This window comes from Shewanella sp. ZOR0012 (assembly GCF_000798835.1).
Taxonomy (GTDB): Bacteria; Pseudomonadota; Gammaproteobacteria; order Enterobacterales; family Shewanellaceae; genus Shewanella; species Shewanella xiamenensis.
The window spans coordinates 1090723-1138439 of the sequence record NZ_JTLE01000094.1 but is presented as its reverse complement, the minus strand read 5'-3'; the positions used below and the strand labels follow the sequence as shown (position 1 = coordinate 1138439).

Genomic DNA, 47717 nt, shown 5'->3' with positions numbered 1-47717 from the left:
GGCCTAACTGGGTCACGCCATCGGATAAGGCATTAGAGGCCTGCACTAATTGGCGCGCGGCTTGAGAGGCGGGTAAGGATTCTTCATACAGATAACTGTCGGCCTGCTTGAGCCAATGTAAACTCAGGCTACCTAAGCTAACCAGTAGCAACAGCAATACCCCAAGCACACCGAAGGCGAGCATGAGTCTGCCAGTTAAACTACTTCGCGATAAAGATAAAGGCGCCACACTTGTTCCTTCTGTTACAATGCCTTCGAAATGATCACTGTGGATGATACGAGACAATGGGAAAATTTTGGCAAGCTTTGCTCACACTCACCACTTTTGGCCTGTTATGTTTATCGCCTGCCAATGCCAACAGCCAAACTTGGCCATTAGAGCAACGCCATCCCTTTAATGCCAAAATTCAGCAGGCGCAGGCGCTTGATTATCATCCTCTCACTAAAGCCCAACAAGCTTGGCGTCTATGTGTCCTCGTCCCTCACCTGAAGGACGCTTATTGGATTGGCATCGATTATGGCCTAATCCAACATGCCAAATTCCTTGGCGTATCTTTAGATCTGTTCGAAGCGGGCAGCTACTACCATCAGGATAAGCAACTCGAACAGTTACGCACCTGCATGAGCGGTGACTACGACGCAATTTTACTCGGCGCAGTGAGCCCTAATCTGCTCGAACAGTTTTCCGAGCCGCTAACCAAACCCGTGCTCGCCCTAGTGAATAAACTTAATTCAGAGCAAGTGCAGACCCATATCGGCGTTAACTGGTATCAAATGGGGCTCAGCGCGGGCAATTTTATTAAGGCGGATGCCAAAGCGCATACGCCCACCCAGCCGACCACCTTGGCCCTCTTAGCGGGCCCTGAAAACCTCGGTGGCACAGATTTAGTCGAACAAGGCATTCGCCATGCACTCGAGGGCAGCAATGTCAGCATCAGTGCGATTCAGCATGCCGATAACAATCGCAATCTCTACCGCGATCAATTACAGATTCTGCTTAAGGCCCAGCGCCCCGACTATATTCTCGGCAGTGCGGTGGCGATAGAAGCCGCTGTTAGTACCCTCAAACAAAAACAGCTGACGCAAGACATCAAGCTGGTGAGCAGTTACTTCTCCCCCGCGATTCTGCGCGGCTTAAAGCGACAAAAAGTGGTCTACAGCAATGATGACTTGGTCGTGTTACAGGGCAAACTCGCCATCGATGTCACGGTAAAACAACTCGAAGGCGCCGCGCCTTTTGGCGATATAGGTCCTGCTATCGTTGAGCGCACGACCTCACAAAATACCTTATCGGATCTTAGCTTTAGTCTCGCCGAAGCGGATTTTTATCCCTTGTATCAAGTGCGCCCTTGAGCGCTTAACACAAGATCTAAGTTAGAGATCAGTCATCCACCTTAGCGGCAAATAAATACCCCTCACCATGGACAGTGACAAAGAGCTCGGGATTGAGCTTATTACGTAGACGGCGGATAATAACATCTATGGTTCTGTCATTCACATCATGATTGCGATGACTGGTTTGCTGCATTAAGCGCTCGCGAGAAAGTACCTGCTGCGGATGCAAAGCAAAGGCGGTTAATAACTCAAATTCGGCCTTAGTGAGCTTGATAAGCTCCTCCCCTTGCCGCAGCTTACGACTATTTAATTCAAGCTGATAGCCTTCAAAACTTATCAAATCATCGGGCTGTGATAATTCCTGCACCAGCGCCTGTTCGGCTTGTTTTACCAAAGAAATCCGCCAAAGCAGATTTTTTACCCTCACCAATAGTTCCCGCAGTTCGAAGGGCTTAGTCACATAATCATCGGCGCCCATCTCCAGGCCAACGATTTTATCAATCGATTCATCACGGCCAGAGACTAAGATAATCCCCACATGGGAGCGGCTGCGTAACTCGCGGGTTAAACTTAAGCCATCGACCCCAGGCAGGTTAATATCTAACATAATTAAATCGATATGTTGACGATTAAACTCGTACCACATTTGCTCGCCATCGGCAGCCTCAATCACACGATAACCTTCCTTTTCAAAGTATCCCTTCAATCGCGCACGAATAACTGCTTCATCATCGACAACGAGCACACTATAGGCCATGTTCAACTTCTCTTATTTTGCTTAACTGAATTATTCATACTTTTTCATATTTGCATATGAAGGAAAGGTAAAATATGCGATCTACATTACTTTATTGCACAAAAATCTGCCGAGCTTTTACACTCTCCTCAATATGACATATGCTTAGGCATATTGATTGGTGTGGGCGCTAACAAACTATGAAAGATAAAGAATTAGTGATTGATGAAAGACGACATTTTTCACGGATCCTCTTTGCCGCAAGTGCGTCAATACACCAAGGCGAAAAGCAATGGCAAACCTCAATATTGGATCTCAGCCTAAATGGCGCTTTAGTGGAAGAACCCGCAGGATTTAGCCATTCAGATGAGCCGATCATCCTTAACTTTACTCTGCAGGGCTCAGATATTGAGCTGCAAATGGAAACTGAGTTGGTGCATCAACGTAATCACCAACTTGGGCTTAAATGTAACATTATCGATGTCGACAGCATCAGCCACCTCAAACGCATCGTTGAGCTTAACTTAGGCGATGCCTCAATTCTGAACCGTGAATTGGCGCTCTTTGTCGAAAAACATCATTCCGCCGATTAAACACCACGGATAGTGATTGCACGGATAGTGATTGGGTACGGGCTTGACTCCCGAGTAAAAACAAACAGCGCCTAAGGCACTGTTTGTTTTTTAGATTAGATTGCTTCAAGGGCTTCTGATAGTTTGGAAACGCCCACCACTTCCATTCCCACTGGCGGTTTTTTCGGCACGTTCGCTCGAGGCACTATCGCTCGTTTAAAACCATGCTTAGCGGCTTCGACTAAACGTTCTTGCCCATTTGGCACAGGTCGAATTTCGCCAGATAAGCCCACTTCACCAAACACCACTAAATCACTCGGTAAAATATCGCCACGAAAACTCGATACCATAGCCAGTAGCAGGGTTAAGTCGGCACTGGTTTCGGTTACTTTAACCCCGCCGACCACGTTCACAAACACGTCCTGATCTGACATTTGCAAGCCACCGTGGCGATGCATCACCGCAAGCAACATGGCCAAACGGTTTGCATCCATCCCCACTGCCACGCGGCGCGGATTGGACATGGCAGAATTATCCACCAGCACTTGCAGTTCAACCAGTAACGGGCGCGTACCTTCCCACACCACCATGACCAAGGAGCCCGAGGATTCTTCCTCGCCGCGGGAGAGGAAAATTGCGGATGGGTTAGCCACTTCCTTCAAGCCACGTTCCGTCATGGCAAATACGCCCAGCTCGTTGATCGCCCCGAAGCGGTTCTTGTGGGAGCGCAAAGTACGATAACGGCTGTCGCTATCCCCTTCAAACATCACCGAGCAATCGATACAGTGCTCGAGCACTTTTGGCCCGGCGAGGCTGCCATCTTTGGTGACATGACCCACCATAATAACAGCAATGCCATTTTGCTTCGCGAAACGGGTTAGATAGGAGGCTGATTCACGTACCTGCGACACGCTGCCGGGACTCGACGCTACATCGCTCATATGCATAACTTGAATAGAGTCGACAACGATGACTTTTGGTGATTCTTTCAGGGCGACTTCGCAGATCAACTCCACACTGGTTTCGGATAACATCCTCAGTTTATTGGTTGGCAAGCCAAGACGATGGGCCCGCATCGCCACCTGTTGGAGCGATTCTTCCCCAGTAACATAAAGCGCGGGCATTTTCTCGGCTAAATGGCATAGGGTCTGAAGCAGCAAAGTACTCTTACCAGCTCCGGGATGGCCGCCAATCAAAATCGCCGATCCAGGCACAATGCCGCCTCCAAGTACCCGGTCGAGTTCACCAAAGTGGCTCACTATACGTGGCAAAGCATTGAGATCAATTTGGTCTAAGGTTTTGACTTCGCTACTGCCTGCACCAGCGTAACCGGCAAACTGAGTCCCCCGTCCGGGCGAGGCAGCACCTAAGCGCACTTCAGTTATCGTATTCCACTCGTGACAAGCACTGCATTGCCCTTGCCAACGGGGAAAATCCTGTCCACACTCATTGCACACGTACGCGGTTTTATTCTTTGCCATAACTTATTAAAATCTGTATAAAATCAATTTAAGTAACTGTGAATACTGCCGACATTAGACTAACACAGCACGCAAAAAATCAGCATTAGAAAAGACCACTACATGAGTTTAGATAACCATAGTGCACTCATAGAACAACTCAAGCCGCTGCTCATGGAACCTAACTTCCAGGAGATTTTCCAGCAGCTGACTGTCGATGAAAACAATTCCACCCGTTTTTTATTAAAAATGGAGTTGAATCGTTTAGCCTCGCCCTGCACGCGGATTATTGACCTTAGGGATAAGTCAGAGTTGCCCTGTAGTGAAGTCATGCTGGGTCAGCAGCGCCATTTTCTCGACGAGCCAGCTAAACATAGCCTGCAAGAGGCCATGTCCTTATACCGTAACAAATACACTTTAGGCGTATATGAATACGTCATCGCCGCCCATCAACTTCGGCGACAAAAATTACGCCAGGTGACACAACAAAGCGATACCGCCGAACTCGAACCCTTTATGGTGCCAGGCGTTGTGCTCGGCAGTTATTTTAATCGCACTGAAGAGCGAATGAATTACAGTATCCGCATTGCCGTTTCCCAACCAGGCAGACCTGAAATGCCGGGGATCACCGTTGATTTATCCATTGGTGGTGCGCGCATTCGCGCGGCGGCAAATCATCCTTTTGACCTCGATAAACCGCTAAAGGTAAAGCTTCTCGAGCTAAGTGAAGAATATTATTACCCCGATCTACAACTTGGAGTCGATTACCACATTGTTGATAGCCAAACTAATGGTGAATTTATTTGGTTAAGATTGAAGCGTATTGGTGGCACTGATGCGCTAGGCGAAATGCTGGGCAATTTGATTCGAGGCTATAAACTCCGTTATAAACTCGATGTTAATGACGTATTAGTAACCGCATCCGGCCTTGGATTCGAGCGTCATTATCTGCCGCATTTGCCACATTTACCGTTATTTTTGAATCAACAAACCCAATCAATTAGCCATATGCTGCTGAGTCGAGATAATCAGCAGATAGTGCATTATTTTCAAGATGAGAACGATATCAGCCAGTTACCAGCAATGCTGACATCAGCACGGCTTTCTGCGCTACTTAGCTATCCCGAAAATCCTGACTACGGGTTATTTTTTACGTTTACCTACAACGCCCAAGGCTGCTTGTATTTTTATTCGGCGACCTTAGCCGAATTAAAAGCTAAAGGCTTGGTATCATTGTTTTTAGGTTTTGCTTCAACCAAACCAAGCTGGCGTATTTTTAAACTGGTTCCTGATAAAATTTACCATGCTAAAGGCTATCGCCGTGCGACCTTGCCGGGAGATGATGCTAAATACAGCCCGCTGGTGGAGCAACAATTAGCCCAGTTCAGCCATATGCTGCAACTTATCGATCTGACCAACGAGGATGAAAGAGCGACCTATAAAGCTTGGCAGGATGATAGCAATGCCAATGCCCTAAAAGCTTTCGGCCAGCAACGGCTCAGCACCCACCAAATCAAACCGATTGCAATGCAATTTAGTGAGCGGCGGCAGGAAGCACGCTTCGCCTTTAAAACCTTAGTCAATGTCTCGCAGGGTGGCCTAAAAGCAACAGGAATCACCTTAGATATCTCAGGTCGTGGCATGCAGCTCACGCTCGACAATCCCACGACGTTTGTAACCAATAAACCCTTAATGATCAGTTTACCTAAACTGCAAACCATTGCCGGCAAAACTCAACTCGAGAATTTACCCTACCGCTTAGTTCGAACCCGTAAGAATGGCGTCACATTACATTTAGCCGCTGTCATGGGCCATACGCCCCATGTCGGTGTCGAGTTTTTAAACAAATTAATCGCCCACAATAAAGAAAAGCTAGAACAACTCACTGAAAATAATAGTGAAGCAAACGAGCTTGCTGATGGACTTAAAAATATCCTATTACGCGAACTCCATTCTGTGCCCTACTTTGTTGAAAAAACGACTAAATCAGCACAAGTGGCTTGCTTAGGCGTCAGTACTGAACATGATGAAATTAGTGATATTTTTGCCGCAGGTTCTTCAGATACGTTGCAATATAACCTCGCTCCGCTGCTCAAGGATGGCTTTTTTAAACGGGATATTCTCGACCCCATCCGCCAAATGAAACCCCAGCAGGATATGGATTTTATTGAAGTTTTTATTCAACTGACGCGTCAGTCCCGCGGCCGATTCCATTTAAAATGTATACCCTCGATTGAAGTCGGTGATGCTCAAGCTAAAGTCGCATTTATCACCCAAAGTAAATTGGCTGGACGCTTTATGGCACTGCGAATTTATCGAGGTGCCACCGAAAAACCGGATATGGGGTATTTGCGCCGCGAATTGGAATATATCAATATCCATGCAAATCACAGGGCAAAACAACTTGAAGATCAGCTCTGGCGCATTATCGGTGTAGGTGAATTGCTGGATATCACCCAAGAAGTGGAATTAAGATACCCAGTGTTACATAAACAGGCCTAACTTATTCCTCGTCTTTTAATACCGCGAGTTCAAAGCCTAAATACCAATCGCGGATCAGCGGAAAATGGTCACTCATCGCATCCAGATGAGTCAGCATATCCGCATGGCCATAGTCGTGTTTAAAGCCATTCGCCTTTGAGAGCAAAGTGAATTTCACTTGGCGAAAGCCACACTCAGAGACCATATCGGCGACATCTTCAGGATGCCCAAGCACAGTATCGTTTTGCCCCGCTATAAACCAAGCGACGGGCCAGTTGGCTACCTTCGCCGCCTTGGCATAATCAAAACCGTCATCGTGATCGCGCCACTCACCTCGCACCCAATCGATACTTTGATTCAATGACGCCCGGCTCTCGTTATCCATACCGACACGCAGTTTATCGGCGGCGAGATATCCCTGCCCAACCGCTAAACTTGGGGCAAGGCGATTCCAAAACACATCGACCATCAACCATTTTTTGAAAGATTTGACGCAAATAGTGCGTTTACTGCCGAAGGTGAGTAGTGAACGCACACTTTGCTGCAGTTCAGGGTAACGCGCTAAGGCGCTCGCCATCAACACTCCGCCCCAGGAATGGGCGCACCAATGCACACGTGAGGGGGATATTTTCCCCTGTTCCTGACAGGCCTGATTATGAATATTCAAAATAGACTGCTGTACTAATGGCAATTGCTCACGGATCACCTCACCTTGTCCTAAGGTAAAATCTCGACTGATTTTTGGTAAACTTAATCCTCGTCCAGCGGTATCGAGCACATAAACCACAAAACCCGCCTTAGCAAGAAAACATCCCAAACCACGACCGCTCTGGCTGTAAAAAACTCGGCCATTTGACATAGCGCCATGCAACATCAGGATCGGCGGTTTAGAAAAATCAGCAGTAATAGGCAACAACTGGCGCAGGTGTAACTGTCCATCCCGATAAGGAAGATAGAGGGAGGTTTGTGAAAGTGTTTGAGCAGAATGCTCATCTGGAGTTGAAGTCAAAGTCAGTCACTGGTAGTCCATTAATGAACACTAAACTACCAGTTAAGCCTCAAAAAACAAGAGTCATTACTCTAATGTCACCACATAGTCGACTGAGTCACTTATTAAAACTGCAACAGATAAGGCAATACTCTAAGGTCCAAACTACGGATCCGAGCATCTGCTGCGGCGGCAAGTTTGGGTTTGGCATGGAAGGCAATCCCAAAGTCAGCCGCCTGCACCATAGGAATATCGTTAGCACCATCACCTATCGCCACACGTTGCCCCACTGGGATTTGCCATTCTTGGCTACAACGGTTAACCACATCGGCCTTAAACTGGGCATCGACGACTTTTCCGGTGACGGCTCCCGCCAGCTTACCGTCCGTTATGACTAATTCATTGGCAAAGGCCGCATCTAAATTCAGCAGCTGTTTTAAGTGACCAACAAACGGCGTGAAGCCTCCTGAAGCCACAACGAGGCGCCAATGGTGCGACTTAAGCTCGGTCAACATGGCCTCAAGACCCGGCATCAATGGCAAAGTATCACACAAGGTTTGAATAATCTTGGCATCGGCGCCCTGAAGCTGGGCAACCCTTTGGCGCAGACTCTGCTCAAAATCCAACTCGCCCTGCATCGCGCGCTCAGTGATCGCCGCCACTTGCTCGCCGACCCCAGCCATCGCGGCAAGTTCATCGATACATTCAATTTGGATCGCGGTAGAATCCATGTCCATCACCAGTAAACCGGGCTCGCTCAGTTTAGGTAATGGGCCGTGAATTAAATGTAACTCGACCTGAGATGGACAGGTTGCTAACAATTCAGCACTGGGCTCTACAGGAAGCGCTAATTCGACGCAATGCAGTGCCACTTGACGACGAATAGGTGCGATGGAGAGCGTGGTTAATTTGAGACTTTCAGCCAGAGAAACAATCCAAGTCGCAAGAGAGTCCTCAAGACTTAAATCTTCGTAAATCAGACGCATAGCAAATCTGCTTTGGGATGACCGCGTAGACGATTCCTGATAAGCCTCGAAACTGAGCCCCTGATATTCAAAACGAGGTAAAGGGTTAGCTGCTAACCATACAAACAGCGGATTTTGGTTCAAGCTTTCCATAGGACTCGTGTTCTCCAACTATCGGGCTCACGCAGAATCAATTATGATTAGGCAAGCGCTCTCATTATTAAGGGTCAAAGTGTTATATCTTAAAGGGCTAAAGAAAAGCCATAAAATCAGTAGACTGCTCCAAATCGCCATCGCCTTGACCTTGATGGTCGGCTTAGTGCAATTGTGGCAAACAAGCCTACTACAAGGTCAGCTGCTTCTAAAGTCCCAAACGCAAAAGATGGCCAGATTACTAGTGCAGCAAACGGCCTATAGCGCGGCGCCCGCCCTACAATTACAAAATGATGAGCAACTCCAGTGGCTCGCCAGCGCCCTAGTTGAAGATCCTAAGGTGATGTCGGCTGCAATATTTAGCGATCAAGGAATACGCTTAGCCTTTGCTCAAAGCCTGACTAAAGATGCCTTAGATCCCGAATCAGAAGAAATGAGTCTGCTACTGAGCAAATATCCGCCCTATGTTGAACCCGTGACTCAGGATGGCAAGAATTTAGGTTATGTCGAGGTTAGGCTCGATACCAAACTATTTTTTAATGAAATCAAAGAAGCGCATAACCTGAATATGGAGCAGCAACAAATAATGCTGCTGGTTGCTGGCCTAATAGGCATGTTGTTATCCCGCGCTTTATCTTTTAAACGCGCCGATTTTGACCGTCGCCGCACCCGCGCCAAATTGCGTAAAAACCCTAAAAAGAATAAAGCCATAAAAACCCCTGAAGCGGCTGAGGAATCGAAGCCTGCGGGCCATCAAGATGAGCAGTTGGATGAAGTCATCGCGAGTGATACAGAGGCCGCTCAAAAGCCGACAGAAAATAAAGAAACCGAAGAAAATAAACAAACTACAGATACTTTGCCTTTAGGAAAAATCACAGAAAACGCTAAAGTGCCGGATGAAAACAGTAATCAAGCCAGTATTCAGCCTAAAGTGAAGAAGGCCAAAGCCATTACAGAAACAAAAACTGAGTCTGAGCAAATGCCAGAGCAAGTGTCTGATCTGAAAACTGAGTTGAAACCAGAAACAGCACCTGAGATAGGAGCAAAGGATGATTCATCATCCAACACTATGCATCAGTCTAAAACGCAGTCGACGCAAACTGTTGCGTCGGCCACAGAGCCACAAACCTCAGTATTCACCCCGAATAAACCTAAGGTTAAATCGGTCCGCCGCGTGAAGACCAATACCTCGAAATCCTCCGCTGAGAAAGTCCCTGTTCAACCGAGCGATTTAGACACAGACTCAACGGGTTAACTGAAGTGTCTCAGGCCAAACTGAGGCTTCTTTGGTCTGCGCCGCATTACAGGATTTTATCCATCGAACATTTGGCAGGACGGTTTAGCAGGCTAATCTAAAAGACGACAGGGTAATAAAAAGGGTTCGCAATGCGAACCCTTGTCTTATGACTGCATTAGCGACACATTACAGCGTAATTGCAGCGTCTAATGTCATCACGATCATATCGTTGAACGTGGTTTGACGCTCTTCAGAAGTGGTTTTTTCGCCAGTACGGATATGGTCAGATACCGTTACCACACACAATGCACGGGCACCGAATTCATGGGCAACACCGTATAAACCAGCGGCTTCCATCTCTACGCCTAACACGCCCATTTTTTCCATCACGTCAAACATTTGTGGATCAGGAGTGTAGAACAGATCGGCAGAGAAAACGTTACCAACACGGATCTTAGTACCTTTAACTTTGGCAGACTCGATCACGGCATTCATCAGCTCGTAGTTCGCGATAGCTGCGAAATCTTGGCCTTTGAAACGTAAACGGTTAACTTGCGAATCGGTACAAGCACCCATGCCGATGATCACATCGCGCACTTTAACGTCAGTGCTGATCGCGCCACAAGTACCCACGCGGATCAGGTTCTTAACGCCGTAGTCTTTAATTAATTCGGTTGCATAGATTGAGCATGAAGGAATACCCATGCCTGAACCCATAACAGAAATACGTTTACCTTTGTAAGTACCAGTAAAACCTAGCATGTTTCGAACGTCAGTCACTTGCTCAACATTTTCTAAGAATGTTTCAGCGATATATTTTGCACGTAATGGATCGCCTGGAAACAGAACTGTCTCAGCGAATGCGCCCTCTACAGCATTAATGTGTGGTGTTGCCATCGAAATAACCCCTGTTTATTTTATTAAGACTTAAGTCTTTGTTTACTGGCGGCCCAATGCTGGCCGCCAAATCGAGATTTTGCGCGTTTACTTAGATAAACGACTCACCGTACTCCATCGGCTCAAGCTTGAAGTAGCTCGCGATAGATTGGCCGATATCGGCGAAGCTGTTACGGCGACCGAGTGAACCAGCTTTCAGCCCTGCGCCATAGGCCAATACAGGCACATATTCACGGGTATGGTCAGTACCTTGCCACGTTGGGTCGCAACCATGGTCAGCGGTGAGGATTAACAGATCGTCCTCATCCAGCAGCGCGAGCATTTCAGGTAAACGCGAGTCGAAATACTCCAGCCCTTTCGCATAACCTGCTACATCACGGCGGTGACCATAGTGGGAGTCAAAATCAACAAAGTTAGTGAATACAATAGTATTTTCACCCGCTGATTCCACTTCTGCTAACGTCGCATCAAATAGTGCTTCTAAACCGTTTGCCTTGACCTTTTTGGTGATGCCACAGTAAGCGTAAATATCGGCAATCTTGCCCACACTCACCACTTCACCTCCGGCGGCTTTTAACTTATCTAATACTGTCTTCGCTGGCGGCTCGAGGGAGTAATCCTTACGGTTACCAGTACGAGCAAAGTCGCTTGGGCCAGTGCCATCGAATGGACGCGCAATCACGCGGCCAATGTTATAAGGCTCTAACTCTTCACGGGCGATTTCACAAAGACGATATAAGTTCTCTAAACCAAATGTGCCTTCATGACAGGCAATCTGGAATACCGAATCCGCTGAGGTGTAAAAAATCGGCTTGCCAGAACGCATGTGCTCTTCGCCTAATTCTTCCAGAATAGTAGTACCAGAAGCATGGCAGTTACCTAAAAAGCCATCGAGTCCCGCACGGGCCAAAATCTTATCGGTCAGCTCTTTAGGGAATGAGTTTTGGTGCTCGCTAAAATAGCCCCATTCGAATAATACGGGTACTCCCGCCATTTCCCAGTGACCGCTCGGGGTATCTTTACCCGAACTTAATTCCTGAGCGTGGCCATAGGCACCAATCAGCTCAACATTGTCCGCAAAGCCTGGTGCAAACGCCCCAGTACTCTCCATCGCGGCATGGGCTAACCCTAAACGAGCCAAGTTTGGCAGAGCTAATGGGCCTTTACGACCAGTATCCGCTTTACCTTCGGCGCAAGCTTTGGCGATATGGCCAAATGTGTCAGAACCTAGATCCCCAAACTTGGCGGCGTCACCAGCAGCGCCCACGCCAAAGGAATCCAACATCATTATAACTGTACGTTTCATAATTCTTCCTTAAAGATCCGAAGCTCGAATATAAGCATAGATCTCAGGTGTTTTTTCTGGAGCGACTTCATCGATATGAATCGCTTTTTTCACCGCTTCTTCTGCCTGCGCAAAGGCTTCTTCAGATTGCGCGTGGATCACAGCAATCGGCGTAGAAGCATCAATTTTATCGCCAAGGGCACAGACTTGCGTCAAACCAACACTGTAGTCGAGTGCATCACCAGGTTTGCGACGACCACCACCTAAGGTAACCACGGCTAAACCGAGTTCGCGGGTATCCATGCTGTAGGCATAACCTTGGGTATCCGCAAAGACAGGGCGAATAATTTGCGATTGCGGTAAGTACTTACTGTAGTTTTCGACAAAATCGACGGGGCCACCGAGGCCTGAAACCATCTTGCCAAAGATCTCGGCAGCACGGCCATTATCGAGTACACGGTTTAACTTGGCACGGGCATCCGCTTCATCGGTCGCGAGGCCACCAAGGAGTAACATCTCGGCGCAAAGACCCATAGTCACAGCGTACAGACGAGGATTACGGTAAGCACCGGTTAAGAAGTCGATGGCTTCTTTCACTTCAACCGCATTACCCGCACATGAGGCTAATACTTGGTTCATGTCGGTGAGTAAGGCCGTCGTTTTAGTACCTGCGCCATTGGCTACCGCCGCAATGCTGCGAGCAAGCTCTTCAGAGGCTTCGTAAGTTGGCATAAATGCGCCGCTACCGACTTTAACGTCCATCGCCAATGCATCGAGACTACAAGCTAATTTCTTAGAGAGAATAGAGGCGGTAATGAGGGAGATGGATTCGACGGTCGCAGTGTTGTCACGGATGGAGTAGAAACGTTTATCGGCGGGGACCAGATCGCCAGTTTGGCCAATAATCGCCACACCAACGTCTTTAACCACTTTGCGGAACAATTCACTCGAAGGTTCGGTTTGATAACCGGGAATAGCGTCGAACTTATCGAGCGTACCGCCTGTATGTCCGAGTCCGCGACCCGAAATCATCGGCACATAACCACCGCAGGCAGCGGCCATAGGGCCGAGCATAAGACTAATCACATCACCGACACCACCCGTGCTGTGTTTATCGATGACTGGGCCATTAAGACCAAGTGATTGCCAATTGAGTACAGTGCCAGAATCGCGCATTGCCGTAGTCAAAGCGATTCTTTCATCCATATTCATGTCATTAAAATACACAGCCATGCCTAATGCGGCGATCTGACCTTCCGACACTGCATTAGTGGTTATGCCCTTAACGAAGAACTGGATCTCTTCGGCACTTAAGGCTAACCCATTGCGTTTCTTACGTATAATTTCTTGAGCTAGAAACATGATACTGCCTCCAAGCTAAATACTAATACAACATATCCGTTATTTAGCTTTGCAATGAAACATCAAAACTGTAGCAATATTACAATTGCATGCTATCGAAGTTTTGATGTTTCCAACTAGATTTAGGTCACACTTAATTAGTTTCGATATACGATTTTGGTATTAATCGAGATGCAATGTTCGATTAATAGCCTTGAGTCGGCTTAGGCGCATCGGCTAATTCTAATGTGTGTAACAAACTGTTGAGTAAGCTTGAAGCACCAAATCTAAAGGTACGTGGAGAAACCCAATCCGCACCGAGAATACGCTCAGCCACACCTAAAAACTCTGCTGCTTGAGCAGCATCACGTACGCCGCCAGCAGGCTTAAAGCCTACTTTGGTGTTCTTCTCATTGATCACGGTCAGCATGATTTCAGCCGCTTCAAGGGTCGCGTTGACTGGCACTTTACCGGTAGAAGTCTTAATAAAATCAGCTCCGGCATCGATAGACAGTTCAGAGGCGCGGCGAATAAGTGCAGGATCGGCTAATACACCCGATTCAATAATTACTTTCAACAATACTTCGCCACAGGCTTCTTTACAGGCTTTGACTAACTCATAGCCGACTGTTTCGTTGCCTTCCATCAGCGCGCGGTATGGAAATACCACGTCCACTTCATCGGCGCCATAGGCAACCGCTGCACGGGTTTCTAATACCGCAATTGCGATATCGTCGTTACCGTGTGGGAAGTTGGTTACTGTCGCGATTTGAATGTCTTCGGCGCCCAATTCATCGAGGGTCTTACGTGCGATAGGAATGAAGCGAGGATAGATACAGATGGCAGCAGTATTACCCGCTGGCGTTACCGCTTTGTGACACAGGTCGATCACCTTCTGATCGGTATCGTCATCATTTAAGGTGGTTAAATCCATAAGTTCGATGGCGCGTTGTGCTGCTTTTTTTAAATCAGTCATAATAGCTCTCCAAAAGAAAAAACAAATAAACAGAAATCAGTCGCTTATAAGCAACGCTTAGAGGTGGCATTATTTTGATTATTTTTATATGGCCGGGCCTTCAGGCGATGCCGAGTAACTTGTGTAGGGCAAATTACATATTTATTAGGTATTCAATCTTGCCTATACATCACTAGGCATCCTGACACTTAAATTGACTATAAGTGATCACGACTTGAATCCTTGAAGACCGGAAGAGAGGATACGAATAATGTCTTGTTCCTACTTTTCCGCGAAAAATCCGTTTTAGCGCGAGAAAAACACAAACCTTTATATAAACGCACTGCTCAAATTATAAATGGGTTTAGATAAAGATTCATGACACATAAAAGATGGAGCCGCCATCGCGGCTCCAACGGCTCTTACAAGAAATTAAAACTTGTAAGTAGCAGACAGGTAGTGTGACCAACCTGTTGATTCTAGAGCCAGTGCACCAGCACCGTCTTCTAACAGGTAAACGTCTTTGAAGCCTTTCAGGCCATAGCCCAGAGCGTAACGATCTGAGTGCCAGTATAGACCGAAGAAGATGTTACCACCGTTAGAGGTTTTTGGTACGAAAGCAGTCTTGTCTTCGTCAGCACCAAATTGGTAATCGATATAACCTTGGAATGACAGGAAGCTCTTGTTGTCGAAAAAGTAGAAAGGCTTGAACCAGTTAGCAGAGAATTGGTAACCGTTCCACTCTTTAGCGTTCATGTCGTAGAAACCGTACAGGTTCATACCTGTTTTGCCTAACCAAGGCACGTTTACGTCAGCACCAACACCCCAGAAAGTAGAGTTAACGCCTTCACCGTTCAGACCATCCCAGTTGAACAGAGTAGAGAAGTAAACTTCTTGTACTGGGCCGAAAGATAAATCTTTACCCGTTAATGCATCGATAGAAACACGTGGAGCAAATTTCATGAACAGTTTGCTAGTGCCAGAACCTGGGTTCTTGTCACCGTTGCTGCTTGATTGGTTTGCTAAGTTGAATACGTCAACATAACCATAGAGATCGAATACACCAGAACGGCCGCCGAACTCCATTTCTAAGTAGTTGTGTTGGTCGCCAGTAGCTGGGTTATCAGGCTTTTCGCCGATAGAGTACATAGCGTTGAACTGCATCCACTTGTAGTCAGAACCGTGAAGGTCAGTACGGTCTGCAGCAAATGCGTTGCCAGAGATTGCTGCTACTGCTGTAGCGGCTAAAGCTAAAGTTTTAACGTTTTTCATCATCAACCCCATTATTTTGGTTGCTACCGTCTAGGGTAGCGTTCTTTTTGTGGCGCTCGCATTTTACCTCGATTAAAAAAAATCTCAATAATCTTGCGTAAAATCACGAACACAAAATTCTTAATTGTGAACAAAGTCGCGACTTATTGTTTACGACTAATTAACTTAACCGTACGTCACGACCGTAAGACAGCATCACAGCTAAAGTTTAGTTGTAATCTGACCTATACAATCGGAGAAACTATTCACTACAGGAATCACTACTGGAAAATGGTTGAATTAACTTAGGTCCTGCCCTGCATGGTCAGGACCTAGTTAGTAGGGAATCTCTCCCCCAACGTTTCTGCGCTTAGATAGCTAAGAACAGACCCGCAATTGTTGCACTCATTAAGTTAGCTAACGAGCCTGCGATAACCGCACGAATACCCATTTTAGCTAAATCGTGACGACGGTTAGGAGCCATAGCACCTAAACCACCCAACAGAATCGCGATAGAAGACAAGTTCGCAAAACCACACAGTGCAAACGAAACAATCGCTTTGGTTCTGTCGGTCATAGCTAAACCAGTTTCAGCCACAACCATACCGCCATCAGCGATGTCTTTTAAGTATGGAGCAAAGTTCAGGTAAGCTACGAATTCGTTAACAATGATCTTTTGACCAATGAAAGAACCAGCAACTAATGCTTCATTCCAAGGCACACCGATAAGGAATGCTAAAGGCATGAACACATAGCCAAGGATCAGTTCCAGTGTTAAACCTTCAACACCAAACCAACCACCTACACCACCGATGATGCCGTTGATCATAGCGATCAAGCCAACGAAGGCTAACAGCATTGCACCTACGTTCAGCGCTAAATGCATACCAGATGAAGCACCCGCAGCAGCAGCGTCTAATACGTTAGCTGGCTTATCAGGATCTTCTGGTAATTCATCCATGTCGTTTTTAGCAACTTCAGTTTCTGGGTGCATCAGTTTAGCCATTAATAGACCACCTGGTGCCGCCATGAATGACGCAGCAACTAAGTACTCAATAGGCACGCCCATTTGCGCGTAACCAGCCAGTACTGAACCTGCAATAGAAGCTAAACCACCCACCATGATCGCAAACAGTTCTGATTGAGTCATAGTAGGAATGAATGGACGAACAACTAACGGCGCTTCAGTTTGACCAACGAAGATGTTAGCAGTTGCAGACATAGATTCAGTACGGCTTGTGCCTAATGCTTTTTGCAGACCACCACCGATGATACGGATGATCCACTGCATTACGCCTAAATAGTACAGAACGGCGATAAGAGAAGAGAAGAACACAATAACTGGCAACACGTTTACCGCGAAGATAAAGCCAAGTTTGAAGTTAGCTAAATCACCGAACAGGAAACCGATACCGTTTTGTGCATAACCGATAACGCTAGATACGGCGTCAGATACACCTTTCAGGATATCTTTACCGACAGGAACGTACAGTACAAAACCACCGAAGGCGGCTTGGATGGCTAATGCCCCACCCACAGTACGCAAGTTAATTGCTTTTTTGTTATTCGATAGGAGGAAACCTATCGCAAGTAGGACGACCACCCCTACTAAGCTCATCAATATATTCATTAACCATCACCCTATTGTTAACACTTTTTAATTATGTTGTTAATCAACCTATTTCCGAGTCAGATTATACCCGAGAGAAAGTCGAAAATCGTCGTTTTGATCAAAATTTTGGAGTTTAATTTCAATCGCTTAGAGCAAAATGCTATTGCGACATACACCTGTTTAACCAAAAACAACTAAAGGTCAAACAGTTGCATTGCATTCGACACCAAGTGTTCTGATATTAGAACACTAGATTTTTTTTGCAAAGTTGCAATTTTGTCTATAAAAAGTACAGCATTAGCGGGTTGATTGCGTTTTTCGGTAACATTTAGCGGAGTCATGGCAGGAGAATCAGTCTCAAGTAGGAAACTTTCTAAGGGCAATTCACTGACAGTTTTGAGCAGTTTTTTCGCATTCGGATTCATCACTAAACCACCAATGCCTAGTTTAAAACCTAGCTTAGTGTATTCGAGTGCAATATCAGGACTGCCAGAAAAGGCGTGTATTACGCCCGCTTTTGGGAGTTTATGACGCTTTAGATGGAACAGCACCTCTTGATGTGCCTTTACCGCATGGACGATAACGGGCAAATTCTGCTCATAAGCAAGCGCCAACTGAGCGTCAAAAAATGCTAACTGGCTGCTCCAATTGTCAGCATAAAGTTTGTCTAACCCACACTCACCAATGGCAACAAAACGGGGACATTCTCGTAACTGAGCAACCTGTAATGTTAATTCTGTGATGGCCTTATCAACATCTTCCGGGCAAAACCAAGGATGGATCCCTAAGGCAAAATAACACTGGTATTGCTCAGCAATGGCCAATTGTTTAGTCCAGTGTTGTGGTGAGACCCCTGGGATAATCAGATTATCGATGCCCGCATGATGCATACGCTGTATGACTTGATCGCGGTCACTATCAAACTCGACAAAATCGAGGTGCGCGTGAGTATCTAGCATCATCAATCTGTCACTCCGTTTTTGTGTCTCCATTCGATGATTGCGCTTTTATTTGACAATCAGCTTTAGTTCGAATTAGTGGCGGATCTTCTAATCTTGGCATGCAACAACGGCGATTCTCGGGCGTGAGTCCCATCTTGTCGCACCAACGGATATAAGCCTGCCACGCGCGAGTTATCCAACTTATCATCAGTCACCTCACAAATTTTAGATACAAAAAAGGCGGTGAATCACCGCCTTTAACCCTAGAGCTACTTACCTGTTAGTGCTCGCGCGTTTTAGCGAACTCGATATCAGGGTATCTTTCCATTGAAAGATTTAAGTTAACCATAGTTGGCGCAATGTAAGTTAAGTTATCACCACCGTCGAGCGCCAAGTTTTGGCTACACTTGCGGCGGAACTCTTCTAGCTTACGCTCATCTTTACAATAAACCCAGCGCGCAGTTGAAACGCTAATACCTTCGTAAATCGCCTCAACGTTGTACTCGCTCTTTAAGCGGCCAACAACCACTTCAAACTGGAGTACACCCACGGCACCCACGATCAAGTCATTGGTATCTAAGGGACGAAACACCTGCACAGCCCCTTCTTCAGATAGCTGAACTAAGCCCTTAAGTAATTGTTTTTGCTTGAGCGGATCGCGCAGACGAATACGGCGGAACATTTCGGGCGCAAAGTTAGGTACACCGGTAAAGCGGAACTTTTCACCTTGAGTGAACGTATCGCCGATACGAATGGTTCCGTGGTTATGTAAACCAATAATATCACCAGGATACGCAACTTCAGCGCGCTCACGGTCGCCCGCCATAAAGGTCAACGCATCGCTGACGTTAACATCTTTGCCGATGCGCACATGGTGCATCTTCATGCCTTGCTCATAGCGACCAGAGCAAACACGCATAAAGGCAACGCGGTCACGGTGCTTAGGATCCATGTTTGCTTGAATTTTAAACACAAAACCGGTGAATTTTTCTTCGTCAGGCATGATCATCCGCACATCGCTTTCACGAGGTAGCGGTTTAGGCGCCCATTCCACAATACCATCGAGGATATGGTCAACACCGAAGTTACCTAATGCGGTACCGAAGAACACTGGTGTAAGCTCACCCTTTAGGAAGGCTTGATGATCAAACTCGTTTGATGCTCCGCGAACCAGTTCCATTTCATCACGCAGATCAGCGGCATAGCTACCAATCGCTTTATCCAGATCAGGGTTATCGATACCTTCAATCACACGGCGCTCTTGAATCGTGTGTCCCAAACCGCTTTGGTATAGCACCACTTCATCGCGCAGAATATGGTAAACACCCTTAAATTCTTTACCGCTACCAATAGGCCAAGTAATAGGCGCACAGGCGATATTAAGTACGTTCTCGACCTCATCCATCAGTTCGATAGGATCGCGAATATCACGGTCGAGTTTGTTCATAAAGGTCACGATGGGTGTATCGCGCAGACGGGTCACTTCCATCAATTTGATGGTACGATCTTCAACACCCTTTGCCGAGTCGATAACCATCAAGCAAGAGTCGACCGCCGTTAAGGTGCGGTAAGTATCTTCCGAGAAGTCTTCGTGGCCAGGGGTGTCGAGTAGGTTAACGAGCGCGCCACCATAGGGAAACTGCATGACAGACGTTGTAATCGAAATACCACGGTCTTTTTCCATTTCCATCCAGTCAGACTTAGCGTGCTGACCCGACTTTTTGCCCTTAACGGTACCCGCTTTTTGCAGCGCGTTTCCGAATAACAGCACTTTTTCGGTAATGGTGGTTTTACCCGCGTCGGGGTGCGATATAATCGCGAAGGTGCGACGTTTATCGACCTCTACTTTATTGTCTGACATTTAACCTATGCACTCGTATCGCTAAAAAAGGCGCAAATTATAGCGCCTCAGTGCGTGCTTGGCTAGGCAAAGCCCAAGATGAGCCTCGGGCGATAAGACTTATTTTGTGCCTTCGAGCAACCCTTTGACCTTTGCCAGCTCAATTCGCGCATATCTATGCTCAACAAAGTCATAAATATTAGTCGCAAGGGCGAGGCGGAAATAATTTGCAGCCTCTTGATATTGCTTATTGGCAATGGCCATTTTGGCAAGATAGAAATAAGCTTCACATAAACGTTCAGCATATTCTTTAGGATGAGTGAGGCCTAACTTGGCATCGGCAAATACCTGTTCACGACTCTTAACGCCCAAATAATAATCAACAATCACGGTTGACCATGCATCCGCTTCAAGCCCCTTACGGTGTTCCTGTAGCTGGCGTTTAGCCTCAACGGTATTATCCTTTGATTGGATCAAATACAACCATAATGCTCGGTAACCATCTTTATTATCGGCAGCATAGAAGGATTGCATATCTTTTAAGGCAAGATCATTACGGTCACCATAATAAAGCGCGATACCACGATTCAAGTAGGCATAATCATAGTTTGGCGATAACTCTAATACGCCATCAAACGCCTCATAGGCACTATCGTATTCCCCCTCTTGGGTATAATAAATACCAAGGAAATTATAGGCATCGGCTAAGTCTGGTTGCAATTTTAGCGCTTGCATAAAATCAATGCGCGCCATTAAACGCAAGCCCACGCTGTCGTAAATTACCCCACGATCGTAATGGAAACGAGCGCGCTGCTCGTTGGTCAATTCAACAGCTGATAAAATCTCATTGAGCTTAGCAAGGGTCACCTCGACTTTATAATCAGTCATCACTGGGGCGATAACCAATTTACCTTCAACGTCATTTTGGTTGTCTAAGGGGGATTGAGTGGTCGCACATCCAGCCAACATCAAGCTGGCACCCGCCAGCACAGCAACAACAGCGGTTCTAATTTTAAGACTCATCCATTTCTACCTTTTTAGATTCCCAACTCACGCAGAAGAATGTTCATGATAGCAATCCCACAACTGGACTGCTATTGAGGAATAGCATTAAACACAACTTTATTAAACCCAAACAAACAAAAAGGAGATCAATTGATCTCCTTTTAGTCACGTCACGTCGAAACTGACACCGATAATGTCTGTTTAGACCATTATTCAGCAGCTGGCTCTTTAGTCTGTGCTTCTTTGATTGACAGTCTTACACGGCCTTGACGATCCACTTCCATCACTTTAACGGTGACTTCTTGGTTCAGTTCAAGGTGGTCAGAGACATTAGCAACACGCTCATCGCTGATTTGCGAAATGTGCACTAAACCATCTTTACCTGGCAGAATGTTAACGAAGGCACCGAAGTCAACGATACGGATAACTTTACCGTTGTAGATACGACCCACTTCAACTTCTGAAGTGATTTCTTCGATACGACGGATAGCTTCTTTGGTGGCTTCACCATTAGAAGAAGCAATTCTTACTGTACCGTCATCTTCAAGCTCGATAGTCGTGCCGGTTTCTTCGGTCAGTGCACGAATTACCGCGCCGCCTTTACCGATAACATCACGGATCTTCTCTGGGTTGATCTTGATAGTTGTGATACGTGGAGCATGGTCAGAGATATCATCACGGTGCGAACCAATCGCTTGATCCATCACGTTTAGGATATGTACACGTGCGCCATAGGCTTGTTGCAGTGCAATTTCCATGATTTCTTTGGTAATACCTTCGATCTTGATATCCATCTGCAGTGCAGTCACACCGTCACGGGTACCGGCTACTTTGAAGTCCATATCACCTAAGTGGTCTTCATCACCTAAGATGTCAGACAGAACCACAAAGTCATCGCCTTCTTTCACTAGACCCATAGCGATACCCGCTACAGAAGTCTTGATAGGTACACCCGCATCCATCAGCGCAAGAGACGTACCACAGACTGATGCCATAGAGCTTGAACCGTTAGATTCAGTGATTTCAGAAACCACACGCACACTGTATGGGAACTCTTCAGCAGATGGCATTACTGCGTTGATACCGCGCCATGCTAACTTGCCGTGGCCGATTTCACGACGCTTAGGTGAACCCACCATACCTGTCTCACCAACAGAATAAGGAGGGAAGTTGTAGTGCAGCATGAAGCGGCTAGTGCGCTCGCCCATAATGCTATCAATCTTCTGTGCGTCACGCTCAGTACCTAAAGTACAAGTCACCAGCGCTTGGGTTTCGCCACGGGTAAACAGTGCACTACCGTGGGTACGTGGTAATACGCCTGCCAATACGCTTAATGCGCGAATCATATCTGGCTCACGACCATCGATACGCGGCTCACCACGGATGATGCGACCACGAACCACTTTCTTCTCTAAGCTACCGAGCAGACCATCAACTTCACGTAAATCAATGTTAGGATTGCTTGCTAATAACGCTTCTTTCGTTGCAGCTTTAACAACAGCAACTTGAGCATAACGATCTTGCTTTACTTGGATTTTATACGCATCGCCTAAACCCGCTTCAGCAAGCGCTTTAATTTGAGCAACCAGCGTTTCATCTTGCACTGGAGCAGTCCAATTCCAAGCAGGTTTACCGGCTTCTGCTTTGAATTCAGCAATCGCTTTGATAACCACTTGTTGTTGGTCGTGACCATAAACTACTGAGCCTAACATCACTTCTTCTGGTAAGGCTTGAGCTTCTGACTCAACCATCAATACCGCGCTCTCAGTACCTGCAACAACCAAGTTTAGTTGGCTGCTTTCTAACTGAGTCACTGTTGGGTTCAGTACGTATTCGCCATTGATGTAACCCACACGCGCCGCACCTAATGGACCGCTGAATGGAATACCCGAAATGGCAAGCGCCGCCGAAGTACCGATCATCGAAATAATATCTGGCTCGATTTGTGGATCGACAGATACCACAGTGATGATAACTTGAACTTCGTTGGTGAAACCATTGGGGAAAAGAGGACGAATTGGACGGTCGATCAGGCGAGCGATTAATGTCTCATCTTCTGAAGGACGGCCTTCACGCTTAAAGAAACCACCAGGAATTTTACCCGCTGCGTAGCTCTTTTCTTGATAGTTAACAGTCAGAGGAAAGAAGTCACGGCCTGCTTCAGCTTCTTTTTTACCTACAACAGTGACTAACACTGTCGTGTCACCCATACTCGCTAACACGGCTGCATCAGCTTGACGCGCTATAACGCCTGTTTCCAGGGTGACTGTATGTTGACCATACTCAAAACTCTTTACAATTGGATTCACGTGACCCATTCCTTAATTAATGACCTTGAATTACGCGCGTAAGTATACTGCAATTATGAACCATAGATAAAGAGCAGATAATGATGACAAACTGCTATCTTTTCACTAAAGTGGTTAAATCAACAAAGAGTTATGCTCTACAGTGATATAGGCAATCCCCTCTGGTGAAAAATAACAATTAAAAGGAAGATCTGAATGACGGGTCGTTTTAAATCCCTAACTTGGAAACAGACTAACCTCGTCGTTTTTACTGCGTTATTTTTTGCTATCGCTATTTTTATTGTTGAAATTGCCCTTGTGGTGGTATCCACCAAACATCAACTCACGACCACTCAACAGGAATTACTCGATTCGGTAGAACAACCTTCTGCTAACGCCGTTTGGGCACTGGATGATAATCTCGCAAGACAAACCTTAGAAGGTGCAATAAAAGTTGAGCATGTCGGCTCAGCAGTCATCGAACTCGATGATGGCTCCATGTTTGTGTCAGTGAGTAATAATCAGAAAACCAGCTCACAAACTTTTATAAGCCTCAGTAATAAACTGTTTGATGATCTTAAAGAAATTTCACGCCCATTGTATCGTCCCTTCTATTTCGAAGGCACACAAAAACAACAGCTTATTGGCACATTGACTATTTTCTATGACACACAGGAACTGACTAATACCCTCTTTAGCCAACTCAGGTTTAGTTTTTTTGCAACCTTAGCCCGTGCACTTTTGCTCACCTTGGTATTATCTGTCGTCTTCCACCGCTTCTTAACCCAGCCGATAGCCCGGATAAGTGAAGCAATCGATAAAATCGCACCCGATTCGCCCGACGAAAACCTCTTGCCCATGTCCAATGCCCATAAGGATGATGAATTGGGACTGGTAACGTCGAAATTTAATCAGATCTTAATTCAATTTAGTCAAACTCAGTCAAAACTTCGAAAAATGGCAACACGAGATCCACTCACCGGATTGCCTAATCGTACTTTACTGCTCGAAACAATTGCCGTCACAATCCAACGCTCTAGAGTACACAAACGTAGCTTTGCCCTGATGTTTATCGACCTAGATCGCTTTAAAAATATTAATGACTCCCTAGGACACGCCCTTGGCGATCAATTCCTCGCCCGTATCGCTCGCATCCTCGAACGTGTAGTGGGTGATAAAGGCACAGTATCTCGCCTAGGCGGTGATGAATTCGTTATTTTAGCCGACTCAGTTCACTCTCCTGACCAAGCTGCTGACTTTGTCGATAAACTCTTAGTGCAACTTAATGTCCCCATCCAATTGAATGAACACGCGATTCACCCTGCGGCTTCTATCGGAATATCTATCTACCCTGAGGATGGAAATAGCGCCGAAGATCTTATCCGCCATGCCGATATTGCGATGTACAGTGCAAAAGCAGCAGGTTCTAATCAATGGGCTTTCTTCAAACAGCAAATGACAGAACGAGCTGCGGTTAGACTTAGGACAGAGGCATCACTACATGATGCATTGAAAAATAATGAATTTCTGCTCTACTTCCAGCCTAAGCTTGATCTGCAAACAGGTAAAATTACCGGATGTGAAGCCTTAATTCGTTGGCAAAAAGATGGCCGCTTAATTAGTCCCATGTCCTTTATTCCGGTGGCAGAAGAAACCGGCATTATTATTCCTATCGGTCGTTGGGTGATAGAGCAGAGTTGCCGAGTACTGCGGGAGTGGCAGAAGAAATATAACTATGCCATTCCTATCGCAATTAACGTCGCCTCACAACAATTTGCCGACGCAAGCTTAGTCTCTGATATCAAACAAATGGCGCTACGATACCAAATTCAACCAGAGTTATTAGAAATAGAGATTACTGAAACCTCATTAATGAATGATATAGAACTTGCTATCAACAAATTAGAGCAACTTAAATCGGCAGGATTTGGTATCGCGGTAGATGATTTTGGTACTGGTTATTCCTCCCTCTCTTACTTACGCCATCTGCCAATCACCACTATGAAAATTGACCGCTGCTTTGTTTCCGATCTTCCCAAGGATAGTGCAATTGCATCAACAATCTTGATGTTAGGTAAGCAATTAAACCTAACTATTGTGGCTGAAGGGATTGAGAACGAGCTGCAACTCGATTGGCTTAAGAGTAATGAGTGCCAGATAGGTCAAGGCTTTTACTTTAGCCAACCTTTACCACAGGCTGAGTTTGAGACGCTATATATTGCCAGTCAAACTGCAACCATTAGTAATATTGATGGATTACGTGGTGCCTAATGTACTGAGGATATAGTTCAACATACTGAATTTTAGGCAATAAAAAAGGAGGCTAAGCCTCCTTTTTTACGTTAATCGACGAGAGATTAACGACGTAAACCTAACTTTTGGATCAGCTCATTGTAACGTGTAGCTTCGGTACGCTTCAGGTAAGCTAATAACTTACGACGAGCGCTAACCATACGTAACAGACCACGACGTGAGTGGTGATCGTGAATGTGCTCTTTGAAGTGATCTTGCAAATGGTTGATTTGAGCAGTTAACAGCGCAACTTGAACTTCAGTTGAACCAGTGTCGTTTGCGCCACGGCCAAATTCAGCCAGGATTTTTGCTTTCGCTTCAGTACTTAGTGACATGTGTCTCTCCAAATATAAAATGTGAATCCCTAGCCGATCACTAACTCAGCCAGAGGGCGCGCTATTCTACCCATAATCTTTGGCGTGCGCAATAAAAGCGGTGGAATAATATCCGAGCAAATCCATTAAGATGCTTTAGGTTCGTCGTGAATAACGACTAAACGCTTCGGGGCCAGTAAGCCATCATCATTCATCTCACCGATACCAACAAAACGACGTGCAGTCCCTAAGGTAATCCGTACCAGCTTATTTGCTTCTAAGTTCGCGACTCGCACCGCTTGACCTTGCATTAAGTAAGCTGCACTCGCATCAGGGACATTGACCTCAGGAAAATCGGCAACCGCCGTATCCATAGGTAACAGTAACGAATCCAACAAACTGCTTGGATCAAGTTGTTGTTCCTGTGCTTTAGCGACTAAGGCTTCTAGCTGCTCAAGAGTAACCATTTTATCGTAGGGATAATGTGCAACTTGAGTACGGCGCAGCATGATCACATGGGCGCCACAACCGAGCATTTCGCCTAAATCGTCAATAATAGTGCGAATATAAGTGCCCTTAGAGCAATGAATGTCTAAGGTTAGCTCATCGCCTTCTAGACCGATGAAGTTCAGTTCAAAGACAGTGATTGGACGCGCCTCACGCGGCACTTCAATCCCCTCTCGGGCATACTTATACAAGGGTTGACCTTGATATTTGAGCGCTGAATACATGGATGGCACTTGCAAAGTATCACCACGGAAATGCGCTAAGGCGGACATTAACTGCGCCTGTGTAAACTCGAGCGGGCGTGTTTGTACGACTTCGCCGTCTGAGTCGCTGGTATCGGTACGTTGCCCCAGTTTTGCCGTGACCAGATAACGCTTATCCGAATCGAGCAAATGCTGGGAAAACTTAGTCGCTTCACCTAAACAGATTGGCAGCATGCCCGTCGCCAGTGGATCGAGCGCCCCCGTATGCCCCGCTTTGTTGGCATTAAAAAAGCGCTTTACTCGTTGCAATGCAAAGTTGGAGCTCATGCCTGTGGCCTTGTCCAACAATACAATACCGTCGATAAAGCGGCCCTTTGAACGTCTTGCCATTACGCTTTACCTTCGGTGTCATCGCTCTCGTCAATGTCATTATCAACAACATCATCTTCAGCGCTACCAAACTGTTGTTGTTTGGCTTTATCGCTGTTGATGACTTGGCTGACGAGATTAGACATACGCATACCTTCAACCAATGAGCTGTCGTAAACAAAGCGAATTTCTGGCATCACGCGCAATTTCATGCGGCCTGCCACTAAGGTACGAATATAAGGAGCGGCAGCAATCAGCGCGTTCAGCTTTTCTTGCACAACTTCTTTGTCTTCTTCAAAGAAGGTGACAAAGACTTTGGCGTAACTTAAATCGCGAGAAACATCAACGTCATTGACGGTCACAAAACCAATACGGGGATCTTTCATGTCGCGTTGTAGGACAACAGCCAGCTCTTGCTGTAACTGCTGGCCTATACGACGTGTACGACTGAATTCTTTTGCCATAATAGAGTTACCATAATAGCTAATGTCATTAAATTGAAAGGGCGGCTAATGCCGCCCTCTTTATCGTTACAGTGTACGTGCCACTTCGACGGTTTCAAATACTTCGATTTGGTCACCCACGCGGACATCGTTGTAGTTCTTAACACCGATACCACATTCCATGCCATTGCGAACTTCATTAACGTCATCTTTAAAGCGACGTAATGATTCGAGTTCACCTTCGAAGATCACCACGTTATCACGCAGAACGCGAATTGGTGCGCTACGCTTGATGGTGCCTTCAGTCACCATACAACCAGCGATTGCGCCCAGTTTTGGTGATTTGAACACGTCACGAACTTCAGCCAGACCGATAATCTGTTGTTTGAATTCAGGTGACAGCATACCTGTCATCGCCGCTTTCACTTCATCAATCAGATTATAGATAACGCTGTAGTAACGTAAGTCAACACTTTCGTTTTCGATAGTCTTACGCGCTTGCGCATCGGCACGCACGTTAAAGCCAACCATAATCGCGTTAGAAGCCGCAGCTAAAGTCGCGTCGGTTTCGGTCAGAGCACCTACACCACGAGCGATGATGTTTACTTTCACTTCGTCGGTAGACAGACCCATTAAGGAGTCGGTAATCGCTTCGAGTGAACCTTGAACGTCTGCCTTCAGAACGATGTTCAGTTCTTTCACTTCGCCTTCGGTCATGTTCGCGAACATGTTTTCCAGCTTAGACTTCTGCTGACGCGCTAATTTCACATCACGGAACTTGCCTTGACGGTACAGCGCGACTTCACGGGCTTTACGCTCGTCACGCACAACGGTTGCTTCATCACCGGCTGATGGCACACCTGACAGACCTAAAATCTCAACAGGGATTGATGGGCCAGCTTCAGTGATTGAACGACCGTTCTCGTCTTTCATCGCACGGATTTTACCGTACTCTAAACCACATAGAACGATGTCACCTTGGCGCAGTGTACCTTCTTGAACCAGAATCGTTGCTACAGGGCCGCGACCTTTATCCAGTTGAGACTCAATAACCACACCAGCAGCCATACCATCACGAACAGCTTTGAGTTCAAGTACTTCAGCTTGGAGTAAGATACCCTCAAGCAAATCATCAACGCCTTCACCCGTCTTAGCAGATACGAAGGCAAACATGTTGTCTCCGCCCCATTCTTCAGACATCACGCCGTGCTGAGACAATTCGCTCTTCACGCGGTCGATATCGGCTTCTGGCTTGTCCATCTTGTTAACTGCAACAATTAATGGCACGTTACCCGCTTTAGCATGTTGAATCGCTTCAATGGTTTGCGGCATAACACCGTCATCGGCAGCCACAACGAGTACAACGATATCCGTCGCCTTAGCACCACGAGCACGCATTGCGGTAAACGCAGCGTGACCAGGGGTATCTAAGAAAGTGATCATGCCGTTTTCGGTCTCAACATGGTATGCACCAATATGCTGAGTAATACCACCGGCCTCACCCGCTGCCACTTTCGCGCGGCGGATATAGTCAAGGAGCGATGTTTTACCGTGGTCAACGTGACCCATAATGGTTACAACAGGTGCACGAGGCTCAAGCTTCACGCCACCTTCTTCGTCACGCTCAGAAAGTACTTGTTGCTCTAATTCGTTTTCACGAATAAGTACCACTTTGTGGCCCATTTCTTCAGCAACTAATTGGGCAGTTTCTTGATCTAACACTTGGTTGATCGTAACCATTGAGCCCATCTTCATCATTTGCTTGATGATTTCAGTCGCTTTAACTGCCATTAAGTGAGCAAGTTCTGCCACTGTAACTGTTTCACCGATACGCACATCACGGTTAACGGCTGCTACTGGCTTATTGAAGCCATGAGCCATTGATTCTGGCGCTGTGCTGCGGTTACGCATGTGTTTTTCGCGACCATCGCGAGCATCTTTACCACCACGTTTGGTTTTGGCGGTATTTTTGTTACGCGCACGGCGGCCACGTTTTTCTTCATCCATATCAGACGAATCTTCAGCTGCGCGAGCCACTTTAGAGGTAGTGATATGGTGATCGCTATAGCGCTCAGCTTCTAAACGTTGACGCTCTTCTTCGGCCCAACGCTTAGAGTTTTCTTCTGCTAACAGACGCGCTTTTTCTGCCGCTTTGGCGGCTTCTTCGTCTTGTTTACGTTTAGTCGCAGCTTCTTGTACTGCTTTTAAACGTTCAGCTTCCAAACGAGCTGCTTCAGCTTCTGGTGACATATCTTTGGCTACTTTCACTTCCGCTGCGGCTTTCGCTTTTGCTTTCGCTTCAGCTTCTGCCTTCGCTTTCGCCTCTGCTTCCACTTTAGCCTTAGCTTCGGCTTCTGCCTTCGCTTTCGCTTCAGCTTCTGCTTTGGCCTTCGCTTCGGCTTCTGCTTTGGCTTTAGCCTCTTCTTCCGCTTTAAGCACTGCGTCACTCACATCACGTTTAACAAAAGTACGGGTTTTACGCACTTCAACTTTAACGTCTTTAGATTGACCACCATTACCGGCCACACTCAGGGTCGATACGGTTTTACGTTGCAGCGTCATTTTAGTCGGCGCATTATCGGCGCCATGTTGCTTCTTCAGATAATCCAGTAACTGCTGCTTCTCAGCTTCAGACACATTATCAGTGTGGCCTTTCTTAATTCCGGCCTGAGAGAATTGCTCAATCAGACGTTCAACACTTTTACCCACTTCCGTGGCCAATTTCTCTACGGTAGTATCTGCCATCAGTTAAATCCCCCTGTTGATCGACTTATGCTTCTTCGCCAAACCAACAGATGTTGCGGGCAGCCATGATCAGCTCACCTGCTTTTTCTTCTGTCAATTCTTCAATTTCGATCAAATCATCAATGCCTTGTTCAGCCAAGTCTTCTAGAGTCACGATACCTTTGCTCGCTAAAACATAGGCTAAGTGTCTTTCAACACCTTCAAGTGCTAATAACTCTTCACTTGGCTCCACACCATCTAGTGCTTCTTCGGATGCGAGCGCTCGAGTTGAGATCGCAGCCTTAGCACGTTCACGTAATGCTTCGACGAGATCCTCATCAAAGCCATCAATTGCCAATAATTCTGACACAGGCACATAAGCCACTTCTTCGAGCGAAGTAAAACCTTCATCAGCCAGTACTTGTGCAAAATCTTCATCTACATCCAGAGATTTCATAAATAAGCTCTTCACCTTAGCGCTTTCGGCTTGGTGTTTCTTATTCATGTCTTCCACTGTCATCACGTTCAGTTCCCAGCCTGTTAACTGAGTCGCTAAACGCACGTTTTGACCATTGCGACCAATGGCCTGAGCTAAACTTTCCGCTTCAACAGCGATATCCATTGAGTGGTTGTCTTCATCAACGATGATAGAAGCCACATCAGCTGGCGCCATGGCGTTGATCACATATTGTGCTGGATTGTCATCCCACAATACGATATCGACACGCTCACCACCGAGTTCATTCGATACCGCTTGCACACGTGCCCCACGCATACCAACGCAAGCACCAATTGGGTCGATACGACGATCGTTCGATTTCACTGCGATCTTAGCGCGAGCACCAGGGTCACGCGCCGCGCCCATCACTTCGATCAGTTCATCGGCAATTTCCGGCACTTCAACACGGAACAGCTCAATCAGCATGTCAGGCTTAGTGCGAGTTAAGAATAACTGCGCACCACGCGCTTCAGGACGAACAGAGTAAAGCAGTGCACGAACACGGTCACCAGGACGGAAAGATTCGCGTGAAATCAAGTCTTCACGGAATAATACGCCATCAGCATTGTTGCCTAAGTCCACAACTACACTTTCGCGGGTTGCTTTCTTAACGACACCAGTGATCAGCTCACCTTCTTTATCTTGGAACTGCTCAACCACTTGCGCACGCTCAGCTTCACGTACTTTTTGTACGATCACTTGCTTAGCGGTTTGGGTAGTAATGCGATCGAACGCCACTGATTCAATTTGGTCTTCAATAAATTCACCTGGTTGAATCTCTGGATCTTCGAAACGTGCTGCTTCCAGCGTAATCTCACGGTATGGATTTTCTAACGCAACACCGTTGTCATCAATTACCATCCAACGGCGGAAAGTTTCATAAGCGCCAGTTTTACGGTCGATAGCAACACGGACGTCGATATCACCTTCGTATTTTTTCTTGGTAGCGGTAGCCAGAGCAGTCTCCAGCGCTTCAAAAATCTTCTCGCGTGGAACGGCCTTTTCATTTGAAACCGCTTCAGCGACTAGCAGAATCTCTTTATTCATTTTGTCTTGCCTCGTTCACCTTGAAACCATCAAAACTTTGCGATGATGTTGCCTTTACGGATATTATCCAAGGCGACAACCAGCTCTTTACCATTTACTTTCACCGACAGCATTTGACCGTCAACCTGAGTAATGGCGCCTTTTAAATTACGACTGCCCGCGACAGGCATAGTCAGTTGAAGCTTGACATCCTCGCCGATATAGGACGCATATTGCTCAGCAGTGAACAGCGGTCTATCTACACCAGGCGAAGAAACCTCTAAGGTATATTCAGTAGAAATAGGGTCTTCAACATCGAGCACAGCACTGACTTGGCGACTCACGTTGGCACAATCTTCGATATTGATGCCATTCTCACCATCAATGAACACGCGCAGGACTGAATGGTTACCCGCTTGAACATATTCAATGCCCCAAAGTTGGAAGCCGAGTGCTTCCACAGGCACTGTGAGCATGTCTGCCAGTCTGGATTCTAATGTTGCCAAATTTGACCCCCGAAAAAACAAAAAAGGGCTTAATAGCCCTAGTAAAACGCCGTAAACAATACGACAAATTTAAAAGTCCCAGACAACAAAAAACCCCGTAATGACGAGGTTATTAGCTTCAAGAACCTGTAAACCATAATGAATTAAACAACATTCATTACTAGGAGCTGGTTGCGGGGGCCGGATTTGAACCGACGACCTTCGGGTTATGAGCCCGACGAGCTACCAAGCTGCTCCACCCCGCGTCAACTGTGTGCAAGTATATTGACTATCGTCTTTGCTTGCAATAACTAAGTCAGTTCTTGTTTTGACTTACTTAGTTTAATTATGGTGCCGAGAGCGGGACTTGAACCCGCACGTCCGTTAGGACACAGCCACCTCAAGGCTGCGCGTCTACCAATTTCACCACCTCGGCGACACCTTTTACTAGTCAGGAATTTTGGTTTCTGACTTTTCGGTTGCTTGATCAACTGGCTGGGTAACCTGTTCATCAGCACCTAAATTTTTCCATGCATCTTCATTTTTTGCGTGGTTTGCACTTAAGTTGCCGATCAGCAGACTTAACGTGAAAAACGCAATGGCAAGAATCGCCGTTGTGCGTGTCAGGAAGTTACCTGAACCGCTTGAACCGAATAAGGTACCTGATGCACCGGCGCCAAAAGAGGCACCCATATCAGCTCCTTTACCTTGCTGGATTAAGATTAGGCCAATTAAACCTAATGCAACCAACAAGTAAACAACCACTAAAACTTCATACATATTATGCGCTCATCGCTATAGTACACAGACTTAAAAACTCGGTAGAGTTTAAACTGGCACCGCCAATCAGTCCACCATCAACATCAGGTTGGGCAAATAAATCTGCTGCATTACTCGGTGTCACACTGCCACCGTACAAAATCCTGATATTTTCTCCGATAAACGGAGACACTTCAGAGAGACGCTTGCGTATAAACGCATGTACTTCTTGTGCCTGCTCTGGTGTCGCACTTTTACCAGTCCCTACAGCCCATAATGGCTCGTAAGCGATAATGGCGTTATCAAAAGCCATAGTGCCATTTTTCTGGATTACTATGTCCAACTCTTCTGCAATCACCTCGAAGGTACGTCTTGCTTCACGTGCTGGACCCGATTCACCCACACATAAGATAGGGGTTAAACCGTGCTTTTGTGCAGCGGCAAATTTTTCCGCTACGATATTACTCGTCTCTCCGTACATACGGCGACGTTCTGAATGCCCGATAATCACATATCGACATCCGCAATCTTTAAGCATCTGACCCGAAACTTCTCCGGTATAAGCGCCAAAGTCATGTTGACTTAAATTTTGAGCGCCCATCCTAACAAGTGAACCGTCTAACGCTTCCTTGTTTGCTTCTAGCAGTTGCCTTACGCTTTCTAGATAGATAGAAGGCGGGCATAAAACCACTTCAGCTGAATCATTTTGGAGCTTTGAGGCAAACTTCTTAAACAACTCTTGGGCTAGCGCCGCACTGCCGTTCATCTTCCAATTGCCAGCTACCATAGGACGTCTGAGTGCCATCACTGTCTCCTCTGAAAGCGGCGTGAATAATAGCGAACCACTTATTAAGTTACAATAGCTAAATTCGAAATTTTTCAGATATTAGGTTGGAGTGCTTACTTTTTACACGCCAAACCCTATTCCTGCTCATTAATGCAGCTAACACCTTCATTTTTAATCGGTATCAGCTGCACTCGACTAAAGATTGGTTTGATTAGCTCGCCGATTTTACCGCATCTGCAATCAAATTAGCGTGCGCTAACACAGCATTGTGATCATCACCTTCAACCATCACGCGAATTAACGGTTCAGTACCAGATTTGCGTAGCAATACGCGACCTCGAGCACCCAGTTGTGATTCAACCTGAGCTTGAGCAGCTTTAACTTTATCAGAGCTTAATGGATCATGTTCGCCTTCAAAACGCACATTCACCAACACCTGTGGCAACATTTCCATTGGCGCAGTTAACTGCTCTAAGGTTGCATTTTGACGACGCATGGCCGCCAGCACCAAAATACCAGCAACAATACCATCACCGGTCGTGCCATGGTCGAGGTTAAGAATATGCCCCGAGTTTTCACCGCCGATACGCCAATCGAGTTCTTTGAGTAACTCCATCACATAACGGTCGCCCACTTTAGAGCGAGCAAAGGGAATATCCAACGCCTGAAGTGCTAAATCGAGGCCAAGGTTAGACATTAACGTCCCAACCACACCTCCGCGTAACACACCACGAGCCTTGGCATCACAGGCAAGGATATAAAGAATTTGATCGCCATCGATCACCTCACCTTTGCTATTGACCATCATAATTCGGTCACCATCGCCATCGAGCGCAATCCCTAAATCGGCACTTTCGGCCAAAACAGTTTCGCAAATCTTCGCCATGGACGTTGCGCCGACTTTGTCATTGATATTGACTCCGTTTGGTTTATCACCAATGGCAATCACTTCGGCGCCTAACTCGCGAAATACCGCTGGTGCGATGTGATAAGTAGCACCATGGGCACAATCGACGACAATTTTTAACCCTGTTAATGTGTGATCTGCAGGGAAATTACCTTTACAGTATTCGATGTAACGACCGCGAGCATCTTCAATTCGTGACACTTTGCCCAACAGATGTGATTCAACACACTCTAAGGGCTTTTCTAATTCGGCTTCAATTTCAAGCTCAAGATTATCATCAAGCTTACTGCCATCAGTTGAGAAAAACTTAATGCCGTTATCATAGTAAGGGTTGTGGGAAGCACTAATTACCACACCAGCTTCGGCGCGAAAAGTACGAGTCAAATAAGCCACCGCTGGCGTTGGCATGGGCCCCATCAGCATCACATTCAAACCTGCTGCCGAAAGGCCAGCCTCTAAAGCTGATTCAAACATATACCCCGAGATACGGGTATCTTTACCAATAATCACTTTCTTAGTGCCGCTACGGGATAACACCCGTCCAGCAGCCCAACCCAACTTTAATGCCAGCTCGGGTGTCATCTGGCCTGAACCTACCTTGCCACGAATACCATCGGTTCCAAAAAATTTACGTTCGCTCATATCGCCCCACAAACTTCAATGTGTCCCTTCGATTGGGATCATAATATTAATGAAATACTTAACAAAAATAGCCTCTATAGATATGCCTGTGTCGCTTGTAACACTTTCAGCATATCGACAGTTTCAGGGACATCATGGACACGAATAATATGTGCCCCTTTCTGGGCCGCTATCATGGCGCCAGCAAGGCTCCCAGCTAAGCGCTCAGAGGTCGGCCTAGCAAGGAGGTTTCCTATCATGCTCTTACGGGATAAACCTATCAATATCGGCAGTTCAAACTGCGCAAAACGCTCTAACTTTGCTAGCAGTTCATAGTTATGTTCTAAGGTTTTACCAAAGCCAAAACCTGGGTCGATTAACAACCGTTCCCGCGGGATCCCAGCCTCCAAACAGGCTTGAATACGCTCATTGAGGAATTTAAAGACATCGGCAACAACGTCGTGATATTCGGGCGCCGATTGCATAGTGCGCGGCGCGCCCTGCATGTGCATCAAACAAATGGGCACATTCAACTGCGCCGCAGTCTCTAGTGCCCCAGGCTCCAATAACGCCCGAACATCGTTGATTAAGTGCGCGCCAGCATTTACCGCCTGTCGCATCACTTCTGGTTTACTGGTATCAACCGAAATCCACACATCATGGTGTTTCGCGACATATTCTACCAAAGGGACCACCCGTGCGAGTTCATCATCAACACTCACATCGGCCGCCCCAGGCCTTGTCGACTCGCCACCGATATCGATGATGAGCGCTCCTTGAGCAACCATTTCATCGGCATGCTGGCAAGCCAGTTCAAAAGAAGAAAACTTTCCACCGTCGGAAAAAGAATCGGGAGTAACATTCAGAATGCCCATGACTACGGGCGAAGCTAAGGATAAGCGTTTGGTTCCAGCAATTAATTCAAACACGCATTGACTCCATTTGGGACAGCTTGCTAGCGCGTTTCATCCGTATTCTGCGCAGTTCACTCATGTAACTGATTTATATTGAATGACAGCGCAGTCAATTTTCTAGCAAGATAAAACAAGAAAACCCCTTAACGGGGTTCTCTTTCAATTAACAAACGTTATTTAGCGGGTGACTCATCGGCATCTTTCAGCTCTGACTCAACAGGCGCTGACTTAACCACTTCGTCGACTTTAACCGCAGGTTCACCTTTGCCATTGCCTTTGTCATTTGAACCATTGTCATCTGCTTGCCAATCAGCAGGCTGACGCACTTCACGACGGTTCATCAAATCGTCAATTTGCAGTGAATCAATGGTTTCATACTTCATCAGCGCGTCTTTCATCGAATGCAGAATATCGATGTTATCCAGCAGAATTTGCTTGGCACGGCCGTAGTTTTTGTCGATAAAGGCCTTCACTTCAGCATCGATAAGCGTCGCAGTCTCATCGGACATCGCCTTGGCTTTACCCATGCTACGACCTAAGAACACTTCACCTTCTTCCTCGGCATAGAGTAATGGACCAAGCTTGTCGGAGAAGCCCCATTGGGTCACCATATTACGGGCAATCGATGTGGCGTATTTAATGTCTTGCGAAGCACCTGTAGACACTTTTTCGCTACCGTAGATCAGCTCTTCGGCTAAACGACCACCGTAGGCAACCGAAATCTGGCTTTCTAACTTACGACGGCTTTGGCTAATCGCATCGGCCTCAGGTAAGAAGAAGGTCACGCCGAGTGCACGACCACGTGGAATAATGGTGACCTTGTGCACAGGGTCATGCTCTGGCACTAAACAGCCCACAATCGCGTGGCCCGCTTCGTGGTATGCCGTCATTTCTTTTTCGGCTTCCGACATCACCATAGAGCGGCGCTCAGCACCCATCATGATCTTGTCTTTTGCACGCTCGAATTCTTCCATACCGACCACACGGCGGTTACCGCGCGCCGCAAACAGTGCAGCCTCGTTAACTAAGTTGGCTAAATCGGCACCGGAGAAACCTGGCGTACCACGGGCAATCACACTCGCTTTAACATCTTCAGAAAGTGGCACTTTACGCATATGCACTTTAAGGATTTGCTCACGACCGCGAACATCTGGCAAGCCAACAACCACTTGACGGTCAAAACGACCTGGACGCAGCAGCGCAGAGTCCAATACGTCAGGACGGTTGGTCGCCGCAATCACGATAATCCCTTCGTTACCTTCGAAGCCGTCCATCTCAACCAGCATTTGGTTAAGGGTTTGCTCACGCTCATCGTGACCACCACCTAAGCCTGCGCCACGTTGGCGACCTACGGCATCGATTTCGTCGATGAAGATAATACAAGGGGCTGATTTCTTCGCTTGTTCGAACATATCACGCACACGAGATGCACCAACACCGACGAACATTTCCACGAAGTCAGAACCCGAAATGGTAAAGAAAGGCACCTTTGACTCGCCAGCAATCGCTTTAGCAAGCAAGGTTTTACCTGTACCTGGTGGGCCAACCATGAGCACGCCCGTTGGAATACGGCCACCCAGTTTTTGGAATTTGGTTGGATCACGCAGATAATCGACCAGCTCTTTCACTTCTTCTTTGGCTTCATCACAGCCAGCAACGTCAGCAAAAGTGGTCTTGATTTGGTCTTCGCTCATCAGCTTGGCTTTGCTCTTGCCAAAGGACATAGCGCCTTTGCCACCGCCGCCCTGCATCTGGCGCATAAAGAAAATCCATACCCCAATCAGCAGCAACATCGGGAACCAAGAAATAAAGATCTGGGTTAAGAACCCCGATTCTTCGGCTTCTTGGCCTTTCATGGTGATGCCTTTACGGTCAAGATCATTAATTAAATCTTGGTCATACAGTGGCATGATGGTCGTGAATTTTTCGCCCGTGCGCTTAGAACCTTCGATAGTACGTTGGTCACTTTTCACTTCAACGCTGGCGACTTGTCCATCACGAACATTGTCTAGGAAAGTAGAATAATCCATCTTCTGCGATGACGAAGAAGAGGGGGAGTAACCCTGAAACACTGACATCAGCACAACGGCGATGACAACCCAGAGTATTAGATTTTTTGCCATGTCACTCAAATTACTAGACCTCATAAAGTCTTGCGATGATTAACGCTAGGGTACTACAACTTGTACCCTGTCGCCACAAGATAGACCTCACGGGAGCGTGCCCGCGACGAGTCCGGTTTACGTGTTTTTACGACTTTGAATGCCTCTTTAACCGCTTTCATATATTCGTCAAACCCCTCCCCCTGAAAGACTTTGACCGCAAAACTGCCGTTAGGTGCCAACACTTGATGACACATATCTAACGCCAACTCGACTAAATACATGGCGCGCGGCTGATCGACACCATCTGAACCACTCATGTTGGGCGCCATATCAGACAATACAACGTCAACCTTATCCGCACCGACGCGAGTTAGCAATGCTTCGAGCACTTTCTCTTCACGAAAGTCCCCTTGCAAGAAATCCACGCCGACGATGGGATCCATAGGTAAAATATCACAGGCGATAACTTTACCTTTGTCTCCAGCTAGCTTAACAGCAACCTGTGACCAGCCACCTGGAGCGGCCCCTAAGTCAACAACCGTCATACCTGGGCGGATCAATTGATCCTTTTGCTGAAGCTCTTCAAGCTTAAACGCAGCGCGAGAACGCAATCCCCGTTTCTGTGCTAGTTTGACATAATGATCATCAAAGTGTTCCAGCATCCAGCGATTGGAACTGGCCGTACGTTTTTTACCTGACATTTAAAATCCGCAACAATTGAGAGTTACACAAAGGCTATATAAGGGTAGAATAGCGTTTTTTCAACAGTAACTCAGCAAAAGTTGGTAGAAATGAACTTAACAACCAAACAAAAACAGCATTTAAAAGGTCTGGCGCATAATTTAAAGCCAGTGGTGCTGCTTGGTGCCAATGGATTGACTGAAGGTGTACTCGCTGAAATTGAAAGCGCACTCGCTTATCATGAATTGATTAAAGTGAAAGTAGCCTCTGCCGACAGAGAGCTAAAAAATGCCATCGTTGATGCCATAGTACGTGAAACTCAATCTGCAAAAGTGCAACTTATTGGTCATATTCTGGTGATTTATCGTCAATCACCAGAAATGAAAATTGCTTTGCCAAGAGCGAAATAATTTTCCAGCCTTAAACAAAACGGCCACTCAAATGAGTGGCCGTTTTGTTTTAACGTCTACGGTGTATCGCTAATGGGTTTAACTTGATAGTGCTCAGGGGCTAAGCCGAGAAACTCTGGCAAGGAGGTCCCGACTGATATCGAGGAGAACGTGCCGGTCAAAATGCCGATAAACATGGCTATTGAGAATCCTTCTAGCGGCCCACCGCCCATTATCCATAGTGCTCCAACCGTCATCAGAGTGGTCCCCGAGGTCACCATAGTGCGCGAAAATGTCGCGACAATCGCTTGGTTGTTAATCTCCTGAATCGCAAGTTTGGGTTTTGCAATCAATAACTCACGAATACGATCGGCAATAATGATTGAGTCATTCAGTGAGTAGCCAAGGATAGCCAGCACCGCCGCGAGCACAGTTAGATTAAATTCCATCTGTGTCAGCGCAAAAAACGCGAGTACAAAAATGACGTCGTGTACTAACGCAAATAGCGCACCAGAGGCGAGGCGCCATTCAAAGCGATAACTCAAATAGCCTAGGATAGCTAACATAGCGACTAATAACGCGAGTCCCCCCTGCTCTGCCAGCTCTTTACCCACCTGCGGGCCGACAATACTGGTATTTAGCACTTGCACTTCGCCCAGTGGCGCTAAGGTTTGCGCAATATCCACATTGCTTTGTGCAGTGTCGGCATAACGCAATACCCAGCGACCAGGCTCACTGGCAGATATCACAGTCACTTCTTGCTGATAAGCCGCGTTCAGTAATGGCTGCAATTCGCTAGTGGTGATTCTTTTATCAAGTTGTACTTCGGTTACCACCCCGCCAGTAAAATCTAAGCCCCAATTAAAACCCTTCACGCCGATGATAGTAAGTGAGGCCAGCATTAAAAAGATCGAGATAGCGCTCGAAATATAACGCCATTTAGTCAGATTAATATTCTTCATTTTTATACCCTCACATGACGGCGCGCATCACGCCCATAAACAAGGTTAATCAAGGCTCTTGAAGCAAAAATACCGGTAAACATACTGGTCAGAAGACCTAAGCCTAAGGTCAAGGCAAAACCTTGGATCGGACCATTACCGATGGAATAGAGCACAACTGCGGTGATCATCGTAGTGAAGTTGGCGTCGAAAATGGTTGAAAATGCACTATCAAAACCAGTATCGATGGCAAGGGCAAAGCTTCGTCCTTCCTTTAACTTATCTTTTATCCGTTCGAATATCAGCACGTTAGTATCGACCGCCATGCCGACAGTCAATACTAGACCTGCAATACCAGGTAAGGTCAGTACTGCACCAGGAATAAGCGCTAGTAGGCCAAACAGGATCACCATATTAGAAATCAGTGCCACGTTTGCCACCCAACCGAGGCGGCGATACCAGAGCGCCATAAACAGCAAGGTAATCCCCATACCTAAACCGAGTGCGGCAAAGCCGTTTTCAATATTTTCAGCACCAAGTGTTGGGCCAATCGTGCGTTCTTCAACGATTGTTACAGGCGCCGTCATTGAACCTGCACGCAGCAGCAGCGCTAATTGTTGCGCTTCTTGATAAGTCCCTGCACCAGTAATACGGAAACGATCACCTAGTTGGGATTGGATGGTCGCGACGCTAATGATCTGTTGTGTTTGCTTAGCTTTGCCCTGCTCATCCCGGCTATATTCGCTATAGGATGTTGCCATCGGCTTACCGATATTGGCGCGGGAGAACTCCGACATCTTCTGCCCGCCAATACGGTCGAGGTGAATGTTCACTTCGGCCATGCCCATTTCACCAATATTGGCACGGGCATCGACAATATGATCGCCACCTAATACGGGCGTGCGTGCCACATAAACGGGATTGCCAGATTTGTCCTTCAGCACCTGCGCGTTCACTGAACCCGATTCTTTAACCTCAAAAAAGGCCAAGCTTGCGGTCGCACCAATCACGTTTTTCGCGGCGGCGGGGTCTTGCACACCAGGCAGCTCGATGCGGATACGGTGTTCACCCTGACGCTGCACTAGAGCCTCAGTGATCCCCAACTCTTCAATACGGCTACGCATGATTTGCAGGTTTTGCTGCACCGTTAAATTACGTAACTTAATTTGCTCATCTTGAGCAAGTTTGACCACTAAGCCATTATCCCCATTGGTTAATTGCCAAGTTGGATAGCTTTGCTGGATAAACTGACGTATGGCAGCACGGGCGTTATTGTCTGATGCTGAAGCATCCGTTAATGCAACCGCTATTTGTAATCCGGCATCATCGCGCGTGTTGTCAATACGCACACTGGCGCCACGGATTTGTTGTTCGCGTAAAAATTGTCTTAAGGATTCGACTAGGGCATCTGCTTGGGCTTGGTAGACAGGTTGTACATCCACATCCAGCAAAAATTGCACCCCGCCGCGTAAATCAAGCCCGAGCTTAATCGGTTCAAAACCCATATTTTGCAGCCAACTCGGCGCAGCACTCACCAATGCCAGCGTGAGTTCTTTCGGCTCACTCACCATGGATGACACTAAGGTCTTCACTAAGGTTTGCTCGCTGTCATCATTCAGTACAATAAGGGTTTGCCCATCTTCTGAGCTATTGGCGTTGCCATGTTGGGCATGCTTAACTTCGATACGCTTCACCTCAACGCCCTGCGCTTTTAATTTATCCCGCAGTTCAATAGGGGTTAAGTTAAGCCCTGCTTTAGCGCCCACCTGCACTGCGGCGTCTTCACCATACCAAGTCGGTAAAGCGCTAAATAACATCACAATAATCGTGACAATTAGCACAACGTATTTCCAAGCTGAATAATGATTTAGCAGCTTTTTACTCTGAATTTTATCCATAGATATCACTCGCATAGTTTTGCACGCTCGGATAGTAATCAGTGGCGTATTAACGCCTTCAAACATGAGCGCACAATCACTGTATGTACGGTGAAACCTGTAAACACGAATTCAACAAAGAGTACGCTAAACGCAGCAAACTCAGTGGTGATAACCGATTCAAATCCGTCTAAACCGAATGCGTTTAATCCAATGCAATTCAGTCATATCAGCGGCTATCATTCCGCAGGCTTTGAGGCTAGGTTATCGGGTACAGGTTTCGGATGACAAAATGCAAAGTTAATCAAAGGCATCCTTAACGACCTATGGTTCAGATGACAAACTCAAACGGTATCGTTATGGATAAGCCTTGCTAACTTGCAACAGGGAGCGGTGAATTAAGCGGCTTGCTGACTAAAGCGATATTGGAGGTTGGAGACTTTCCAGCCGGAGATCCGCGCGGGTGAAGATTCGGCTAAGAGGGTCCAATCCGGGCGAGCATCGAGGCGAATATTTTCCCCTAATGCGGGCGCAGGCTCTGGTTCAAACTCAAAGGCCAACTGGTAAACAGGCTTCACTTCACGCATATCATGCTGAACAAGATTGATAAAGCGCTGGGAGTTAACCGGGGCAAAATTAAAATCGTCAGAATGACTAACGAATTCAGGCTCGGAACAATCGGAGGCTTGCACCTTATCAGAGGCAATGCAAACCGCTTGACTCTCGTCCGCAGTCGATTGTTCAGTTGAATGGCGCGATGTCGTATTTTCTTGCGCTGTGATTGACGGCGTATCGGCTGTCAGCACAGTTGTCACTACTGTTTTAGGCGCAAAATGCTGAGCGGTTAAGCTGCGCGGCGCATAGCCACTCGAATGGGCGATCAAAATGATCGACACACAGAGTAACATTAATCCTTGGCGCCAAAACTTAATCAAACTCAGATCCTAAATGGTGCACGCAGCAATTTACGTGAAAAATGTTTACAGGAAAAACAACGCTTTCTTGAATAGCTTTATTAAAAACATAGAAAGTTCCAAGCATGCAGCTTAAGTAACTGCCAACTCAGAGGCAAATTAAACTTTATCCATCTTTCTAAGTTTGCACTGCAAAGAGACTTATTGCGCAACGTGTTAAGTATCAAAAAGACATAAAAAAGCCGCTAAAAGCGGCTTTCAATGGTAAATAACCTGATGATATAAAAGCTTAGATATATTGCACCGAAATAATTTCGTAGTCGGTCAAACCACCGGGGGTCGTGATAGACACTTCATCCCCTTCATTTTTACCCACTAATCCTCGGGCGATCGGAGAGTTGACTGAAATCAGGTTTTCTTTGATGTTGGCTTCATCGTCACCTACGATTCGGTAGGTAACTTCAGCATCGGTATCGAGATTTAAGATAGTCACAGTCGCGCCAAAAATAATACGACCGTTGTTCACCATCTTAGTCACATCGATGATCTGCGCGTTAGAAAGTTTGCCTTCAATATCACGGATACGCGCTTCACAAATACCTTGCTCTTCACGGGCTGCGTGGTATTCAGCGTTTTCCTTCAGATCGCCTAATTCTCTCGCTGAGGCAATCGCTTCAGTGATTTTAGGGCGACGTTCAAACTTGAGCATATCTAACTCTTTACGCAGCTGTTCTGCACCGACAACTGTCATAGGAACCTTAGTCATAACTTCTTTCGTCTCCTTTAAACAAAAGCAACCCGTGCCGACGCTAAGGTCAACACAGTAAAATCAGGGTGGAATTGCGCTATTCTAATCGTTATGCGCGTGGGATGCATCAAGAACTGTGCACCCTTGCAGCTTACTGAAGCTAGCGCCCAGATGCTAGTAGTAAAGAATGATAGTGCGATCTTAATTACGGCAAGAGCTAAAAACAAAAATGCCCACAAACTAAGTTTGTGGGCATTAATCACTTTAGTAATAAAGTCTTAGCTTATTCAAGCCCTGCTTCGAAGGTCAAAAAGATTTCGCTTACCGTCTTATCGGCAAGGGATTTATCAGGACTTGGGCGCTCGATAGAGGCATGTAATAAATAACGGCCAGCGGCAGGTAACGTCATCGCCACTTTACCTTCTTTATCAGAGGTTAAGCTAATTTCCTCTGGCTTGTTACGGTATAGGCTACCGTCCTTCATAATGGCTACGCTGACGCCTTCAACGGGCTTTCCATCATAAACAAATTGCAGTGTTGCAGGTTCATTCTCAACAATATCAGCAGGATGCGTGATAGGTACTAATTCTAAGTATTCACCTTTAGGTGCCAGTACCTTATCGGTTGGTTTATTGCGAGTCACATAGGTTTCAACCCTAGCAACGGTTAATGAGCCTTTAAGATCATAGGCATCCTTTGGCATGACAGCTGCGGTCGCTTTTTTATCAAGACGACTACGCACTACCTCTTCTTTTCCTTTGACTTTGTAAACCGAAAAATACCGAGGCGTAACTTCTTTCTCGAACTTATAGGTGCCGTCTTGTAAGAGCTGCACATCAAAAACTGATTTACGGCCGCCAGTGTAGCTCGAACTTGGTGAACTCGACTTGCCATCGGGTAAATACACTTTCACATCGCTAGCCGTAACAGGCTTATCAACCATAAACACTTGGTTACTAGCGGAAACATCAGAAGTAATCCAAACTGCCTCATTACTTTCTGCCGACACATTGTAGTGGCTAGGTAGAATCCAGCGGTCATGGCTGCTGGCAAATGGGCTGATGCACAGTGCGCTAACTAAGGCAACAAAACGTAATTTCATCTTCACATCCTTTTCGTTAAATACTAGGCTTAGCGAGTCATGCCGCTTAAGCGAATATCAATGACGCCAGTTTCAGTGGTGGCGGGTAATTGGGCTGTAAAATCCCCCGCCGATAAATCAAAGTTTTGTCTGACCAAATCACGGCCACCATGCTCACGCACCACTTCGATAAACACCGTGTAGGAGGCAGGAACAAGAGGTTTACCTGCATCATCTTTTAAGTCCCAATCAATTTTGTAGTGGCCAGCAGGACGTGTTGCTGAGGCGATACCATCGACAAAGCTCATATCCTCACGTCCGGCTTTACGCCACCAACGACGAATATCCTTGAGCCATTTATGGCCTTCATCCCATACCCATAGGCTTATGGTTTTAACGGTTTGGCCCTTGGCATCCTCAACCCATACAGCCACATAGGGTCTGTGATACTGGCCCTCGGTAATTTCTGGCAAGGTTAAATCTACGGTCATTTTCGGTGCGGCCAATACCGCAGAACTCACAAACAACGCACCGATAGCAGTGGTGCGAATAAGATGACGCATCATCAATCGGCTCTCCCTATGGAACAAAATAAACATAAACAAGTGCGCAGCCAGAGCTGACGATCACCATATAAAACAACGATTTTTTTAGTCTTTTGGTTTGAGGTAACAGTAAATAAGCACCCGTGAGTGAGAACAAAATAATCAACAGCGCACAAAGATCGAGTACCCAAGCCCAGACACTTCCAGTATTACGGCCCTTGTGCAGATCATTTAGCACTGCGACAACGCCATAATCTAAGGTCTCGATATAGGCTTTGCCGTCGAGCAGATCGAGGGTGACTGTGCGATAGGTACCAGGCCCCTTACTCACTAGGCTGATTTCATCCTCATCGATATCGGCAGTGGTAATATCCATATCCCATTGACTTTTAAGCCAATGCCCCGCAGCTAAACGCCACTCGGGCTCCTGCGACGCAGCGGGAATTAAATAACTGGGAATATCAAACTGCTCGCGCAGTGGCTCTTGATCCGCAGACGAAAACCAATTGGGGTGATTTAAGGTGATCCCCGTAATCGCGAAAAATAGCATTAACAAAAGCAACGCCATTGAGACGTAGACATGGATAATGCGTGCGTAGGAAAGAGATGATTTACTGACTTTAAATTTCAACGACTGACTCTCAAAAAAGGTATTTCAGGGATTGCTGCCTAAAATCGCCAAAACACTGCAGAACTTAGTGCTTGTATGAAATAAAATTAATTGACTGATAGTAAATGATATTTATTATCAAAAAGCACCAAGTTTACAATCTTTACATACTCAATACGGTAGCGTTAGATAAAAGCAGCGCTGATATAGCTTGAAGGGAGACAAACTCTCGAATAAAGAGACTTTGCAACATTTGGAGAATTACAATTAATTCATATAGATAAAAAGCAACATTTGGACTTAAAATCACACTTAAAATTTACCCTCTTCCCCCTCTCGTTTACAGAATCACAATCGGCTACAATCCGCCGCCGGCGACTTGCTGGTACTTCCAAAGGAAATATCATCTTGGGTACAACTCTGCTCAAAAAAATGCGTTGCCTTAACATTATTTGGCTCGCATTAATGCTAAACGCCTGTGTTGCTCCACTGTTGTTAATGTCGCCTCAAGGCCAACTGATGTGGGCACTGCTAAAACCCCTAGTAGGATTAAATCCTAATGATGTCGGGCTATTCGAACAGCCTCTCATTAAAGATCGTATGAAGTCGCTACTCGGTGATAACTATGAGACCACAGTATCTCTGTTAAAAACTGCCGACAAAATTCAACAGGAAGGCCCCTTATTTTATATGGTGTCGACTTATACTCCAGTGCCTGAAATGGCCGAAAAAGCCGGATTTGTATGGAATTCAGAAACCAACCAAATGGCAGTGATGTTATTAACGGGTGGCTCGCCAAAAATTATCTCTGAGCAGTTTACCAATCAAGCAGAGAAACTCGTTCCAAGCTGGCCAAAAGAACTGGCTGACTATACGGATCCGCAAAAACTGCAGCAAAAGGCCATAGAAGCTGGCACGGAAAAACTGCAAGAACAAATCCCAGCAGCTGCGCCCCTAAAAGCGGTTGCCACAGGCGATGTAAAAGCTACACAGGAAACGGTGCTTGAAAAAGCGGTGAACGAAGTCGCAGCTCCCACAGCAGTTAAAGAAGTAAAACCCGTACAATAACCACTACTCAACGCTCGGCGAGCTTTTTAGTCGCATTTCACTTTTATCGGTGTTAGCCACAGTGTTTATTGAACACTGTGGCTTTTTTATCTCTATAAACACCTATCTAAGCCAATTAAGCGCATCTTAGCCATTAGTCATTCTCATATCGCCAAAACACTCAGCAATGCCATAACACACTAACAATGGAGAAGAAGATTGAAAAATAGCGAAGTAACCAGAGGATGATTCGACAAGCATATACAAACGACAGAAAGCAAAAAGCCCGTCAAAGGACGGGCTTTTTAACTATGGCTGGGGTACTAGGATTCGAACCTAGGTATGCCGGGATCAAAACCCGGTGCCTTACCGCTTGGCGATACCCCAATTAACTTGTTTTAACCGTAAAGGTTGCATTTTGATGGTACGGGAAGAGAGACTTGAACTCTCACACCTCGCGGCACCAGAACCTAAATCTGGCGTGTCTACCAATTTCACCATTCCCGCATCAAAATGTACCAGATTCACTCATACAAGCATCTCTGGATTTTTACCAGATAAACCAATTGATTTACGTGGATTTAAAT

Annotated in this window: 42 protein-coding genes and 4 tRNA genes; 7 read left to right on the top strand and 39 right to left on the bottom strand. The window is 46.4% G+C overall.

Annotated elements, in window-relative coordinates:
• On the bottom strand, positions 1–229 hold a 229-nt coding region (locus L976_RS23165; protein WP_156143238.1), incomplete at its 3' end, for a hypothetical protein.
• 56 nt (positions 230–285) lie between these two features.
• On the opposite strand from L976_RS23165, the gene torT reads away from it, so the two are divergent.
• Complete coding sequence (gene torT / locus L976_RS06705) at positions 286–1353, top strand: TMAO reductase system periplasmic protein TorT (RefSeq protein ID WP_047535384.1); 1068 nt, start codon at positions 286–288, stop codon at positions 1351–1353.
• 28 nt (positions 1354–1381) lie between these two features.
• Here torT and torR read toward each other — a convergent pair whose 3' ends face one another.
• Positions 1382–2092 carry a two-component system response regulator TorR gene (gene torR / locus L976_RS06700; protein ID WP_037430273.1) on the bottom strand — a complete coding sequence of 237 codons (711 nt, stop codon included), beginning with the start codon at positions 2090–2092 and terminating at the stop codon, positions 1382–1384.
• A 179-nt stretch (positions 2093–2271) separates the two neighbouring features.
• On the opposite strand from torR, the gene L976_RS06695 reads away from it, so the two are divergent.
• Positions 2272–2664 (top strand): PilZ domain-containing protein, encoded by a 393-nt coding sequence (locus tag L976_RS06695; protein WP_086024078.1) that lies wholly within the window; start codon positions 2272–2274, stop codon positions 2662–2664.
• Between the two features lie 95 nt (positions 2665–2759).
• Here the strand turns inward: L976_RS06695 and radA are convergent, their stop codons facing one another.
• A complete protein-coding gene (radA, locus tag L976_RS06690; protein ID WP_037430274.1) occupies positions 2760–4124 on the bottom strand; it encodes a DNA repair protein RadA in 1365 nt (454 codons plus the stop codon).
• Between the two features lie 102 nt (positions 4125–4226).
• Here radA and L976_RS06685 point away from each other — a divergent pair, with 102 nt between their 5' ends.
• Complete coding sequence (locus tag L976_RS06685) at positions 4227–6605, top strand: PilZ domain-containing protein (protein WP_047535380.1); 2379 nt, start codon at positions 4227–4229, stop codon at positions 6603–6605.
• Between the two features lies 1 nt (position 6606).
• On the opposite strand, the gene L976_RS06680 is transcribed toward L976_RS06685, so the two are convergent.
• The gene (locus L976_RS06680) at positions 6607–7593 is read right to left on the bottom strand and encodes an alpha/beta fold hydrolase (protein WP_047535378.1); all 987 of its coding nucleotides are present in this window, start codon (positions 7591–7593) and stop codon (positions 6607–6609) included.
• Between the two features lie 104 nt (positions 7594–7697).
• A complete protein-coding gene (serB, locus tag L976_RS06675) occupies positions 7698–8690 on the bottom strand; it encodes a phosphoserine phosphatase SerB (protein WP_047535375.1) in 993 nt (330 codons plus the stop codon).
• A 43-nt stretch (positions 8691–8733) separates the two neighbouring features.
• Between serB and L976_RS06670 the strand changes: the two genes are divergently transcribed.
• Positions 8734–9945 (top strand): AhpA/YtjB family protein, encoded by a 1212-nt coding sequence (locus L976_RS06670; protein ID WP_047535372.1) that lies wholly within the window; start codon positions 8734–8736, stop codon positions 9943–9945.
• A gap of 168 nt (positions 9946–10113) precedes the next feature.
• Here L976_RS06670 and deoD read toward each other — a convergent pair whose 3' ends face one another.
• The 11 genes from deoD to pnp form a co-directional block, all read right to left on the bottom strand.
• Entirely contained in the window at positions 10114–10824 is a 711-nt protein-coding gene (deoD, locus tag L976_RS06665; RefSeq protein WP_011071449.1) for a purine-nucleoside phosphorylase, read from the bottom strand.
• Between the two features lie 91 nt (positions 10825–10915).
• Positions 10916–12130 (bottom strand): phosphopentomutase, encoded by a 1215-nt coding sequence (locus tag L976_RS06660; RefSeq protein ID WP_047535370.1) that lies wholly within the window; start codon positions 12128–12130, stop codon positions 10916–10918.
• A gap of 9 nt (positions 12131–12139) precedes the next feature.
• The gene (gene deoA, locus L976_RS06655; protein WP_047535367.1) at positions 12140–13471 is read right to left on the bottom strand and encodes a thymidine phosphorylase; all 1332 of its coding nucleotides are present in this window, start codon (positions 13469–13471) and stop codon (positions 12140–12142) included.
• A gap of 184 nt (positions 13472–13655) precedes the next feature.
• Entirely contained in the window at positions 13656–14426 is a 771-nt protein-coding gene (gene deoC / locus L976_RS06650) for a deoxyribose-phosphate aldolase (RefSeq protein ID WP_047535365.1), read from the bottom strand.
• A gap of 411 nt (positions 14427–14837) precedes the next feature.
• A complete protein-coding gene (locus tag L976_RS06645; RefSeq protein ID WP_037415346.1) occupies positions 14838–15677 on the bottom strand; it encodes a nucleoside-specific channel-forming Tsx family protein in 840 nt (279 codons plus the stop codon).
• 349 nt (positions 15678–16026) lie between these two features.
• Entirely contained in the window at positions 16027–17286 is a 1260-nt protein-coding gene (locus L976_RS06640) for a NupC/NupG family nucleoside CNT transporter (protein WP_037415347.1), read from the bottom strand.
• Positions 17287–17462: 176 nt separating this feature from the next.
• The gene (locus tag L976_RS06635; RefSeq protein WP_047540211.1) at positions 17463–18227 is read right to left on the bottom strand and encodes a TatD family hydrolase; all 765 of its coding nucleotides are present in this window, start codon (positions 18225–18227) and stop codon (positions 17463–17465) included.
• A gap of 10 nt (positions 18228–18237) precedes the next feature.
• On the bottom strand, positions 18238–18420 hold the full coding sequence (locus tag L976_RS23800) for a hypothetical protein (RefSeq protein WP_306299126.1): 183 nt from the start codon (positions 18418–18420) through the stop codon (positions 18238–18240).
• A gap of 69 nt (positions 18421–18489) precedes the next feature.
• Entirely contained in the window at positions 18490–20070 is a 1581-nt protein-coding gene (prfC, locus tag L976_RS06630; RefSeq protein WP_037415348.1) for a peptide chain release factor 3, read from the bottom strand.
• Between the two features lie 99 nt (positions 20071–20169).
• The gene (gene nlpI, locus L976_RS06625) at positions 20170–21072 is read right to left on the bottom strand and encodes a lipoprotein NlpI (RefSeq protein WP_047535362.1); all 903 of its coding nucleotides are present in this window, start codon (positions 21070–21072) and stop codon (positions 20170–20172) included.
• A gap of 191 nt (positions 21073–21263) precedes the next feature.
• Entirely contained in the window at positions 21264–23363 is a 2100-nt protein-coding gene (gene pnp / locus L976_RS06620) for a polyribonucleotide nucleotidyltransferase (protein ID WP_037415351.1), read from the bottom strand.
• A 195-nt stretch (positions 23364–23558) separates the two neighbouring features.
• On the opposite strand from pnp, the gene L976_RS06615 reads away from it, so the two are divergent.
• The gene (locus tag L976_RS06615; protein ID WP_047535359.1) at positions 23559–25613 is read left to right on the top strand and encodes a putative bifunctional diguanylate cyclase/phosphodiesterase; all 2055 of its coding nucleotides are present in this window, start codon (positions 23559–23561) and stop codon (positions 25611–25613) included.
• Between the two features lie 86 nt (positions 25614–25699).
• Here L976_RS06615 and rpsO read toward each other — a convergent pair whose 3' ends face one another.
• From rpsO to rlmE, 14 genes are all read right to left on the bottom strand, one after another.
• Positions 25700–25969, bottom strand: coding sequence for a 30S ribosomal protein S15 (rpsO, locus tag L976_RS06610; protein WP_037415266.1), 270 nt, complete (start codon positions 25967–25969; stop codon positions 25700–25702).
• Between the two features lie 125 nt (positions 25970–26094).
• On the bottom strand, positions 26095–27048 hold the full coding sequence (gene truB / locus L976_RS06605; protein ID WP_047535357.1) for a tRNA pseudouridine(55) synthase TruB: 954 nt from the start codon (positions 27046–27048) through the stop codon (positions 26095–26097).
• Entirely contained in the window at positions 27048–27491 is a 444-nt protein-coding gene (rbfA, locus tag L976_RS06600; RefSeq protein ID WP_047535354.1) for a 30S ribosome-binding factor RbfA, read from the bottom strand. The genes truB and rbfA overlap by 1 nt, the downstream gene beginning before the upstream one ends.
• 66 nt (positions 27492–27557) lie before the next feature.
• Entirely contained in the window at positions 27558–30215 is a 2658-nt protein-coding gene (gene infB / locus L976_RS06595) for a translation initiation factor IF-2 (RefSeq protein ID WP_037415258.1), read from the bottom strand.
• A gap of 25 nt (positions 30216–30240) precedes the next feature.
• Complete coding sequence (gene nusA, locus L976_RS06590) at positions 30241–31740, bottom strand: transcription termination factor NusA (protein WP_037415246.1); 1500 nt, start codon at positions 31738–31740, stop codon at positions 30241–30243.
• Positions 31741–31769: 29 nt separating this feature from the next.
• Positions 31770–32225: a ribosome maturation factor RimP gene (rimP, locus tag L976_RS06585; protein WP_047535349.1), complete on the bottom strand. Its 456-nt coding sequence runs from the start codon at positions 32223–32225 to the stop codon at positions 31770–31772.
• Between the two features lie 168 nt (positions 32226–32393).
• A tRNA-Met gene (locus L976_RS06580) sits at positions 32394–32470 on the bottom strand.
• Positions 32471–32553: 83 nt separating this feature from the next.
• Positions 32554–32640: transfer RNA gene (locus L976_RS06575), tRNA-Leu, on the bottom strand.
• Between the two features lie 11 nt (positions 32641–32651).
• On the bottom strand, positions 32652–32984 hold the full coding sequence (secG, locus tag L976_RS06570) for a preprotein translocase subunit SecG (RefSeq protein WP_011716140.1): 333 nt from the start codon (positions 32982–32984) through the stop codon (positions 32652–32654).
• Position 32985: 1 nt separating this feature from the next.
• The gene (gene tpiA / locus L976_RS06565) at positions 32986–33768 is read right to left on the bottom strand and encodes a triose-phosphate isomerase (RefSeq protein ID WP_011071430.1); all 783 of its coding nucleotides are present in this window, start codon (positions 33766–33768) and stop codon (positions 32986–32988) included.
• A gap of 193 nt (positions 33769–33961) precedes the next feature.
• Positions 33962–35299 carry a phosphoglucosamine mutase gene (glmM, locus tag L976_RS06560; RefSeq protein WP_047535342.1) on the bottom strand — a complete coding sequence of 446 codons (1338 nt, stop codon included), beginning with the start codon at positions 35297–35299 and terminating at the stop codon, positions 33962–33964.
• A 74-nt stretch (positions 35300–35373) separates the two neighbouring features.
• Positions 35374–36207, bottom strand: a complete 834-nt coding sequence (gene folP, locus L976_RS06555) for a dihydropteroate synthase (protein WP_047535337.1) — start codon at positions 36205–36207, stop codon at positions 35374–35376.
• A 158-nt stretch (positions 36208–36365) separates the two neighbouring features.
• Complete coding sequence (ftsH, locus tag L976_RS06550) at positions 36366–38339, bottom strand: ATP-dependent zinc metalloprotease FtsH (RefSeq protein ID WP_037429699.1); 1974 nt, start codon at positions 38337–38339, stop codon at positions 36366–36368.
• A gap of 29 nt (positions 38340–38368) precedes the next feature.
• Positions 38369–38998, bottom strand: a complete 630-nt coding sequence (gene rlmE, locus L976_RS06545; RefSeq protein ID WP_011625490.1) for a 23S rRNA (uridine(2552)-2'-O)-methyltransferase RlmE — start codon at positions 38996–38998, stop codon at positions 38369–38371.
• Positions 38999–39088: 90 nt separating this feature from the next.
• Here rlmE and yhbY point away from each other — a divergent pair, with 90 nt between their 5' ends.
• The gene (gene yhbY, locus L976_RS06540; protein WP_011071425.1) at positions 39089–39388 is read left to right on the top strand and encodes a ribosome assembly RNA-binding protein YhbY; all 300 of its coding nucleotides are present in this window, start codon (positions 39089–39091) and stop codon (positions 39386–39388) included.
• A 56-nt stretch (positions 39389–39444) separates the two neighbouring features.
• Here yhbY and secF read toward each other — a convergent pair whose 3' ends face one another.
• The 7 genes from secF to L976_RS06505 form a co-directional block, all read right to left on the bottom strand.
• Positions 39445–40329 (bottom strand): protein translocase subunit SecF, encoded by an 885-nt coding sequence (secF, locus tag L976_RS06535; RefSeq protein WP_037415220.1) that lies wholly within the window; start codon positions 40327–40329, stop codon positions 39445–39447.
• Positions 40330–40331: 2 nt separating this feature from the next.
• The gene (secD, locus tag L976_RS06530; RefSeq protein ID WP_047535332.1) at positions 40332–42206 is read right to left on the bottom strand and encodes a protein translocase subunit SecD; all 1875 of its coding nucleotides are present in this window, start codon (positions 42204–42206) and stop codon (positions 40332–40334) included.
• Positions 42207–42583: 377 nt separating this feature from the next.
• Positions 42584–43093 (bottom strand): hypothetical protein, encoded by a 510-nt coding sequence (locus L976_RS06525; protein ID WP_047540209.1) that lies wholly within the window; start codon positions 43091–43093, stop codon positions 42584–42586.
• Positions 43094–43388: 295 nt separating this feature from the next.
• Positions 43389–43865: a transcription elongation factor GreA gene (greA, locus tag L976_RS06520; protein WP_011071421.1), complete on the bottom strand. Its 477-nt coding sequence runs from the start codon at positions 43863–43865 to the stop codon at positions 43389–43391.
• Positions 43866–44130: 265 nt separating this feature from the next.
• Positions 44131–44949, bottom strand: coding sequence for a DUF4198 domain-containing protein (locus tag L976_RS06515; RefSeq protein WP_037431543.1), 819 nt, complete (start codon positions 44947–44949; stop codon positions 44131–44133).
• Positions 44950–44978: 29 nt separating this feature from the next.
• A complete protein-coding gene (locus L976_RS06510) occupies positions 44979–45491 on the bottom strand; it encodes a DUF2271 domain-containing protein (protein ID WP_037415282.1) in 513 nt (170 codons plus the stop codon).
• Positions 45492–45507: 16 nt separating this feature from the next.
• Positions 45508–46104 (bottom strand): PepSY-associated TM helix domain-containing protein, encoded by a 597-nt coding sequence (locus L976_RS06505; RefSeq protein WP_047535327.1) that lies wholly within the window; start codon positions 46102–46104, stop codon positions 45508–45510.
• A 411-nt stretch (positions 46105–46515) separates the two neighbouring features.
• Here L976_RS06505 and L976_RS06500 point away from each other — a divergent pair, with 411 nt between their 5' ends.
• On the top strand, positions 46516–47151 hold the full coding sequence (locus tag L976_RS06500) for a hypothetical protein (RefSeq protein ID WP_047540206.1): 636 nt from the start codon (positions 46516–46518) through the stop codon (positions 47149–47151).
• 291 nt (positions 47152–47442) lie between these two features.
• On the opposite strand, the gene L976_RS06495 is transcribed toward L976_RS06500, so the two are convergent.
• Together L976_RS06495 and L976_RS06490 are read right to left on the bottom strand one after the other, a co-directional pair.
• Positions 47443–47517, bottom strand: a tRNA-Gln gene (locus tag L976_RS06495).
• A gap of 35 nt (positions 47518–47552) precedes the next feature.
• Positions 47553–47637, bottom strand: a tRNA-Leu gene (locus tag L976_RS06490).
• Between the last annotated feature and the right edge of the window lie 80 nt (positions 47638–47717).

Bases quoted from the DNA above. Each gene is read 5' to 3' on its own strand.
- torT (WP_047535384.1), top strand. From the start codon at position 286: ATGGGAAAATTTTGGCAAGCTTTGCTCACACTCACCACTTTTGGCCTG.
- torR (WP_037430273.1), bottom strand. From the start codon at position 2,092: ATGGCCTATAGTGTGCTCGTTGTCGATGATGAAGCAGTTATTCGTGCG.
- L976_RS06695 (WP_086024078.1), top strand. From the start codon at position 2,272: ATGAAAGATAAAGAATTAGTGATTGATGAAAGACGACATTTTTCACGG.
- radA (WP_037430274.1), bottom strand. From the start codon at position 4,124: ATGGCAAAGAATAAAACCGCGTACGTGTGCAATGAGTGTGGACAGGAT.
- L976_RS06685 (WP_047535380.1), top strand. From the start codon at position 4,227: ATGAGTTTAGATAACCATAGTGCACTCATAGAACAACTCAAGCCGCTG.
- serB (WP_047535375.1), bottom strand. From the start codon at position 8,690: ATGGAAAGCTTGAACCAAAATCCGCTGTTTGTATGGTTAGCAGCTAAC.
- L976_RS06670 (WP_047535372.1), top strand. From the start codon at position 8,734: ATGATTAGGCAAGCGCTCTCATTATTAAGGGTCAAAGTGTTATATCTT.
- deoD (WP_011071449.1), bottom strand. From the start codon at position 10,824: ATGGCAACACCACACATTAATGCTGTAGAGGGCGCATTCGCTGAGACA.
- L976_RS06660 (WP_047535370.1), bottom strand. From the start codon at position 12,130: ATGAAACGTACAGTTATAATGATGTTGGATTCCTTTGGCGTGGGCGCT.
- deoA (WP_047535367.1), bottom strand. From the start codon at position 13,471: ATGTTTCTAGCTCAAGAAATTATACGTAAGAAACGCAATGGGTTAGCC.
- deoC (WP_047535365.1), bottom strand. From the start codon at position 14,426: ATGACTGATTTAAAAAAAGCAGCACAACGCGCCATCGAACTTATGGAT.
- L976_RS06645 (WP_037415346.1), bottom strand. From the start codon at position 15,677: ATGAAAAACGTTAAAACTTTAGCTTTAGCCGCTACAGCAGTAGCAGCA.
- L976_RS06640 (WP_037415347.1), bottom strand. From the start codon at position 17,286: ATGAATATATTGATGAGCTTAGTAGGGGTGGTCGTCCTACTTGCGATA.
- L976_RS06635 (WP_047540211.1), bottom strand. From the start codon at position 18,227: ATGCTAGATACTCACGCGCACCTCGATTTTGTCGAGTTTGATAGTGAC.
- prfC (WP_037415348.1), bottom strand. From the start codon at position 20,070: ATGTCAGACAATAAAGTAGAGGTCGATAAACGTCGCACCTTCGCGATT.
- nlpI (WP_047535362.1), bottom strand. From the start codon at position 21,072: ATGAGTCTTAAAATTAGAACCGCTGTTGTTGCTGTGCTGGCGGGTGCC.
- L976_RS06615 (WP_047535359.1), top strand. From the start codon at position 23,559: ATGACGGGTCGTTTTAAATCCCTAACTTGGAAACAGACTAACCTCGTC.
- rpsO (WP_037415266.1), bottom strand. From the start codon at position 25,969: ATGTCACTAAGTACTGAAGCGAAAGCAAAAATCCTGGCTGAATTTGGC.
- truB (WP_047535357.1), bottom strand. From the start codon at position 27,048: ATGGCAAGACGTTCAAAGGGCCGCTTTATCGACGGTATTGTATTGTTG.
- rbfA (WP_047535354.1), bottom strand. From the start codon at position 27,491: ATGGCAAAAGAATTCAGTCGTACACGTCGTATAGGCCAGCAGTTACAG.
- infB (WP_037415258.1), bottom strand. From the start codon at position 30,215: ATGGCAGATACTACCGTAGAGAAATTGGCCACGGAAGTGGGTAAAAGT.
- nusA (WP_037415246.1), bottom strand. From the start codon at position 31,740: ATGAATAAAGAGATTCTGCTAGTCGCTGAAGCGGTTTCAAATGAAAAG.
- secG (WP_011716140.1), bottom strand. From the start codon at position 32,984: ATGTATGAAGTTTTAGTGGTTGTTTACTTGTTGGTTGCATTAGGTTTA.
- tpiA (WP_011071430.1), bottom strand. From the start codon at position 33,768: ATGGCACTCAGACGTCCTATGGTAGCTGGCAATTGGAAGATGAACGGC.
- glmM (WP_047535342.1), bottom strand. From the start codon at position 35,299: ATGAGCGAACGTAAATTTTTTGGAACCGATGGTATTCGTGGCAAGGTA.
- ftsH (WP_037429699.1), bottom strand. From the start codon at position 38,339: ATGAGGTCTAGTAATTTGAGTGACATGGCAAAAAATCTAATACTCTGG.
- rlmE (WP_011625490.1), bottom strand. From the start codon at position 38,998: ATGTCAGGTAAAAAACGTACGGCCAGTTCCAATCGCTGGATGCTGGAA.
- yhbY (WP_011071425.1), top strand. From the start codon at position 39,089: ATGAACTTAACAACCAAACAAAAACAGCATTTAAAAGGTCTGGCGCAT.
- secF (WP_037415220.1), bottom strand. From the start codon at position 40,329: ATGAAGAATATTAATCTGACTAAATGGCGTTATATTTCGAGCGCTATC.
- secD (WP_047535332.1), bottom strand. From the start codon at position 42,206: ATGGATAAAATTCAGAGTAAAAAGCTGCTAAATCATTATTCAGCTTGG.
- L976_RS06525 (WP_047540209.1), bottom strand. From the start codon at position 43,093: ATGTTACTCTGTGTGTCGATCATTTTGATCGCCCATTCGAGTGGCTAT.
- greA (WP_011071421.1), bottom strand. From the start codon at position 43,865: ATGACTAAGGTTCCTATGACAGTTGTCGGTGCAGAACAGCTGCGTAAA.
- L976_RS06515 (WP_037431543.1), bottom strand. From the start codon at position 44,949: ATGAAATTACGTTTTGTTGCCTTAGTTAGCGCACTGTGCATCAGCCCA.
- L976_RS06510 (WP_037415282.1), bottom strand. From the start codon at position 45,491: ATGCGTCATCTTATTCGCACCACTGCTATCGGTGCGTTGTTTGTGAGT.
- L976_RS06500 (WP_047540206.1), top strand. From the start codon at position 46,516: ATGCGTTGCCTTAACATTATTTGGCTCGCATTAATGCTAAACGCCTGT.